Here is a 57,034-nt window from a genome sequence, read left to right on the forward strand (position 1 = left end):
TGCCCGCAGTGAGCGTCACCCCGGTCAATGAATTGATGGCCTCGACCAATTGAATTTGTAGATTGGTAAAATAGGAAACATCACCCACTTCGTAATGGGGCTCAAAAGAGAGCATAGAAATGACCAAGGTCTGGGTACCGGTTTCACTGGTCTCAAAACTAAAATTACCACTTTCATCGGTAGAGGCACCATCATAGGTGCCCTCTAAATATACATTGGCCCCAAAAATAGCACTTTTTGAACCATCGGTGACCGTACCCGAAACAATGGTCTGGGCAAGTAGACAATTAAAAGAGAGCAAGAAAATCAGGTAAATTGGTTGGTTTTTCATGACTGCCCGTTTTTTGATTTGAAAAAATTGATAGAGCAAAATTGTCGTGACAAAGCCATGAGTACTAAAAAAAGATGCCGAAATGTTATATCTGGCGGATGGACCGTTCCCTACCCTATTTCACCACCTTAGGTCAAAAACCAATACTATTTCTTTTATATGTCATTAAAAATGAATACCTTAAAAAGGGTACAATATTTTAAAATCATGGGAAGAATAAAGCAATGGAATAAATGGGCCAATGCCCATGCCTATTACCCCATAGATTTATTGAGAATCGCGCTTGGGGTATTTCTCTTTATGAAGGGTGTTGATTTCATGTCAAATCCTGAGCAAATGAGGGCGCTAATGGAACCTTTTGGAAAAATACCAGGGAGCATGAGTTTTCTTCACTACATCGCGCCCGCTCATTTCGTCGGTGGTTTTTTAATTGTAATCGGATTGCTCACCCGATGGGCCGTTGCCGTACAGATCCCTGTATTGATCGGAGCAATTCTGACCAACTTTCTCGGTGAGATGAACATGTCAAATCTCATCATGGCCATGATTGCTTTTTTGGCCTGTTGCTTTTTCTTCGTCTATGGTTCGGGCAAGCGTTCTGCAGACTATTATTTGAAAATGCAGCAGTAACCACATGTCTTCTTTTGGTAAGTACCTAGTTGGCAGCTCCCTATAAATGTGATTTGATATTGGGTTTTTTTATATGGTGTGAAGCCTCGCCAGCAAATTTTCTTTAAACGATTTACTGACCGGAATGGCTTTCTTGTTGATTTCGATATGGTTGTCGGCCAGCACGTCTACATTTGAAATATTTATGACATATGACCGGTGCACACGAACAAAATGTGCGCGGGGAAGTTCCTTTTCAATAGTCTTGAGAGTGCCCACAACCAAATGACAACCGTGGTTGGTCACAATGTTGCAATAATTTCTTTCTGCTTCGATGTAGAAAATATCTCTCAGCATCAACTTGACCATCTTGCCCTTATGGCGTACAAAAATACGATCATGCATCACCTGAAGGTTTGGCTGTGTTTTGCCATTGGTCTCGGCACTATCTTTGACCTGTTCGACAGTCAATGCAATAGTGCGTTGAAGGTCAAGCTTATTGAAGGGTTTAGAAATAAAAGCATAAGGATGTGTTTCCTTGGCTTTCAAAAATGTGGAATCATCGGTATTCGCCGTAAGGTAAATAATCGGAATATTTTGGTTTTGCTGAATCGCCCTTGCCGTCTCAATACCGTTCAGGTGCCCCTTTAGGTTGATATCCATCAAAATCAGATCTGGAGGATTGGCCTTGGCAGTTGCAACTGCTTCTTCACCCCGTGATTGAATACCTATCACCTCGTATCCTAAATTTGATAATTGTAGCGAAATGTTAGCTGCAATGATCATATCATCTTCAACAATCAATATACGTGTCTTTGGTTCCATTCAAGCTGCTTTATGGTATTGGAATTCGAAGGAAACTGAAGTACCCTTGTCAATGCTCAATGTCATTTTGCCATCTAACTGTTGGGTCAATAGTTTTATAAGCTGGGTACCAAATCCCTTTCTCTCGTTTAGTTCTTCTGCCATATGCCCAACACCATTATCTGACACCTTCAAAAATAAGTGTGTGCCCTTCTCGAAAAGACTTACCACTATCTGTCCATTTTTTTTATTCGGAAATGCGTACTTCATTGCATTGGTCAGCAGTTCATTTACGATCAACCCGACGGGTATTGCCATATCGACATCAAGTTCCAACTCATCCATCTCACATTGCAAGGTAATGTGCTCACTGGCCCCGTAGGTAGCTATGACATAGTTGCCAAGATTTACAAAATAGTCTTTCATTTCAATGGCCGCCAAACTTCTGCCCTGGTAAAGCTTTTGATGAATCATGCTCATGCTCTGCACCCGTTGTTGGCTTTTCTGCATGGCTTCCATCATATCAGGGTCATTCATCTGTGCCGATTGTAGTGACAACAGGCTCGAAACAATCTCTAAATTATTCTTGACACGGTGGTGTATTTCCTTTAGTAAAAACTCTTTTTCTTTGTTTTGTCGCTGTAACAACCTATTCTTTTTTACATTGTTTTGTATTGCCTTGTACGACAAAACAAGCAATAACAGAAGAAGGCCCGATATTATTAAAACGAAGGTCTGCCGTGTCTTTTGCTTTTTGATATGTGTTTCTTGCTCAATAATGGTACCCTCTTTCTGTGCGACATCAAATTCGGTCTGTAGCAATGATATTCGTTGATCGGCCTCAGCGGTGAAAATCAAATCTTTTAATTTGTCATATTCTGCAAAAGCCAGGTATGCCTCTCTATAATTGTGGTTGCCGGCATAGGCCTTGCCCAATGTTTCATAAGCTTGGCTCAGATAGAACTCATCACCAAATTCATCTGTGGCTATGGTTATACACCTCTTTAGGCTTTCAACGGCACTTGCATATTTACCTTGCAAATTCTGCAATTTGCCAATCGACAGCCAAGAACGCATCACCATAAAATTGTTGTTGTTCAGCAATTCCGCATATTTTAGGGCATTGGCCCCAGCGGCCTCGGCTTTTTCATATTCGTTTAGGTAGGCATATAGATCTACCAACGAAATGTATACATCGCTCAAATTGTTATAAAATCCATAACGTTCACCAATAGCGATGGAATGCTCATAGTAATTTAATGCCTTCTTGTATTTTTTCAAGTTCAGATAGTTGTTGCCGACGACATACAATGTAAAATCATAGTCTAGATCGTTGATATTTCTTTCTTCAAAAATTTCCAGTGATTTGAGTCCGTATTCAAGACCCAATGTAAACCTTGATTGTTTCCAGAAAAGATTACTAAGATCACTGTAAGCCAGGGCAATGGCTTTTTTATCTTTCAGCTCTTCGCCAAGCCGTAATGATTCAAGGGCATAATCGGCAGCCTTATCAAGCTCACCCCTGCGCTCATAGACATAGCCCAATTGGGTGTACAAGAAAGCTAAATCACTCTTTCTTACTTTTCTTTTGGCCTCTTCCAATACCATTTCAGCATCTTCAAGCTTTTCCATTCTCAGCAAAATAGCTCCTTGTATGATCTGAAACCGCCCTTGCCAAAGGGTGTCCTTTTTTTGTTCGGTGAGTTTCAAACCTGCTTCGGTATAATCCATTGCCATGACCAGATCGCGGGTGTGCGAGTAGTAGGCGAGGTCACTGAGCATTGAAAACTTCAGGGAGTCTGGCTGTGCTTTGGGATAGGTATCTTTTAAGATGTCCAAATAAGAGGCACCAAAATTATCGGTGTCGACAAAAACCTTTTTGTAGGGTTTTTCACTGTTGAGGTCAATAATCTGCCCCATGACGATACTGCAATTCAAAAGAGAAAAGAAAGAGAATAAGATGGTTGTTGGCCAATGGTTTCTCACTTCAGTTGATTTGCATCCGGGGGAAATGAGGCTATTAAATATACGTTTTTTATCGGCAACTTTCACTCGATAACCAATAGTGCCCTTTCGGACAGTAAAAACAAGTATTCGTCCTAAAGCCCTTTGCCCAATTGAAACAAATCGGTTATTTAGTTAGCAACAGTTCAACCGATCCCCCCAGAGAACATAACAATGAGATATATTGCGGTAATACCCGTATTGCTATTTGTGCTTCTAATTTGTTGCAATCGACAGCAAAAGCATGAGCAAGAGACTTTACTGGCCATGGAAAGCACCATTATGAACAATCTCGGTGCTTTTATGGATTCTTGCTGGAACAAGGGCAATAGCGAAAGTCTGGCCACGATATCCACAGAAAATTTTACTCGATACCTAAACGGTATCAGGGTTGCCAGATCACAAAAAGAAATGCAGGCCCACATGGCCGTATATTTTACGGCTTTCCCAGATTTAGAGGTGATTTTTGACAGTGTCAACATAAAAGACAACAAGGTCTTTATGCACTGGACCTCGACAGGAACGAACACAGGGGTGTTCGGTGAGTTTCCCGCTACGGGAAAGAAGGTAAAGATCAACGGACTTTCACATCTATATTTTGATGATATGGGAATGCTATATCAAGAAGATGTGTATTTCAATGAGCTAGATCTGTTGCAACAACTGGGTTATACGTTAAATCCACCAATAGTGCATTAACCAATTGAAAATCAAATAAATAATAATTAAAACCAAAATCGATGAGAACACTTAAAACAACGCTACTAATTATCATGGCATTGTGCTTAATGCCCGACTTGCTGCAAGGGCAAGAAAAAAAGACCCAGGCTTTTTGGATCCACGAAGACGTGGTAAAGCCGTCAATGGTCGATGATTATGAGGCCATTTGCAAAGACCTTACGGCGAATATGAAGAAGCACAATATACAAGAGGTCAATGTGATTGTCTCGAACACGATCGATGATCGCTATATGTGGGTGAGCCCAATATCAAGCATGGCCGACATCGAGAAACCAATCTTTGCCACACTGGCCGAAAAAATGGGTGGCACCGCTATGGCAGACTTGTTCAATAAGATGGACAAATGCTATGACATTGAACAGAATTACATCATACATCTAGATGAAGAACTTTCTTATATGCCTGATGGACTGACATTGACCCCAGAGGGAGAACCCTATCGAAAGTTCCATTATTTTCACTATACCCCGGGAGATAGAGCAGCCGTGAAAGAAAAGGTAGAGGCCATCAAAAAAATGTTCGAGGGCAAAGGTTCTAAATTGCATTATCGGGTATATAAAAGTGGGTTTGGTACCCGTGGTGAATTCTATATGGTTGCCGTTGCTGCAAAAGATGCCGCCGACTATGCGGCAAAAATTTCATCAAACAATGCCATGCTGGGCGATGAATGGCAAAAGCTATATAATGAGTTTAGAAGTAGCCTGTCAAAATATGAGCAATTTGAAGCTATAATGAGACCTGACATGGCCTATTCACCTTCTCAATAAACAATAATGGGCCCTGGTCCAAGCTAGGGCCTTATCTATCAACTTTAAATCAACAAAACAATGAAAAGAACATTTTTTTTGGGGATGGCAGTATTGCTATTCTTTGCCTGCAATCAAGGGCCTCAACGTTACACCCAAAATTCACCCGAAATTGACACTGTCAAAAAACTGCTTGCAAACTACAATGCCAAAGCGTACGATATCAGCGTTTATGCCGATACCTCAAAGACCTTTTACAATACTAAAGACAATCCGCTTTCGCCAAGTGAAACCATGGCGTATCACGAGCAGAATGATGCAAATTATTCGACCCGAGGGTTTCTTGACGAGAATCAAGAATATGAAATGGTAGTGTCTGACAATGGCGAAACTTGGGTGAATTGTTGGCTCAATTGGCAAGGAACCATTGCGGCCACTGACAAGGAAGTTACGATACCCATACACCTTACCTATCAATTTACCGATGGCAAAATCGTCAAGGAATATGGCTATTGGGATCCGACCGAAGTGGTATTGGAGCTTCAAAAAATAGCGGCAGAGGCCAAAATGATGGAAGAGAATACAGAATCTGAATAATCGATCACATAGTATCTAAATCAACAAACAATGAAAAAAACAGTATTGCAAAGTCTAATGGTGATTGCCCTGTTGGCGATGATTTCCTGTAAGCAAGCGACACCCTCAACAGAGGCCGAAACCATGGAATCGAATGAAGAATCTGCTCTCGATTATGCAGATTTTGACAAAAAAGTGGAAACCATCCGCGCTTTTTTTCAAGCGCACTGCGATGAGAACTTAGAGGCCCAATCAGCGATGTTGGCCGATTCACTGGTATGGAGCCCGCCAAGCTACAATGGCAACAAATGGCTGGGCAAAGAAGAATTTCTTGCGGCCATAAAAGGCTATCATGACGGTTTTGATAACATAAAATATCAAGAAGGCGTGGTCACTGCAGATTCAATCGTCGGGGGCTTCTATTCAGGCTCCCATTACCCTAAAGAAACCGCCACAAAGAACCCCAATGTAATTCGTGTATATGGCACTTGGACCGGAACACACGCAGAAAGCGGGCAAGAAGTCGGTGTGAAGTTCTTTAACCTGACCACCTTTAATGAAGATGGCAAAATTGCCACCATGTCAGATTATTTTGATTTAGGTAGCCTAGTGCCAAAAGAGGCTGAAGACTAAGAGCTAAATATTGAAATTCAATTTGATTTCAAACCCTTACTAACTATCCAACATTAAATTTATAAATAATGAAAAGTATTAAAATTATCGGTCTGGGCATTTGCCTGCTATTCGGAGTGCAAGATTTGCTCTCGCAAGAAATGGCCTCAAAGAAGTACGACAATCCACAATGGTACAATATCGTGTATGTCGACTATAAACCGGGCACCTATGACAAGGCCCAGTCTATCATTCAAGACTACTTCATAAAAGCAAGCGAAAAAGCTGGCACACCGCAACCCGTAATGGCCCTTGAACTGAATTCGGGATCATATGACAGTATGTTGCTTTGGCACATGAAAGAGGGTGTCGAAGGCATGAATTGGGATATAAGCCCTGATGATGTCAAGTGGCGAACGGCACTGAATGAAATTGCCGGCAGCGCTGAAAAGGCATCTGAGATCTTAAAGGACTATCAATCGTGCATTGCATCGAGCAGCAATACCATAGCACGTCTTAGGTAAGGTGGGATTTTTATCAAACGAATGACCGCTAAACAAAATTCCATCGATTGTAAACCATTAATAATTTATTAGCTAAAATCAACAAACAATGAAAAAAGTACTCATTACACTATTGCTGATTCCTTTTCTTATGTCAGCACAAGAAAATCAACAAGAACCCATTTTTATGAACGTAATGCTGACCCCGAACCCTGCAAAGATCACTGAGTTCGAGGCAGGCCTGGCCGCCCACAATAAAAAGTTCCATGCAACCGGGCCCAATGCCGTTAGGGTGTATTGGATCGCCAGTGGAAAGCACTCGGGGAAATACATTTGGAGCATGGGCCCAACCAGCTGGGCCGCCTTTGATGAAGCCAATAACCCTGATTCGGCACATAGTGCTGACTGGAATGCCAATGTGGCCCCCTATGCCGAGGCCAATATGACCACAACGTATTGGAAGGGAGATGCCAAACATTCTCATTTCACGAAAGATTTTGAAATGAAAAACCTGGCCATTTTCTATCTAGACATCAAGCGCTTTAAAGAGCAGGCCTTTATGGGTGTTTTGGACAAGGTGACCAAAGTTTTCAAAGAAAAAGACGGTGATGAACAATGGGGGGTTTACTTCAATGAACTACGCAGCCCCAAGTACCAAGATATGGTTTGGGTCAACTTTTTCGATTCAATGGCATTTATGGGCAGGGAAGACAAATTTGCCCAATGGTATGAAGAAGTGCACGGTGAAGGGACTTTTATGGGATTTTTAAAGGAATTTGAAGATTCGACCCATGGCAATTATTCAGAACTTTGGACATTTAGGGAAGACCTAAGTGGCCTTTCTGGTCAAGTTCAGGTGACTTCCGGTCAATAGCACATTTCTTGTAAAAAACGAAAAGGGCCTTGATAAGGCCCTTTTTTTTATTCAGTGGTGTACTGTTGGTAAATGGCTTTTTCAAATTCCTCCCAATGGGCATCCGTCATTCGTTCGGGTGTGAAAAGACATATACCCTTCGCACCATTCTGCATAGATGTGGCAATGGCGGTACCCAGCTCTTCTGGCAAGAGACCATGGTTCTCAGGATCATTTTCACTGGTCTTGTTCTCTGGCTTGGGGCAAATAAAGAGTCCGCTGTAAACAGGTGCTCCGTTCTTGGCCGCTGCAGCCTCTTCCGCTACCATTTCACCGACCCATTCAGGACCTTCAAGATAAAAATCATTGTAGTTCATCGGGTAAACCGCGTCTAAATTCCAATTGTTCCATTCTTGCCGTACTATGGTTTTTGCAATGGATGGCCCAGGGAACACGGCCGCATTGATTTTTTTACCCTTGGCATGTGCGACTTCTGCAAGTTGGTTGACTATTTTGGTGATCAGGTCATACCGGTACTGCTTCCATTCGGGTACTTGAGAGGGGTCTTCGACCTCTCTGATATCGATTCCGGTCTTTTCTTTGAAGTCATTTACGCATTGGTCACCGTAGCAGTAATCGTATTGGGGATATTCGCGGTCCATCACCAGACCATACTTATCCCAAAGTCCGCGTGCCAGAATCACATCCGGGAAACGAATGTAATCTAAATGAATGCCATCGACCTCCTCTACTTCGGCCACACTACCGTACAGTTCGGCCAAAAAGTTCTGAACCCCTTCTTTGTTGGGGCATAAAAAAGTATAATAAGGTACATATGCAGGCTTTTCAAGTGCCGATTCGCCCAAGCCATTGGTGGCGTACCATTCAGCTTCTAACTTTGGGGTTTTGGGCTGTACCATCGTCGGAATCCATGTATGGAACTCCAATCCCACTTCCTTTGCAATGGCCCCTACCCTTTTGTAGGTGGCGGGGTCATGACCGCCATTGTACATCAAGCCATCAATTCCTTTTTCCCGGTAGTCTTCGAATTTCGATTTTATTTCCGTGTCAGTGGCCTCACCAGGGCCTCCCGTCCATGCATATACCGGTATTTTATGTTTTTCGGCACATGCTCCTAAAACCAAAACCAAAATTATCATTGAAAACAATTGTCTCATTGCAGCATTATTTACGATTGTAAACAACAAGATACAGAACAGTTTTGGTGATTATCCATATATTAGATTAACAGCATCACAATAAGCACAGACAACGACAAAAACAATAAATACCGCACATGTATATTCCTCATTATTACAAAAACGAAAACCTAGATGAAGTCAAAGCGTTTCTGAGGAAAAACAGCTTTGGCATTTTGGTCAACCAAGTCGATGGTAAGCCGTGGGCCACGCATATTCCGTTGGAGCTCGAAACCGATAGGGCCGGCGAAGATGTTCTGGTCGGTCACATTTCAAAGGCCAACCCACAGTGGAAGGTTTTTGAAGACAATGCAGAAGTGCTCTGCATTTTCAATGGGCCACATGCCTATGTTTCGTCTTCTTGGTACCAAGAGGAAGAAGTGCCCACTTGGAACTATATTGCCGTGCATGTCTATGGGAAATTGACCGTATTGGATGAAGAGGCGACCATGAAGGCCCTGCACCGATTGGTCGATAAGTACGAGCAGCAATCTGAAAACCCTATCTCATTGCATGATATGTCTTCCAAAACACTACGACAGGTGAAGGGAGTGGTTGGTTTTCAAATAAAGATCAATGAGATCCAAGCCGCTTACAAACTATCACAGACAAGACCTGAAGACCATGCTTCCATTATCAAACATTTAAAAGAATTAGGTGTAACAGCTACAGAAATTGCACGACATATAAAGAAACAATCTAATTTCAAACAAAACGACTGAACCATGCTACATTCAAAATTTTGGCAAGCCTTTTTTGCCCTGGCCCCCATATTCATAGGTATACTTTCTATTGTACTCTATATGTATTTCGTCTTTAACCTGGTAGCTGACATTGAGGCTGCCGAAGCGCATAATGGAGACGTATCGCCCTCAATGATACTGGGCAACATTGCTTGGTTTATGGGCTGTATAGTTTTGATCATTCTGGTTTCACTATCGAGTTTGGTCTTTTATATCGTGCATGCCGTACAGAATCCTAATCTGAAGGGCAATAGCTTATTGGTGGTATGGATTCTGCTCTTCATTTTTGTGGGTGGAATCGGGCAACTTATTTATTGGCTGGTCGAAATAGTTGGAAAAAGGGACCAGTTGGAAGCGGGTTAAAAAAAGAAATGGCCCGGGGCGAGGGCCATTTCTAGATCAACTCCCATTAGCAAAGGAGTATGACCGAACAATCACTCTTCATCAAACAACGTCTCGGCGTAGTTTGAATATCTTGGGTTCTCAACATGCATGATCCACATGTCTTGATCATATTTTCCGTTCAACTGTGAGGTATAGGCGGTACGGGCCGCCATGTCATTGTCATAGTAGGCCAAATACACATAGTTCAGTCCGTTTTCAGGGTTTTTGAAATACTCAGGGTTCAAACCCTCATCTTTCAACTTTTTGATGAAGCGGTGTAGGTAGTTTTCATTTCCAAAGACATTGACCACAATATAATGCCCTTTGCCAATACCATCTAGTTTGATGTACTTCTCAATGGGCTTGAACGCCCCACCGGTAAATACCCCTTTTTGGGGCTTATTCTTCCGTTCATTCCTGGTTATTGCCGCTATATCATTTTTAAAGGTTTCTGCTTTCACGTTCTTGGCCAAGAAAAGCGCTTCGGCCTTTTTCTCTATTTCAGGCTTGTTCTGCTTATTCTCAAGGCGAACCATCTTCATGACCATTTCAAACCGTTGCTCTAAATCTCGCTGACGATTGGTCTCCATGGAATCTAACCTGAAAATCAATTCATCGATAATGGCCAGATTCATACGTTGCTGGTCTTTGATTTCGGCCAGTTCTTTTTGCAACGGACTCAAATCTGGTCGTTTTTTGGGTTTTTCAACCTCTTTTTCGACCGCGGCCAACTCATCGTCTTGATCAACATCTTCGGAAGCATAGGTGTTTCTGGTAAGATTTGGGACGAAAGAGTATGCTACCGAGATTTCATGGGTCACCCCTAGGTTGCCCAGTGACCCGCTAAGGCTTTTCTCAAAATTATATCCGAATGAAAGTCGTTTGTTCAAATTGAACCCTGTGCCTGCTGAAGCGCCATAAAATTGATCATACCCCCCTTGGATCCAACCCAGTTTGGGTAGGTCAAGAATCAATCCGCCTCCAAAAACAGGGTCTTGCTCGCCCTCAAACCTTGCACGGGCAAGGGGCATCAAACGGCCATCTTCCAAAATACCATTTCCATTTTTGAATTCGTGGGCATATTGTATGTGACCTGAAAAGGTCTTCTCGTTCATATTTGAAAGTGTCTCACCGCTCTTTAGGTTGAAATCGAGCAGGTTTTGGGCAAAAACGCCAAAATCAAATCTTCCCAAAGAAAGATTTAGCCCCGGCTGAAATGAAATAATGGAACTATCGTCCAAATCATCGAGCAAGGGATCATCTTGTAGGGCAACGGCCCTACTTTCATCAAAACTACTCTTGTAATACGGCAAATTAAAGCCAAAACTAAGGTCACTATTTCTGCCCAACCGAATGCCATGGGCATAGTTTGCCATCACCCCAATATTTGATATAATGCCCGATTGTTGGTTGTAGACACTGAGGCCAAGACCTGTTCGGTCATTTAAACGCGCGCTATAGCTCAGAAAATAGTTCTGGGCATTGTCTTCAAAATTCGAACTTTGGCTGCGATGAAAAAAATTGAGATAGGTCTTGTCTTCCCGTACCGCAGAAAAGGTAGGATTGATCAAAAACCGATTGAACTTCATCAAGTTCTGAAAAGGAACGTTATAGGCCACATAAGGGTTTTCGCTCTGTGAACGGGCCAAAGGCACTACTATCAGAAAAAGGAGTACCAAAACCAAACGACCTTTGTTCGCAACGCACCAAGGTTTAGTACCGGGGGGAGTATTTGAGACCATAAGCTGCGTATTTCGGGTTAATCATAATCCCCAATAAATACAGAACCGCAAATATCAAAAGCTGTACGTACAAGAAGTATTCAAAGAAAGGGTAGTACTGAAACATAGGCTAAGTCTGCATTTGGGATTGCCTTGTAATATTACATAGATTCTAGATGAAAGACCAATTTTTTCGATGAATTGCGCCATTTTCTTAAAAAGCTGTAAGAAAAATACTCTTTTATGATATGGGCACTGTTATTTTTTACTAGGTACAAATTGGCTGAAACCGGTTTTGGAATGTTCATGATCTTTTAAGTACAATACCAAGAAAAGGGTTTTGATGCCCTGCCAACAATCTATTTGCCAATAGTGATCATGTTCTTGTATTCGCTCTCATCAACCAGAAAGGTTTTCCCGTCAACATTCTCTTCAGCATTACCGCAAAAAGCCATCTGAAATACAGCTTGGAACAAAAAAACAACAATTCGGTAGTCAAAATTTATACCGCTGGTGGGATTGTTTCACTTTTGTGCCATTGAAAAACTGATAAACAGAAAACCATGAAAACACTATCATTCTTTTTAGGATTACTTTTTACGGGCCTCTTGGCCACTGCCCAAGATAACCTAGGCGTTACCGTAACGGTCACCATTGAAAACATGCTTTCTGATGATGGCAAGGTAACGGCATCACTGCATTCGCAGGAAACCTTTATGAAAGGTCCAGGAATCAAGAATGTCGAGGCAGAAGCAAAAAAGGGTGAAGTCACCCTTACATTTGAGAATGTGGAGCCAGGCACCTTCGCCATAATGGTGCTACATGACAAAAATGAAAACAATCGAATGGACTTTGATGAAAACGGTATGCCCAAAGAAAACTATGGTATGTCAGGCAACGAAATGCTCATGGGCCCACCAACTTTTGAAAGTGCCAAATTTGAAGTAGCCAGTGAAGATTTGACACTCAACATTCGGTTCTAGCGGTTTAAAAAATCATCAATCAATTTATGCAACCAATTCTTAAATCAAGAAAGCCCCGGTGTGACATCGGGGCTTTTACTTTTTCGTTTTGCCGTGATCAGATTTCTTCTGCCAACCATGCTTTCATCATCCAAACTGTTTTTTCCTGCTCGGTGATGAAGTCGCTCATCATGGCATTTGTACCTTCATCAGCGGCTTCATCAGAGGCATCGAGTATCTTTCGCTCAATGATCAGCAATTCTTTCAATGAATCGACAATCAAGCGAATAGCTTCCTCATCATGGGTGATGTTCTTTCCCACAGGTACTTTAGACTGTTCGATATAATCTTCAAAGGTATGCTGGGGCACACCGCCCAATGTAAGAACCCGTTCAGCGATTTCGTCCACTTTAAGATTCGCATCGTTGTAAAGCTCTTCAAACTTCACGTGAAGGTCAAAAAAACGCTTTCCCTTGATATTCCAGTGTATTCCCCGTAAATTTTGGTAGTAACGTTGAAAATTTGCCAATAGCACATTCAAATCATTGCTTAACGCTTGTGATTTTTCTGCATTCAATCCAATACTATTCAATCTCATGTTCATAATTTTTAATTCATTATAAATTTATTAGATTGAATATTGTTATCACAATAAGATTTATCGATAGTTTTTATATATTTATTGCCACTAATTATTCATTATGACCATCACACAATTACAATATGTATTGGCCGTTGCAGAGTACCGAAACTTCACTTTGGCCGCTCAAAAAAGCTTTGTTACCCAACCTACCCTGAGCATGCAGGTGCAAAAGCTCGAAGATGAGCTTGATGTGCTCATCTTTGATCGCGGTAAAAAACCAATTTCCATCACCGAAGTAGGAAAAAAAATCGTCGATCAGGCCAAAAATATTGTCGCTGAGGCCGAGCGCATAAAAGATATAGTGGATCAAGATAAAGGCTTCATCGGGGGTGATTTCACTTTGGGTATCATACCAACGGTGATGCCCACTTTGCTTCCGATGTTTCTTCCCACTTTTGTCAAGCGATACCCAAAGGTGAACTTGATCATCAAAGAACAGCCCACTGAAACCTTGATACGTAACATTCATGACGGCCATCTCGATGCGGCCATCGCTGCTACACCGTTGGAAATAGAATACATCAAAGAAAAACCACTTTACTATGAGCCTTTTGTGGGTTACGTGCCGAACAGTCATCGGTTGGCCGGCACCAAAGAACTTTCTGTTGAGGATTTGAACATTGAAGACGTGTTGTTGCTACAAGACGGGCATTGTTTTCGTGATGGTGTCATCAATCTCTGTCAATCATCACGAAACAACATCACCGAACATTTTCAAATTGAAAGCGGTAGCTTCGAGACCTTGGTCAATCTATCGAACGAAGGTATGGGCATGACCCTGCTCCCCTACCTGAACACCTTGGAACTGGACACTAAAAAGAAGCAAAACCTAAAACACTTCAAGAATCCCGCCCCTGCCCGTGAAATAAGTTTGATACATCACAAAAGTGAGTTGAAAATTCAGATTACAGAAGCTTTGAAAGATGTGATATCGGGCATTGTCAGGGGTGCCATTGCTTTTCAGGATGTGAAGATCATAAGCCCCTTGAACAAAGGTCAATAAAAAAAACCGCCCGAAATGGGCGGCTTTTTATGCTTTTAAATAGATGAGCGTGTTCTGAAGCTCTGGCTTGTCCATCACAAAGTACTGCAGCCAGACTTTGAGTTCTTCAATTTCGCTAGGTAATAGCCTTGAGATTGCTTTTTTTAGTTCTCTTGCAAAGAGTTTGGCATCAAAACTAACTTTTTGTAAGACAGTTTTGGTGTACTCTAACATAGCTCTAGCCATATATGAAAATGTTTATTTGGGTTAATAGGTTGTTCCCCAAGTTACTCATAAAAGGTATATCTTGTTAGGGATTTCGAGTTAAAAATTAGATAAATAGTTGTTAAAGTCGACAAATGGAAATATGCAACTTGTTTTAAAACAGCGAATTACACTATTTTGGCTTTGTGGTGCAATAGCAATGGCAACTTTGGGGGGATGTGCCACCGCCAAGCAAAAAAAAGTACAAAAACACCTTCGTGACCAACTTGCCCAGAACCTTTTCAACAACCATTTTACAGGTTTTTTGGTAATCGACCAGAATACAAAAGACACATTGTTCAGCCATAACGGCCATAGGTATTTTACCCCGGCCAGCAATACGAAAATCTTTACCCTCTTTGCTTCCCTGAAAATGCTTCCCGATGAAGTGCCCACATTGCAATATGTGGCACAAAATGACACTATTTTTGTGGAGGGCACGGGCGACCCTTCTTTGCTACACCCCTATTTTGGAGACAGTACCTCCATAAATCTCATGAAACAATATTCCCATGTGGCGCTTCATCTCAATAATTTTGTAGATACCCGTTTCGCTCCCGGCTGGGCCTGGGAAGATTACCAATGGTATTTTTCCCCTGAAAAAAGTGTGCTGCCCCTCTATGGAAATGTGGTCACTGTCTTTCAGGGGGACTCCCTAAACGTATCGCCGCCATTCTTTGCAGATAACGTGGTGCCCCTCGACTATCCCGTGCAAAGGGAAGAATACAAGAACACCTTTTATTTCAATACGACCAGAAAAGATACCGTAGCAATTCCCTTTTTAATCGACAGTACATTGGTACGGAGTCTTTTAGAGAATGTCTTACAAAAAAAGGTATCCCTAATAAATGAAATGCCCCAGGCTGAAAAGAAGGTGGTATATGGTATTTCGCGAGATTCCATCTGCCGCATGATGATGCTCGAAAGCGATAACTTCTTGGCCGAACAGTTACTTGTCATGGCTTCCTCTACCCTGTCGGATACCTTGAATACCAATAGGGCCAAACAGTTTGTCGTTGACACGTTGCTGGCCGATTTGAGGCAACCGCCCCGATGGGTCGACGGATCTGGACTCTCACGCTACAACCTTTTTACCCCAGAATCAATGGTTCACGTGCTTCACAGAATGTACAATGAAATTCCACAGGCACGACTGTTTGAGCTTTTTCCGGCAGGTGGCGTGTCGGGCACACTTGAAGATTGGTACGCTGGTACTACTGAACCCTACATCTACGCAAAAACAGGAAGCTTGGGCAATAATCACAACCTCAGCGGTTATTTGATTACCAAATCAGGTAAAACATTGACCTTCAGTTTTATGAACAACCATTTTCGCGTGGCTTCATCAGAGGTAAAAAAGCGTATGCAAGAAACCTTTGAATTTATTCGGGACACGTATTGAACCGAAACGTCAGATCAAGTCATTGATCTGGGCATATTGCAGTAGCATAATGGTCTTGGCATCCCTGATCTCTCCCGATTTCATCATTGTCAGTGCTTCCCTGAAGGGCATTTCGAGCACCTCGATGTTCTCTGTCTCTTCTGATGATCCGCCCCCTTCGGTTTTCTTCATGTGGGAATCATATTCCCCGATAAAAAAATGAAGTATCTCGGTGACCGATCCGGGCGACATGTACGATTCCAATACCTTTTCAACTTTCTCAATGTGATAGCCCGTTTCTTCCAGAACCTCCATTTTAATGGTTTCGATTGCATTTCCCTTTTCCAAAATGCCTGCGCAGGCTTCGATCATCATTCCGTCTTCATTTCCGTTCAAATAGGTGGGCATACGAAATTGTCTGGTCAATACCACCGTACCCTTTTCTTTGTTGTAGAGTAATATTACTGCACCATTGCCCCGGTCATAGGCCTCGCGAATCTGCGTTTCCCAACTACCATCTTCACGCTGATATTCAAAGGTCACTCTGTTCAGCGAATACCAATTGTCTGAGAGCAGCTCTTTTTTGATGTTTCGAACGTTTCCGTATTTCATAGGATGGAGAATTTATTTGTGCTATTGAACGGTCAAGTGACTAGAGCATCGCCGCTTCGTTCAAATACCTTCTGAACGGTAGCATCTCAAAATAAGTGGTCAAGACCGTTTGATCAAAATCGGGGTGCAGCACATCTTGTTTCGTAATTTCCCTGACCACGGCGAATGATTTATTTTTCAACAAGTCTATATGCGGATGGTCATTTGAAAACCCTTTCGGGGCATTGATCAACTTCTCATCTTCGTACAAATCACCAAAAGTCTTTTGAAACGACTTCTTGTTGATGATCTTCATCAATTCTTCGCCGTTATAATCTATGCCGTCCCTAATATTCTTAAGGACCTTCGTTTCAGGCCGCCAAAACCCCCCGGCCAACATGCACTCATTAACCCCGATATGGAGATAGAAATCTGCCGAGCGGGGTGCCTTGTCCAAACCAGCCCCGAAATGGTCTTTGTACACTGGTTTATTGGGATGGAACATCAAATTATTGTTGATGCGGTTGATGCCCTTCTTGCCAGGTGTGGCGTAATAGTCCCTATCTTGTTCGGCCAAAGTGGCATCCAACCCATCGAGCCAAGCGATGAAATCATTGCGAACTTGATGGTACCACTTGCGGTTGGCATCCATCCATTCTTTATTGTTGTTTTTTTGAAGCTTCTCTAAAAAGTTGAATAGGTTCTTGAAATTCATGTTGTTGAATGTTCGATGCTTGATGTTAGATGTTTAATGTTTGACGCTCGATGTTTGGTATGCGATGCTGGATGTTGGGTACTCATAAGCAATATTATAACTTATTTCGAAAAGCGATAATCATGTTCATCAGTTTAAAAGCATCATCATATAACTCTTGAAATTTATCCTCTGAGATATACTTTCTAAGTTTGGATTTATGCAAACAAGTAACTACTTCAGCAAGTGAACGAGCAGAATATCCAAGAAACTTTCTAAACTCGGGTTTTGATTGAATGATTGACCCTTCAGAGATATTCAGGGCAACAGAATCAGCAGCGCGACAAATTTGGGATGACAAATTGTACATTTCTTTTTTGGGAAAATCGTCTGTCAGGGAATTTATCTGTTCTCCTAAATCCATGGCATCCCGCCAAATATGCAACTTCTCAAATTTGAATTTCGCCAAATTATCCACTTTCCGCTCTATCCCTAAAATGATGATTCAACAACTGACATCATACATCTGGCACCGAGCATCAAACCCCTAAAACCGGTTATCTCCATCAAGAAGGTCTCCCAGTCCTCCCAAAATACTGCCCTCGCCTTTGTCTTTTCCGCCTCCCTTGGGGGCCGCCGCCCACACGCGACCGGCCAATCGACTGAACGGAAGAGATTGAATATACACTGTACCAGGACCTCGAAGCGTGGCGAAGAACAACCCCTCACCGCCAAAAATGGTGTTTTTGATTCCGCCCACGAACTGAATATCATAATCGACGTGTTGTGAAAAGCCCACAATACAGCCCGTATCGACTTTGAGCACCTCGCCAGCCGCCAATTCTTTTTTGGCCAAGGTGCCGCCGGCATGTACAAAGGCCATACCATCACCCTCCAGTTTTTGCATGATAAAGCCCTCACCGCCAAACAGGCCCCGGCCCAATCGTTTTGAAAACTCAATGCCCACCCGTACGCCTTTGGCGGCACAGAGAAAGGCATCTTTTTGGCAGATAAACTTGCCCCCCTTTTCAGAAAGGTCGATGGGCACAATCTTACCGGGGTAAGGAGAGGCAAAACTGACACTCTTCTTGCCCTGCCCAACGTTCAAAAAAGCGGTCATAAAAAGGCTTTCACCGGTCAAGACCCGTTTGCCGGCAGAGAATATCTTGCCCAAGACCCCCTTATCTTGATTCGAACCGTCACCAAAGATGGTGTCCATCTTGATGTCGGTATCCATCATCATAAAACTACCGGCCTCGGCCACGACGGCCTCTTGGGGATCGAGCTCAATCTCGACATATTGCATTTCTTCCCCATAAATTTCATAGTCTATTTCGTGATTGTTCATTTTTTGTAGCTGTTTAGAAGTTTATATGTTTATAGGTTGAGAAGTTTGGGATTTTGTTACAATTCCGATTCCATCAACGTAAAACCCCGACCTTTTACCTTTTTAATTTAATCGTCCACTCAAAATTAAACGTACTGACCACTATCCCATCTTTATTGACCCCTACGGACTTCATCCAAAACTTCTGTCCCTCTCCCGTTTCGATCGTTTTTTGAATTGCATCGGCGATCAAATGGCCATCTTCACAGGTAAAGGTGATCTTGCCCGTGGCCTTTTTTGAAAAATGGGCATTGTTGTTCTGTACGAGCATCGAGATCTTTCTACCACTTTTTTGAATTTGCCCGATGACCATGGCCCCCGTACTCAGCTCTGCCGCCATGCCCTGAACGGCCCAAAACATCGATTTGAACGGGTTCTGGTTCACCCATCGATGCGTTACCGTGGTCACCGCTTTGGTACCATCTATATAACGCAACCGTACGCCGCACCACCACGCCGATGGCAGTTTAAAGAATAGAAAAGCATTGAATTTACTGGTATTTTCAGCCATTTTTGAGATTTATGGACACTAAAAGTAGCTAAAATTATCCAATCCTAAAATGTTAAAAATATGTTAATTTATAGTACTTTGTTTTGCATAGTACCATCTTTTGGATATATATTTGCATCGTAAGCTAATAGGTAAACCATTTATCAACCTAAAAATCATCGATCAAAAATGGCAACAACCTTGACCAAACACGAACGAAATCTCTCGGCCCTCATACATGCGTCGACCTTTTCTAAGTACTTTATACCCTTTGGCAATTTCATATTTCCATTGATTTTATGGACCGCCAACAAAAAAGAGCATGAATTCGTCGATTACAATGGCAAACAGGCCCTGAACTTTCAAATCAGCATGCTGCTCTACGCCATCGTAGTGGGTCTGATCAGTGTACCCTTTTTCATCGGTTTTTTGCCCGATGTATTTGATTGGAAGTTTTTAGGCCTGCACCACCTAAATGATTTCAACAATCTTGATATTCATATCAGTAGTGACGATTTTAGGTTTGGCCGATTTTTTTGGCCCGTGGGCATTGTTGGGCTTATGCAAGCGGCACTGGTGGTCATCAATGTGGTCTATACCATCTTGGCGACGATCAGAACCAATGAAGGAGAAGAGTTCAAATACCCGTTTACCATAAAATTTATTAAGTAAAACCATAAAAACAAGGAGTTATTCATCTACCGTCCCGTCCCGATAGCTATCGGGAGTCATCGGAACAAAAAAACGAAATCAGATCAATCAAAAAACGAACAGTCATCAATCAATCAAAAACACGTTTCCACTCCCCTGCTCATCACAGGGGACTGGGTGGAAACAAAAAACGAACAGTTAATTAAATAAGAACCATGTAATTATGAACATAGAAAACACAAAAGCACAAATGCGCAAAGGGGTTCTTGAGTACTGTATATTGTCTATTCTCAAAGATAGTGACAAGTATGCCTCTGAGATACTCGGAGCCCTCAAAGACGCTAAGATGCTCGTGGTCGAGGGCACCATTTACCCCTTGCTGACCCGATTGAAGAATGCGGGCCTGCTCAACTATCGTTGGGAAGAGTCGACTTCAGGGCCACCACGTAAATATTACGGACTCACAGAAACGGGCCAACTATTTTTAAAAGAACTCAACGGTACTTGGGATGAACTTCGAAATGCCGTAAATCTCGTAACCAACGAAAAATAACAATCAGAAAATGAACAAGACAGTAAATATAAATCTCGCCAATACCTTCTTTCACATCGATGAAGAAGCGTATAACAAATTGAGACGCTATCTCGAGGCCATCAAGCGTTCGTTTGCGGGCACCTCGGGCAGTGATGAGATCATTGCCGATATCGAGGCACGTATCGCAGAACTCTTTTCAGAGAAAATGGAGCATGAGCGCCAAGTCATCACCCAAAAAGAGGTTGATGCGGTCATAGAGGTCATGGGGCAGCCAGAAGACTATATGGTCGATGAAGACATTTTTGAAGATGAACCCAAGAAAAAAACCACTTCTGAAACCCGAAGGGTAAAGAAATTGTACCGCGACATCGACCACAAGTATATCGGCGGTGTCAGCGCAGGCTTAGAGCACTACCTTGGCTTTGATGCGTTATGGATACGTATCATATTCATTCTGCTCGCCATTTTTGGCAGTGGTTTTGGGCTCATTGCCTATATCGTTCTTTGGATCTTAGTGCCCGAAGCGGCCACCACCTCGCAAAAATTGGACATGACGGGGGAGCCAGTCAACATCAGCAATATAGAACGCAAAGTTAAAGAGGGGTTTGGTGATGTTGCAGACAAAGTAAAAAACGTTGACTACGAAAAAGTGGGCAACAAGGTCAAAAGCAGCTCCAAGACCTTTTTCGACACCTTGGGTGACATTATTATGTTTCTGTTCAAGGTGTTTGCCAAATTCATCGGCATTCTATTGATCATCATTGGTGCATCTACCCTGATAGGGTTGTTTATCGGACTGTTCACGGTGGGTATCGTTGATGCGGTCGAAGTACCTGGAATCGATTTTTATGATATTGTCAATACCTCAGGGGCACCTGTTTGGTTGGTATCAATACTGTTGTTCTTTGCCATTGGCATTCCCTTTTTCTTCCTTCTTTACTTAGGATTGAAGATTTTGGTGAACAACTTGAAATCAATAGGAAATATTGCAAAGTTCTCTTTATTGGGATTGTGGCTTATCTCAATCGGAACCCTTATTGCCTTGGGCGTACGCCAAGCGGCTGAATTTGCGACCGTGGGAAGCGTCAACGAGAAAATCGAATATGCGCTCTTGGAAGATAATGATACCATTCAGATCAAAATGGACGATTCTGAACAGGAACACAGCATGGAGAAAATGCATTTCGGAAGAATGATTCTTTCTTATGACAAAGATGATAACCCGGTTCTGATGTCAGATGATATACGTTTTGACATCAAACAATCTGAAGATTCGCTTCTTTACATCAACGTTAGAAAAGATAGTCATGGCAAAACCTTTAAGCAGGCCAGGGAAAGGGCTGCCAAAGTAGATTATGGGTACCTGGTAAGCGGTAATGAAATCGTCTTGAACGATTTTTTTACCACAGCGACTTCGAACAAGGCCCGCCAACAAGAGGTCAGGACTACCGTTTATATTCCTACGGGCAAGGTCGTCACGTTTGATCGATCAGTGAGGGGCCATATTGGAAGAAGCACAAAAAATGACCACAACCTATACCGTAGTGGCATAGTTGATTACATATGGTCAATGGGCAGCGATGGCGAACTAAAATGCCAAAACTGCCCCATCGACCTAAATGATGATGATGATGACGACAAAGGGAAAATCATTATCAATGAAGATGGTGTCGACATCGATTTAAAGGATGGAGCAGACTCTTTCAAAATGAAAATCGATGAAGACGGAGTCGAAATCAAGGCCAATGAAAACAACTGATTACAACTCAGTAGCCATTTTCGACAATTGGGAAATCATTAGTACGACATAGACAACAAAAACACGAATTTTAATCAATCTTTAAAACAACAATCATGACAACACTAGCAAAAATCGCAATCGCCTTTCTACTGGCCCTTTTCGCATCATCATGCGCCTTTGACATCAACTTTGGCAAAGGCAAGGCCGGCAACGGGGTTGTAGTCGAAGAATCAAGAAAAGTAACCGATGACTTTACAGAGGTTTCCGCCGCTGAAGGCCTCGATGTTTTCGTAACCCAAGGTGACGAATTCAGAATCGATGTTGAGGCAGATGAAAATGTCATCGATCTGATCGCTACCGATATCAGGGATGGAAAACTAAAAATACACACCATAGAAAATATTGGCAGGGCCACTAAAAACATTCATGTAACCTTACCAACGGTTACGGCTTTGGAAACATCAAGCGGGGCCGATTTAATAGTACAAAATAGGCTTACGGCAGATAGAATTTCGCTTGATGCTAGTAGTGGATCTGACCTACACGCCGAAATCGAGGCCAATGAAGTATATGCAGATGCCAGTAGTGGCGCGGACATAAAGGTTTCGGGCACTACCGATAGATTGGAAGCCGATGCCAGCAGTGGCGCCGATATCAGAGCTAGAGAATTGATGGCCAAAAAATGTGTGGCCGATGCCAGTAGCGGGTCTGACATTTCAGTAAATGTTTCAGAATCATTGGTAGCCGATGCCAATAGTGGTGCCGACATTTCGTACACGGGCGAAGCACAGGTCACCGCGAAAAAATCGGTTTCGGGCAGCGTGCACAAATACTGAATATATACCAAAACCAAACAACCAATCATAACCAATCTGAAGGCCTTGATTTTTATCAAGGCTTTTTTGTTTACAAACCATTTAATCAATGGTTTTGGCCATGTATTGCCGCATCATTTAAAAGCCAACCAATATTCTGATTATTCCACAAAAAAATTGTATCTTTTATGTGAAAAATTTTCCTCATTTAAATACACTATGCCATGAAAAAAATATTAGGATTGGCTTTTTTGATGCTCATATTCATATCAGCCACAGAACTCAACGATCATGAAAAAAGTGAACCTTTTCATTCTATCGAGGGCACATGGGAACTCGTAAGCTTTCACCACTATGATGATGGTGTCAATATTTCAAGCACCGAGCCAAAATCAGAAGGCTATCGGCAAGTAAAAATGTATTATAACGGCAAAGTGATGTGGTCTAGATATGTACCCAATGAATCTATCGGTAGGTTTGGGTACGGTTCTTACTATATCACTGAAGATGAACTTCATGAAACCATTATCTACGGAGATGCCGAAATGATGAAAGCTCTCGACACATTGACAGAGTTTATTTTCGAACTGGATCTAAAAAAGGATACGTATAGTCAAATAAGTTTAGATGAAGAAGGAAATCGAACGTTTTCAGAAAATTATAAACGGATAGATTAACAAAAAAGGCCCTGTAAATTACAGGGCCTTTTTTTATGCTTGAACTATTCTTTATGAGATTACCGTCTCTTTTGTTTCAACAGTGGCCAAATAACGTTCGGCATCCAAAGCGGCCATACAGCCCGTACCGGCAGCGGTCACGGCCTGGCGATATATTTTGTCTTGGGCATCGCCACTGGCAAAAACACCAGGTTTATTGGTTTTGGTCGACTTGCCTTCGGTAATGATATAACCAGTTTCGTCCATATTCAATTGGCCTTTAAAAATATCGGTGTTGGGTGTATGGCCAATGGCAATAAAAAGACCTGTGATCTCGATTTCTTCCTTCTCCCCTGTTTGGTTGTTGACCATCCTGAGACCCTCAACGACTTGGTCGCCCAATACCTCATCAACTTCGGTGTTATACCTAATTTCAATATTATCAAGGCTATTTACCCTATGCTGCATTGCTTTAGAAGCACGCATATGGTCTTTTCTGATCAGCATGGTTACTTTTTTGCAGATATTGGCCAAATACGAGGCCTCTTCTGCTGCAGTATCACCGCCACCCACTATGGCCACTTCCTGACCTTTGTAGAAAAATCCGTCACAGACCGCGCAGGCTGAAACACCCCCGCCCCGTAAGCGTTGCTCACTAGGTATGTTCAGATATTTTGCAGAAGCACCGGTTGAAATAATGATGGTTTGGGCCTCGATCACCTTGTCATGGTCAATGGTCACCTTATGAATTCCGCCAACCTCATCGCTCAATTCAACCGCAGTGGCCATACCTACCCTGACATCGGTGCCAAAGCGCTCGGCCTGTTGCTGCAGTTGTATCATCATGGTAGGGCCATCGACCCCCTCTGGGTACCCCGGAAAGTTATCGACCTCAGTGGTCGTGGTCAATTGGCCACCAGGTTCCATACCCGTATATACTACAGGTTTTAAATCGGCGCGTGCCGCATAAATCGCTGCAGTATAGCCTGCTGGTCCCGAGCCCACTATCAAAGTTTTCAATCGTTCAACCTGTTCTGACATAACCTATCTTTTCACTTTGTTTTGCTGTTGGTACAAAAGTAGGTTTTTTGTGCAAAACCTTACAGTATCCCATAGAAAGGTATGCTCGATTTATCAACAAAAAAGCCGAGCTTTTACCACATAGACTTATTTAACGACCCAAACATTCAATTCCGCTTCAGGTGCGATAATGAAGGTTTTTACAATGGCTTTCCGGGTTGTACATGATTACTACGGAAAGAAAGATGCAGGTTGTGTAAAAATATCTCAATGAACAGGAAAATTGCTTTTACGATATTCTCCGGGTGAGCATCCCAACTTGTTCTTAAATGCAGCATAAAGTGCAGACCTTGACTTAAATCCTGATTCCAATCCGATACCTTCAATAGACAATCTATAATCTGTGTCCTGCTCAAGGAGTTCCTTTGCTTTTTTGACCCTGAAATCATTCACCCACTCATTGAAGTTTTTCCCTAGGTCTTGGTTAATGCAAGTAGAAATTTTACGTGGGGAGATGTTTACTTCCCTAGCAAAAGTACCAATGGTCAGATCGTGATCTAAATAATACTCATTTTCGGTCATCAACTTTTCAATCCTGCCACTGTTTTCCTTAGTGCCCCTATCCTCAGAAATATTGGGTTTAGCACTTTCCTTTTCCAATATACTTTCAGGAAGTCTTTCAAATAAGTTTGGATGTAGGTAGGCCCTATAACTCAGATAGTAAAGAAATAAGGCAATAAGACCAAATATCGGGATGTCGAAATCATCTGAAAAGTCAGTTACGATGACAACTCTTAGCAATGCTACCCCCCAAAGAACGACGACGGGAAGAAGTAAATAGATTAAATATTGTAACCAATTGATTTGTAGTAAATTATAATCTGAAAATTCATTTTGAACCAAGATTTTATAACGTCTGGTTTCCTGCCAAGCTATGAAGAATGCGTATACCGTGATAAGAAATGCATACGATTTAACACCAAAATGAAACCAGTACACCACCGAGAAGTCAAAGGTTGACGAAATTGACGATGATTCAAAGAAAAATAAATAGAGATTCAGCAATGTAATAAGACTAATGCATAGTGCTACGAAATAATTTACCTTTAAAAACAATCGGTACTTATGGGAACTTCCCAGTTTCTCCAGTACGAAATGCAAAAAAAGAATGGGGATAAAGAGTATCACATCAGGTAATGCAAAATACTCGGCCAAAGTGTATGTGCCGATAGTTCGAAAAGGATGAATTGCCGTAATTGCCTCAATAACGATAGCTATTAGAAAGAGGCCGAGAAGCGTATTGGCAAAACTTCCATGCTTCTTTGAAAAAATATAGATGAGGGCCAAAAAAAGACCCTGTAACAATGCAGCCCAAACGATGAAGTATAAAATCGAGTTCATTATACTTGAAATCTAACATCAAAGATAACCTGATATACTACACCTAGATATCTTTAGACCATTAGGTTGGTTTTCTACTCTTTACATCATCACTAAAAAAACCACGATGATCGTAAATGTTAAAAGCTTATTTTTCAGACCCAAAGCCTGAGTTACCCAAACTGGTTTAAGACTTTGCCTTGATCTTGTCATGAAAATCTTTCATTAAGAACATACACTTTTTCACAACATAGATTCCACATTTGCCAACTTATATCTTTTTTTCGAACAAGGTTCGGCCTAGGTTTGTTTTGAACATAAGAAATCAAAAACGAACGTCATGAAAGCTTCTAAAACCAGTTGTTGTAAAGTCTCTCATTGCTGAAATTTTGGATACCATAATCTGTCCGGTCCAAAAAAGTCCATACCTACCCAAACCAATGAACCAAAAGCTATGAGGCAGATGGTTTGAATTTGTCCTAGATACGGTATTCTGAACAACCTATGTTTTTATAAATGCATTTTACGCCAAAACTTTGTAGAAAAATTGAGCCCACCAAAGCGGGCACTAAAAAAATTAAAAATAAAAATTGAAATGGGAATGAGAAGTAAAATCTTGATTTTGGCATTGGTCCTACTATTTTCGGCATGCTCTGACGACGACGATTCTGAAAATATACTCATGGTAAAAGCAACAGTAAGGTTGCTCGCACCGCCCAATGGTTGTGATGATTATATCATTGAAACAGAAAATGACAATTTATTGTTTCCCCAAAACCTTGACAAAGAATACTTGGTCGACGGGTTGAAGGTAAACATCATCTATGACCTCGTAGAGGGTGTGACCCATCAGTGTGGCCGTATCGGCGCATTGCCAAGTATTGAGTTGTTGGAGATAGAAAAATCAAATTTGTCAAACGCCATTGCGCGACCAAACATACACTTAAAAACAAAATACATGTTTTTAAGATGACACGTAATGAATGTGAAACAATCATATCGGTAGAAGATGGACTCAAACCAAAATTTGCTTCGTTAGTATCAAATAATTTGATCTTGGGCATTTTTTAAGGTTGCCGAAATCAATGGATGTGTAGCTTTCGACGCTTAAAATGAATTGGGCTTTTGAAAAAATTAGTCTTTTCATTTTTGAACCATATCCGTAACAATCGCCGGTGCATAAAACAACACATCAATCAAGCGAACATCAATTACATAAATATTTAAAATGAACACAATTAGACTAGGGGATGTAGCCCCAAACTTTACTGCAAAAAGTACAGAGGGAAGATTAGATTTTCATGAATGGCTTGGGGACAGCTGGGGAATGTTGGTGTCACACCCAGCAGATTTTACCCCCGTGTGCACCACTGAATTGGGCGCTATGGCCAACTGTAAGGAGGAATTTGAAGAACGGAATATTAAAGTGGCCGCAATCAGTGTAGACCCTTTGGAAGCACACTTTGAGTGGATCAAGGATATCGAGGAGACGCAAAATGCGCATGTCGCGTTTCCTTTAATCGCCGATGACAAACGCGAAATAGCCACATTGTATGGTATGATCCACCCCAACGATGATGCGACCATGACCGTTCGTTCGGTCTTCATCATAGCACCTGATAAAAAAGTGAAGCTCATCTTGACCTATCCGGCTTCAACAGGGAGAAACTTTGAAGAACTGCTTAGGGTCATCGATTCATTGCAGCTTACACAATATGAATCATTGGCCACCCCAGCAAATTGGCAAAACGGGGAAGATTGCGTGATTCTTCCTTCCGTTAGCAATGACGAGGCAGAAAGACTGTTTCCAAAAGGCTTTGAAGAAGTGAAAGCGTATTTGAGATTGACACCTCAGCCTTAGATAAAAACAATTGCTAAACAGTAAAAAAAATGATGAAGAGAAATATTGTAATCGTACTAATGGTCACAGGCCTTTTTTGGTCTTGCCAAAATGATGACGACCAATCGCCACAGCCTCCTGAATTTGGTATAGCGGGCGAGACCCTAAATACCATGAGTACGTATGAGCAAACCGTATTCAACGGTGGAAGCAATGGGGATATCAACGTGTATAACCCAATGGATAAAACGCTTTTATTGCAATCTTTTAAGAATGGCAAAGACGATAGCGAAGGTTTCTGGACCATCAGGATCAATGGGGTGGATATCGAAAACCAAAAATTGCCTTATGCACTTACCGGAGTGGAAGGGACTATCACTTGGGTTGATGAATCGGTCAAGAACTTACAAGCACAATGCGCTGCACCAGATGTTCTTTGTTTCTATTCCGGGGTCGGGGTAGATGAAGTAAAAATCACCATCGACAGTGTTGATGACAGTGTCATTACCGGAAAATTTGAAGGGAAACTCTATCACATTACCGTGAACCCCTCGGTTATACGTGATACTGACGATATGGTAGAGATTGTAAAAGGAGCCTTTACTATCAAATTTCAGACCAAGTGACCAAACTCAAAATTAACAAGAGTATAACCAACCATTCAAAACAAACTGTGTCTTAATAGCCAATCAGTGTTAGGTTGAGTAATGGCCAGGGTGTAGATATTTAAAATCTCCCCTGGTCATTTAAAAAGGAAAAACCTATTATCAAAATGATGCTCAAAAAAGTAATGCGAGAATGAAAAATAGACAACATAAAAATATTCGAATTGAAGAACGTGCACCTACCGTTGAAGAATATCAACTTCTAAGAAATCAGACCAACTGGGGCATGGTTCGAGACCCGGCCGTAAAAATTGCGCTTAAAAACCATTTGTACAGCGTAGTGGTTTTTGATGGCCCCAATATGATAGGTATGGGTCGTGTTGTGGGTGATGGGGCCATCTATTTCTATATCCAAGATGTAATTGTTCACGAAGATTATCGCAGCAAAGGTGTGGGCGGACTTATTATGGACCATATCGAGCACTATTTTGAAACGATGGCTCCACAGCACGCTTTTATTGGACTGATGGCGGCTGAGGGTACAACAGAATTTTATAAAAGATTTGGGTTTATCGAACGGAAAAACAATAGCCCGGGAATGTTTAAAATTTTAATGACCGAGAATTAAATGAAACGTGGAATCTATTCAAACCCAATCAAGGTGAAAAAACACCTTTTATCGGTATTCATCATACTGGTCTTGGGGTCATGTTCTTCAACAAAAAAGATCAAGACCGACAACGGCATATCAGAAATCAATTACTTAGATATCAATGGAACCAAGCAATATGTTCTTATAAGAGGCGAGAACAAAGACAATCCGATATTGCTTTTTCTTCATGGTGGGCCAGGTGCTTCGGCCACTGCGCTGTTGCGCAAGTACAATAGTGAATTGGAGAAATATTTCACGGTAGTATATTGGGACCAACGAAATGCCGGAAAATCATATCAAAAAGACTTTCCCAAAACGCAGATAAAAGTAGATCTCTACAATAAAGATGTTGATTTCTTGGTGTCTTATTTAAGAAAAAGGTTCAACAAAGAGAAGTTGTTCTTAGTAGGGCATTCATGGGGAGCTCGCCTGGGCATCTATGCAATTCATAGAAATCCCGACCATTTTATGGCCTATGTGGGCATAGGTCAAGAATTGGAAGCCTATCGGGGAGAATTTCTTTCATATGAGTATACCCTGAACAAGGCAAAGGAAAAGAATCATAAAAAAGCATTGCGAGACCTCAATGAAAGTGGCGCGCCACAATCAGGAGATTTTGCAACGATGTACAAAAATGGTTTTTGGGGGCTTGTCAAACAAAAGCATTGGCTCTTAAAACTAGGAGGAGAACGATATGGAAGAACAAATTATTCTGATTGGATCTGTAACATATGGCTGTCTAGGGAATATTCGTTATCTGATTTGTTGAAGTATGGTAAAAGTTCTGGGTTTTCTGCCGGGAACATCATTTATGACCCAGATTTCAATAATTATAACATTCCTGAGAAATATAAAGAATTTGAGGTTCCCGTATTTTTTATTTCAGGGGCCTATGACTACAACACGCCATGGACATTGGTCGAAGAATATCATGCCGAAATCAAGGCCCCGAAGAAAGAGTTCATCAAATTCAAAAAATCTGGCCATAGCCCCTGCTTTGAAGAACCTGAACGCTTTAACAAGGAAATTGTCCGGATTTTGTCCGTTGTAAAAAATGATTAATGGATATCTGCCAAAAACCGATTTTAAATGAAAGAGTTTGATCTTGAAACAAAACGGCTCCGACTGATGCCCTATATTCTCGAAGACGCAAAAGAGTTCCAACTTTTGAACAATGATGCCTTTATTAGAAAATATCTGTGGGACAATAAGATAATCGATGCCATGACGGCAGATCAAATCATGGAACAAAACATAAGACATTTTGAAGAAAACCGATTCGGCCTTTGGAAAATATGCTTAAAAGAAAGGGAGACCACCATAGGCTATGTAGGTTTATGGTACTTTTTCAACGAGTTACAGCCCCAATTGATCTATGCCTTACTGAAACACCATACCGAGAAAGGATATGCCACAGAAGCCAGTTCGGCCATTGTTGACTATGCATTTGATGAGTTGAGACTTGATTATATCATTGCAGCTACCGATGAACCCCATTTGGCCTCACAAAAAGTGGCGCAACGATTGGGTATGTCAATTGTGGAAAAGAGGGTGAAAGATGATGGTACGATCATATTTTACAGAATTCAGAAGCAAGAATATGAAATCAATGAAATTATTCAAAAAATGATGTTACAAGAAAAGGAAGTTGAATAAAGAACTTTGCTCAACTTGAAGTCCATCAACGATAGGTGTGAATGGTTCCATATCCATATTTAAATCAAACAAAATGAAAAGCAAGCCGATGAGAACATTGCGTGCCGTTATGTATAGTATGGTTTTTACAATGACAATTGCATCATGCAATCAAGAAGGCTCAAAAACACAACCTACAGAACCAATAAATTCAGGATGGAAAGCGATTTACAAACATGACGAAAACGGAAAGCGTATCGAAGGCAATATTGATTCCCTCGTCATGGGAATCAGAAACGGATATGACGTTAGAATTGGCTGGGGCTGGCAAAGAGAGTTGGGCGATTCGATCTTAAGGCTTGAGCACGTAGCAAAACCTTTGTACATAAGCATCATTCAAGATAAAAATGTATCTGCCATAATTGATCCCCATCCACTGCTACAAAGTTACATTGATATCGACGGGCAGACATTTGGTGAGGGGGGCCATATCTGGCAGTGCATCATGACCACCAAGGGAACATTCAATGCTCAGGTCTATGATCGATCCGATGGGCAGTTGATCAAGAATTGGCCACAAAACCATAAAATGACCTGGTTTTTGGAATATCCGGAGAATACACAAAAAATGATGAACAAACCCTTATACAAATGATATGAAACCGTATTTTATTATTTCCTTTTTATTGATTTCTACCACAGTATTTTCTCAAGATAATTGGGCGCTGGTTTATGAAAATGATGCTGAAGGTACTGCAGTAGGCGGAAGCTTAGCTGAACTCATATTGGCAATACAGAACGGGGAGACCGTTAGATTATATTACAATTCAATGACACCCGATCATTCAGATACTTATGTAGAGCATACGGTGTTGGCCAAGTTTATCACGATCATGAATTCTCAACATGGTAGGTTCGTCACCGCCCAAATTGACCCGATAGTTGGCCAAATTCCAGATTTTGAAGGGAAACAGGTATTGTTGAAAGAGAATTTGGAATGGTCACTCATCGCCTCTACCAATGGAAAAAATGATACCATGACAAGAAATGTAATAACCGGCGAAATTGTAAGTCATCAAATTCGAAGATGGGGCACCAAATGGTTTGTCGAAAAAAAGTAGACCATTGTCCCAATACGCCTGCATTGGTTCCCTAACATTTGGCAGGGTACCATCATTTTTATTCAGGCGATCATTTGTCCATAAAACCTTCAATTTCATACTATGAAATCTGACGTCCGGCATTTTATTGGAGGTTCGATATAGGGTTTGAATATCTTTTTCCAAAAACATAAAAAATCAACGAACTATGCTGATAAACATCAACGACAAAGAGTATGAACTAGAACTAAGTCTTGACATGCCCATTTTATGGGTACTCAGGGATGTGCTTGAATTGACCGGCACCAAATATGGCTGTGGCAAGGGTTTATGTGGCGCATGCACCATTTTAATGGACGACAAGCCTATCAGGTCGTGTAGTGTTCCAGTACATATTGCGGAAGGAAAAAAGATCCAAACCATCGAAGGGATAGAAGAAACCCCCTATCGTCTACTTCAGGAAGCATGGATAAAAGAACAGGTACCACAATGTGGATATTGCCAAAGTGGGCAGCTCATGAGTGCCGTAGGGCTGTTGAAAACCAATCCCAACCCAACCGAAAGCGAAATCTTAGATGCCATGCAAGGGAATATTTGTCGCTGTGGCACCTACCCCCGCATACTCAAAGCGTTGAATACAGTACTAGAGAATAGCTGAACATCATGGGAAAGAACAAAATATCACGTAGAAACTTCATTCGAAACACCTCATTTGCCGGTAGCGGGCTTGTAATAGGACTCAATTTTTTGGAAAGCTGTGTAGGTGAGGTAACCGTGAATACCGAATTCAAAAAACCGCTGGTAACTTCTGAAAATGTATTTCATCAAGATGGGGCCAACAGCATAACAGATTTTTTACAGATTCGGTCAGACGGAAAAATTTTTGTCTCTCTGACAAAGTACGAAATGGGACAAGGTGTCAGTACAGGCCTTTCTGCCATTATCGCGGAAGAATTGGAAGCAGACTGGTCAAAAATCAACATAAGGTATGCAGGGCCCATCAAAGATGTGGCCAACATAACGGGAGGCAGCACCAGTATTCTTAGCCATTGGGATCTGTTGAGAAAAGCAGGAGCGTTTGCCAAGAATCTACTGATCGGGGCTGCAGCAAAAGAATGGTCTGTCTATGTTGATGAATGCATTGCAAAAAAGAGTGTCGTACAACTCTTGGGCACCGACAAAAAATTAGACTATGGGCAGCTGGCCGAGAAGGTGGTTGTTCCAGAAAACTATCGAGAACTATTCGATGAGACACCCTTAAAATATCGATCAAAGTTCACATTGGTCGGCAATAGTCTGGAAAGTAAGATCATACCTGACATCGTCACGGGAAAACATCCTTATAGTATAGACCTCAAGCTGCCAGGAATGAAATATGCGGCCGTTGCCAGATGTCCGGTCTTTATGGGTTCCCTTGAGAATTATGATGATTCTGTAGCCATTGATATTCCTGGAGTGGAAAAGGTAGTTCCAGTAAAGGGGGTAGTTCTTGATGACGCCACACATGTTAGGGATGGCATCGCCGTCATTGCGAACACGACCTGGGCGGCATTCAAGGGAAAGGAAGCCGTGATAGCTGAATGGAATCTGGGTGAGAAAGCCAAAATTGATTCAGACGATTTTGTAAAAAACTGTTATGGACTTCTAGAAAGTGAGCAAGGAAGGGAGATTTTGGTAGATGGGCCAATAGAAAAAGTAGAGGGCCACGACAAAACAATTTCACATACCTATGAATTTCCATATCAGCACCATGCCTGCATGGAGCCACTAAATGCAACGGCGCAGTACCGCACTGATTCATGTGAAATCTGGGTCGGGACACAGTCTGCGGATAAAATCATGGGAAATGTTGAAAAGCATTTCGGAATACCAAAAGAAAAGATAAAGGTCAACTGCCACCCAAGTGGTGGTGGGTTCGGTTTAAGATATTCCTCGGCCTATGCCCTAGAGGCGTTGATAGTCTCTGAAGCTGCCGGAGGAGATTTGGTCAAGATGTGCTACTCCCGTGAAGATGATATCAAGTTCGATTACCTGAACCCTTTTGAACTCAATAAGCACACGGTTCAAATCAAAAAGGGTAGAATAATGGGTTGGAACCTTAAAAATGTGATGGACAATTGGGGCGGTCTCAGTGCTTGGCTGTATTATGATATCCCCAACCGTTCAGCCAATGAAATCAAGGTCAAGGGCTTCACCCAAATGGGCGCATGGCGCTCCGTAATGGCAAATGCCGAAGGATTTTCCACAGAATGTTTTATCGATGAAGTGGCTTTTGAACTTAAACGGGATCCTTTGGAGTTTAGATTGAGCATGTTGCCGGCCAACAAGATGTTGCCGGTCAACCATCGGTTTGAGTGCGATCTTGGAAGATTGAGGGGCGCTTTGATCTTGGCTGCCAAAAAAGCCGGTTGGGGAGAGAAACTACCCTCCGGTTCAGGAAAAGGCATTGCCGCATATCCCTATATGCACGGCAATGGATATGGGGCGGCTGTAACAGACGTATCCATAAAAGAAGGGGTGATATCGGTAGATAAAGTGACCATTGCGGTTGATTGTGGCCTTGTGGTAAACCCAAACTTGGTAAAGCAACAAATGGAAGGCGGTATTATTTGGGCGCTTTCAGCCATTTTTTATGGAGGAACTGAATATAAAGATGGGGTTGTGCAGCGCAATAATTTTCATGACAATAAGGTGTTGACGATAAATGAAATTCCAGAAATCGAGGTACATATTTGCAAGAATGATGAATCAAAACCATGGGGAGTGGGCGAAATTGCCGGACCTGTAACATATGCATCGGTTTGCAATGCCATTTTTGATGCTACAGGAGATAGAATCAGAAAGCTTCCCATTGGTAAAGTATTATTGAATAAGTGATGTGGAGATCAAAAAGCATAAAGGCTATATAAAATTCAATTGGCAACCTTCTATAAATCATCATTCATTAACGGTTTTTTTCAAGGTGATAAATGGCACCCAAATTTGGGTGCCATATCAAATCTCATTGAATTCATGTGGTGCCCAATTTAATTTTATCATGATAGAGCACTTCCTTCCCATCCAACACAACAAGTCGGTAATAAGCGTTCTCTGAGCCATTGAAATCCAATATTTTTCCAACGGTCAACCCATCGCCCAATTTCACTTTTCTCACAAGATTACTTTGGCGGTCATATATTTTGACCACTAAATCAGAACGCTGTTCATTGAAAAGCCAAATTTTGACCTTGTTGTCTTCTACCCGAATTCTTGGGTCTTCTTTTTTCTTTTCTTGGGCATGGATAGGATTGAACAAGCTTTGGGCAAAAAATACCATCCCTGCAATGATGAATAATCTAAATGTTGTTTTCATAATACTTTTATTTTATTGATGAATAATGCTTAAAATTATTTTTAAAATACTGTCTATCAGAAAAATAGTGTCTTATCGCCTTGTTTGAAGTATGGAGAATGAAAATTGGGGTACCAACAAAAAAAGTAGTGTCTTCTGATAGCTTGAATAGGGGTTTTAAGCCCATTTTACTTGCGTTTACCGAGCTACAGCCATTTTTCGTATCTTAAAATGAAGGTTTTGTAATGCAATTAATGGGTTTCATACTTGCTATCTTCACTTGTATCCTTTTAATAAACCCATGTGAGCGTATGGCAACTATATTTGAAAAATGTTAATTTTTTCCAAAAAATATAACAACTGGTCCCTAGAGCGAATTATCAGGCATATCGCATATTGGACGTTTTGGTGGCTGTTCTACACAGTTGTCAATGCAGGAATATTCGATGAAGGCAGTTATAGCCCATGGTTTCTGTTTGAGCTTCATATTTTACCGTTGAAACTTTCCATAACCTATTTCACTATTTACTATTTGTTTCCGAAATATGCCAAGGATAATAAATACCCGATATTTTTCCTTTGGATATTAGGCCTTGTCATACTTGGCGGTTTCGTCTTCCGCCTTATTGAAGTCTACTTTGTCAGTGAATATGTAATCTCTTCAGAAGTATATTTAAAAAAGATTGACAAATCAAAATTTTTGTCCTTAAACATTGTTTACAAAGCCCTTGACCTACTATTTGTAGTTTCGCTGGTTCTGATAATAAAATTTATTCAGCGACAAATCGAACAGGAAAGAAAGACAAAGTCGCTGATCACCCAAAAACTCGAAACAGAGTTAAACTACCTTAAACATCAATTACAGCCCCATTTTTTGTTCAATACCCTGAACAACCTGTATGGTCTGATTATCACCAAAGACGAAAATGCCGGTGAACTGGTGCTGAAATTATCGGAAATACTCAGCTATATGCTCTATGATTCCAACGATAAGGAAATACCTTTAGAAAAAGAGCTCGCCTGTTTATCGAATTACATTGAATTGGAAAAGTTGAGATATGGCAATGAACTGACCATAACCTACAAGGTTGATGGTTCGCCCAAAAACCATAAAATTGCACCGTTGATATTGATCTCATTTGTTGAAAACGCATTCAAACATGGGCCCTCTGATGAGTTGATGACCAGTTGGATAAACATTTCGGCAGACATTAAAGAAAACTCTTTTCGCTTTGTGGTTGAAAACAGTATTGATGAAGAACATATTAAGAAAAACAAACAAGAATCAAGGGTCGTTAGCGGCATCGGACTTTCCAATGTTGAAAAACGACTAAAGTTGATTTATGGTGAAGCCTTTACCTTGAAGATCTCACAAGAAGATTTCTATAAAGTGGAATTAACGATCAATAAACATGAACTGTCTCATAGTCGATGACGAACCTATTGCCATTAAAGTAATAGAATCACATTTAAGGGAATTCAAGGATTTAAAGCTGGTTGCCAAGTGCCGGAGTGCCATGCAAGCCTTTGAAATTCTTGAAAAAGAGCAAGTCGATATTATTTTTTTGGATATAGAAATGCCCAAATTGGATGGTTTTTCTTTTTTGAAATCCTTAAAAAACCCACCAATGGTAGTGGTTACTACGGCACATCGTGATTTCGCACTGGAGGGATTTGAACTTGATGTGGTCGACTACCTGCTAAAACCCATTTCTTTAGAACGCATGATGCAAGCCATTATGAAGGCCAAGCGATCGCTAAATGAAAAAGAATCTCCATCTGATGTGTCGCAATTTGTTCAACCTGAGTTTAGTTCTTACATTTTCGTTAGAAGTGAAAGGGAAAACGTAAAGGTAGAGCTGCAATCGATACTCTATGTTGAAAGCTTAAAGAACCATGTCAAAATAGTTACGCTCAACGATACCTATATCACCTTGGTCAGCATTGGTAAAATGGAAGATAAATTGCCAAGGGATATTTTTATACGCGCCCATAGGTCTTATTTGGTCAACCTTCATCGTATCGAAAACTACTCCAATACCTATATAGTCATAAAAAGAAAATCAATTCCCTTGGGCAACATGTACAAAGAGAAAGTATTGGAGTTTCTTGAGAGAAAACAAATATGAGCCTTAAATACCGACAATTTCGAAAAGGAAAATAACACTCTATTTTTAGTTCTTTAGATTAAAAAACAAACGATGAAATTGAATTTTAGGCCGCCAGTCATTGCACCGATCTCTTTTGAACCCTAGATCATTAAAAATTCATCTTTTCCTTGAAGTCTTGCTTACGATTATTGGCAATCTTCACTTTCTTTTTGTTGTTGAGAATTACAAGACTTATATGTTTATCTACATTTTCTATGGCCATGACCGACTCTAGGTTCACGATTGAAGACCGGTGGGTTCTGAAAAAGAACCTGGGATCCAAAGTTCTCTCCAGTTTATCCATGGATTCCCTTACGGTAAATTTCTTTTTTTCAGTGTGTACTTCAACATATTGGTCGGCGGCTTCAATATAAATAATGTCATCAACAGGTATAAAAGTCGTGTGCCCAATGGATTTAACGGCTATTCGTTTAATGAATTCAGTATTCAAATTGGTCACGTTGCTTTTGGATAAGGTGAACAACAAATCTTTGAAATTCTCATTGATGCTTGCCAAGCGATCCTTTTCAATCAAAGTAGTGGCCTTGTTCAAGGCCCGTTGAATACGCTCGAAAGTATATGGTTTCAAAATGTAATCAACGGCGTTTTGCTCAAAGGCTTCTACGGCGTATTGGTTGTATGCGGTTACGAAAATAATATAGGGAAACGGTGGCCTGCAATTTGCCAATACATCGATACCGTTCATCTCAGGCATTTCAACATCTAGAAAAACAATATCAGGAGATTTTGAATTTATTGTTTCCAGCGCTTCTTTTCCATTTTGATTCGCTCCCAACAGCTCCAATTCTTCAAACTTGCCCAAATGAAACAAAAGTCTTTTTTGGGCCTCCAATTCATCGTCTACCACCAATGTCTTAAACTTCATATCTTCTTATTGCAACGGTATTCGTATTTCGACCATCACGCCATCATTGACCGAGAACAATTCGAGATGACCTCTTTTTCCATATAATTTTTTGAGCCTTGTAACGGTATTATCAACACCAATTCCTTTATTTCTATTCATCTCATTCGCGAGACCGGGTCCTTCATTATAAACAAAAAGTTTTAGAAAACCTTGTTTCAGCTCACTACCGATTTCTATCCGGTTAGCAATATTGCTTTTAGAAATGCCGTGCTTTATCGCATTTTCAACAATTGGCTGTAAAATGAAACTGGGTACCATTACACTTTCATGCTCCTTTTCTGACCGTATGATTACTTGTAGATCGTCGTTTCTGAACTGTTCAATTTCAAGATATTTTCTGATATGGTCCAATTCTTTGCGAAGTGGTATCAGTTTATGTTTTGATTCTTCCAAGCAAATTCTTAAAAACTCCCCCAAACGAATGAGCATTCCCGAAGCCACATCGTTTTTTCCTTGCTCTATGGTACTGACCACATTGTTGATGGTATTGAACAAAAAATGTGGCGATAGTTGGGCCTTTAGGGTATTGAGTTCACTTATAAGAAGTTGCCTTTCAAGTTCTATTGATTCTTCTTGTCGCTGTTTTAGTTCTTTTTGATATTGAATGGCATGCGCCAAGCCTATAATGGCCATGTAAATGAAAAAATGCCAATGAAATAGGTTAAGAAAAAATACTTTAAAATATGTGGTGAAAGTCTGCCTGCTGAATGAACCAATGCCCAAAAAATTCCATATGATCGAATACAGGGCCAAATAGGCAATGACAATGACCACTGCAAAAACCAAATGGATGAGAAGTCCTCGATAATAAGTTTGCCTATCTATTCTAAACCGTTTCCCCAACCAAAAGATCAAGGGACTTAGTGCACCCCAAATATTCCAGACCAGAAATTGAATGAAGAATAGCTTTCCCCAAGAATCAGTGCCATTGGCATCAAGGGTTTTCAAGTACAACTGGGTACTCGTAAACAGGGCCGCTACCACCCAAATCAGATATATGGCAACTCTGGTTCTATTGAGCTTAAGAATCATATCAGAAAGTTACAAATGATTTTCAATCATCATTTATTATAAACGGAATATGCTTTCGTACTCTAGAATGATGGGCAAAATCATCATCGACCGAATACGCAAGAATAAGCCAAACTTCTTTTCCCAAGAGATGAACAAAATCGTTGGGGTCGCCAGAATTCATGGGTATGGTAAACGTAACATGGGTAAATGAGTTCTTTTCGGTTCCTTCCAATAAGGTTATGGTATTTTTGCCACCGTTAGCTGAATCCTTTATTGGGTTGCCTGCTCCCTTAACAAATAAATCAGTGCTTGAGACCTTTCCATTGACCACGTTAAAAAGTAAAAGGTCACTACCAACAATTGAGTTCTTTGTATTGAAGCCGACCCCTACCCAACCATTGGTGGGTGCCTGTAAACTGCATTTCAACGTATTATCGACAACTTCGTAACCGAAGGTCATTCCCGCAGCTTTTGTCGTTTGCTGGCCGTACGAACCAGCAAACGAACAAAGGTTTAAAACCAATACTAAAAGTCCATTGAGCAACTTCATTCTACACCCCATTTATTTCAGCGGTCACACCCACGATTTCCCACTTTCCGTCCGCCAATTTTGTCATTGACAATTGATAAAGAAAATCGTATTCTTCACTTACGGCATTCAATACCACCACAGCCAAGTTTTTACCCAAAAACTCTGCATGTCGATAGGTGATTTTTCTAGGCTTGCCCCCCAATTGTTTGTCATTGACCATTTTGATGTACTCTTTGGCAGAGAAGGTATTCAGTTTCCCTCCGACCAAAACATATTGGAGTGATTTGGGTTCCAAAACCTCTTTCAACAGTTCTCCATCCTGTACATCGGCTCCTCTAACGAATTGAGCTGCTACTTGTTTGATTTTCACTTTTGACTCTTGTGCACTGCTAAATGCAAATGTCAACAGTAAAACACTGAAAACTAATTTTTTAATTACCATGATCTTTGCTTTTTAAATTCAAGGCAAACCTAAACATGGCCGCTAACCAAGTAAAGACGCAAGTTGGGAATGTAGGAATCTATGTTGCGAAAGACACCTTTTTTCAAAAGTACTGCTTCAAACAGTCAGATTTTATTGATTAAACCCGTGTTAAGCTGGCCTAAAGATCCCCGGAAAAATAGTGCTTTGAAAAAATGAAAAAGCATGTTTTGATCGGCCCTAACACTAGAGAGCCCCAATCTTTGAACCATACTCTTGCCCCATTTCGTACAGAATAAAAAGGGATGGGCCTCAGGTTATGAGTACGCTTAAGTAAATAAAATATTAATTCAATGTAAATTAAATGTAAAATTATTGTAAATTTACAGTATGGTTCTAAAAATTCATATCATCTTGCCCTATACCAAAATGGAACATTGGTTGACCACTTTGTTCATTTGGATAAAAAGGTATGCAAGAAAATATAGACAAGTCTTTAAGGTAGTTTTGAATACATAAACAACTTGTAAACTACTTCAGTTTTTAGCCATTTTTTAAACACATATAGTTTTAAACCTAACAGTTACTGCACTGGTATACTGATGACAATCCCGAAATAGGAAGAACACCCATCGTTGATTCGCTGGCTACCAAAACCACGTCTACTTAATTATAAGTTTCGATTTCATCACTGTCTCTTCAGTAAGTAGGGTAACAATATATATACCACTAGTATAGCTGCCGATATCTAAAAGGTGTTGGTTCTTACCCTGACGTATGGGAATTTTTGTTTCAAGCACTTTATTTCCCATGAGATCATACATATTCAATATTCCATGTTGTTCCCTACTTCTTTGTACAAAAAATGACACATTTACATTCGTTCTGGCCGGATTGGGGTATAGCTTAAGCGTGGTGCCATCATTGTCTTCATTGCCAAAATCCATAGCCATGGTCTCTGTCTCGTCAATTGCAGTTTTTTGGGCAGTAGCTGTTGTTTCCTTTTCATAGCCTTCATATTCAACAATCTTTTCATACACCGCAACGGCATCAATGGCGACATCTCCCCTATAGCCCGAGCCCGTGATGCCCCTGATGGTTAGCTGCACTTTTCCACCTACAAAATCCTTTAACGGAATGCGTGCACGCTGCCATTCTTGTTTTGAGTTTTCCCTCTCGCCCGTGGCGATGGGTATATGAACATGGTCATTGTCACCATAGACAACAATGAGCCATAGCCTGCCACCATCTTGGCCATGAATCATATGGTCAAGTGCCAGCACCGGGTTTTCCGCATTGGTAAAATCAAGCTCCCGTACTATCGATCCAGCTTTGTTGTGGTTGCCATGACTTGCCTCTAGATAAAGGTATTTGTTCCCTTTTGACGCCCCATTGGGCCCGGTCCCCCGGCTCGGCGTTGGCCCTGATTGCCGGGTCCAGTCAATATTGTCATAATCGACATTCTCCCATTGGCCAAAGCCCTTTTCAAAACTCTCATTTTCATGGAACGCATAGTACGTCTTTTCAACAATCTTTTCATACACCGTAACGGCATCAATGGCAACATCTCCCCTATAGCCCGAGCCCGTGATGCCCCTGATGGTTAGCTGCACTTTTCCACCTACAAAATCCTTTAACGGAATGCGTGCACGCTGCCATTCTTGTTTTGAGTTTCCTCCCTCGCCCGTGGCGATGGGTATATGCCTATGGTCATTGTCACCATAGACAACAATGAGCCATAGCCTGCCACTATCTTGGCCATGGATCATATGGTCAAGTGCCAGTACCGGGTTTTCCGCATTGGTAAAATCAAGCTCCCGTACTATCGATCCAGCTTTGTTGTGGTTGCCATGACTTGCCTCTAGATAAAGGTATTTGTTCCCTTTTGACGCCCCATTGGGCCCGGTTCCACGGCTTGGTGTTGGCCCTGATTGCGAGATCCAGTCAATATTGTCATAATCGACATTCTTCCATTGGCCCAAGCCATTTTCAAAACCTTCATTTTCATAAAATTTGTAAGATTGGCCTTTTCCTGTATTCAAGAAAAATAATGATGCCACTACACTTATATAAAGTAATTGTTTTTTCATTTTTGTTATAATTATTAGATTAGATTAAGGTTTATGAATGTAAGCACACAAAGTGTATCCGAGAGGGAATTTCCCATTCCACGAGACAATAGCCTCATTTGCTATTGGAGTGGGTCAATATTATTTTTTGGTATCTATTTTAACAATTGCGAATGAGCATTTTGGAACACTTCGGAATCTGCTTGGTCAAGGCGCTTACAAGACAAAACCTAAGCATTTATTGATTTGGCACCAATAATCATGAGATACCATGGAGTTTTTGGGATATTTTTTTAAGTTATTCGCTTCAATGCCTTTTTATGCTTTTCAGATATCGCTTGAAATATGCGCAATAGCAGATTTAGGTTGCTCAGTAAGATTAACCTAAAAATATTGAAATAAAAACCTTGGGTTCATCTTTAAAACTGTATTACGCATACTTCGTGCATGACTTACTTTCTTAAAATCTAATTGCGATTTTTTTTGGGTTTTGGCCATATTTATTTTCTCTTTGATCACCTTCTGTTACCAGCAAAACAATCAACCAAATTGCTCCTATTAAAGGAATCATTCCAATTAATATGAACCATCCGCTTTTTCCAACATCGTGAAGTCGTCTTACACAAACCGCCAATCCAGGAATTAACACGGCCAATGCATAAAGACCATAAAGAGGTCCATATCCCACTTCTTCAATTGCAATACCTAAAACATTGTCAAGAATCATTGCGACAATCGCAAAAAGCATATTGAATAAGAAATACATCCAATACTCTTTTCTTCTTGCCCTACCGTTAAAATCTGCGTATTGTTTTAAAACTTTTAAGTACCAATTCATAATTTTTCCTTTTTTATTTTTCTACTTATTAGGTTTTTCTATCTCGCCGCGTTTTTAACGTGGTCGCCAGCCTCCACACAATTATTTGTTTACTTCTTAAACTATCGTTAGATTAAATAAATCCAAAATCGTTGGTTTCATTTAGCGGGATTGTTCCTTAATTGGTCCATGACCATGGAATATTTGGCTCCATTAGTACATGATATTTCGCATTTCCTCAATACGTCTTAAGGCTTGAATCGCGGATAGAGTCTTTTTGGTGGGCACTCCAGTTGTAATGCCCTTGCAGCAATCCATCTTTCTCCCAATTTCCATAAATCGGATTTGGAAAAACGATATACCTTTTGCCAAATGACCTTTTTAAACTATCCACTAATCGGTTTCGTTCATGATTTTGGGAGGTATCAAAATCATTGGAGAAATCTGATAAGTTGTCTCCAAGCAGCATAAGCACTTCATGTGTTTTCATGATTTTGAGCCTTCGTGGCTCTTTATCACTCACCTTGTTTTTTAGCAGCACATGCCCAACATCAACAAAGGGCAATCCCCTGTCTTTAAGGTTCTTTATCGTTGGTTTCAAATCTTTGATGCTTCTATTGGACAGATAAAAAACTTCGACTCCCCTTTTGGCCACATAGTCAAAGAAATGTAAAGCGCCGGGAACAAGCTGCGCCTTTTCTTGCCGAACCCAGTTCGACCATTCTGAACTGCTGTATTCTTCATTGTTCTTGATCAGATTTCCGAAGAACGGCGTATTGTCTAAAACCGTTTCATCCAAATCGGCAATTATGGCCAAGGGCCTGCCATCTGTTTCCGTGTGGCTTTTGAGCAATGCATCAAAACTTAATCTTGCCCATCGATATGTTTGATGCGCAATCGCCCTGTATTCTCCTGACATTTGCTGCCAAAGTACCCCTTGAACGATATGGCCTTGAACTGCAGCACCCGGCCCGTTGGAATACGCTCTGTTATCAACCGAATCTCGCGAAGAAGAACAGGCAATCGACAAGAACAACAAAAAAAGTGCTAATAATTTAACGCCCTTCATGGCCATTACTAATTTTAAATACTTCATCTACAGCATCATGATGGGTCAATGACCCGTTTGTAATCTTCTAAAAATTTTGCCAGTCCGATATCGGTCAAGGTATGGCTGATCAACCCTTTCAGTGCCGATAGAGGGGCGGTGACAACATCGGCCCCAATCTTTGCACAGTTTACAATATGCATGGTGTGCCTTATAGATGCGGCCAAAATTTTAGTGTTGTAACCGTAGTTGTCATAAATCATCCTCATTTCAGCAATCAGTTGAGAACTATCAGTTGACATATCATCCAATCTGCCCAAGAAAGGCGACACATAGGTAGCCCCGGCCTTTGCCGCCAATAAGGCTTGACCTGCCGAAAAAACAAGTGTACAATTTGTCTTTATACCTTTTTCACCAAAATATCTAATGGTTTTGATTCCCTCAAAGGTCATGGGCACCTTGACCACGATCTGTTCATGTAGCCGGGCCAACCTTCCACCTTCTTCTTTCATACCTTCAAAGTCTGTTGAAATGACTTCGGCAGAAACATCTCCCTCAACAATGTCACAGATATCTGCGTAGTGGCCCATGATGTTCTTATCGCCTTTTATACCTTCTTTGGCCATCAGTGAAGGATTGGTCGTCACACCATCTAAAATCCCTAACTCTTGTGCCTCCCTAATCTGTGCCAAATTGGCCGTGTCAATAAAAAATTTCATGATCTTCTTTTTTACTTAGTACTGTCTTTATGTCTGTATTTGAACAACCATGCGAACATGATACTTATAACTAGCGCATACGAAGCGAATACAAACCAAATCGCTTTCCAATGCCTTATTCCGGTGTCACTGGTAAACAAATCAATGACAAGACCACTTCCATATCCTCCAAAAATCCACCCAAATCCACTGGTCATTACCATAAACAGCCCTTGTGCACTTGATCTAATTTTAGAAGAGGCCACTTTATTCATATATAGTGAGCCCGAAACAAAAAAGAAGTCAAAGGCCATTCCGTAAACAATCATTGAAAGCACCAAAAAGAAAAGTCCTATTCCCTCGGGGCTACCTATACCAAAAAGACCAAAACGTAACGCCCACGCCAACATACTCATCAATACCACTTTCTTTATACCGAATCGCTTTAGAAAAAAGGGAATGGTCAGAATGAAAAACACCTCAGCGATTTGGGAAAGCGTCATCAGAAAAACGGAGTGCTTAACCGCAAAACTATCGGGATATTTCGGTTTAAAATCATCTAAAAAGGGAACACCCCATATGTTGGTAATTTGAAGCGCGGTACCCAGAAGAACGGAAAAGATGAGAAAAACGGTCGTGTTTTTTTGTTTGAAAAGTACTAGGGCATCCAAACCAAAACGTTCTCGCCAAGACTTCTCAGAACCCTTGACAGGCTTTACCTTTGGTAGGGTAAGTGCGTATAGCGCCAATACCAATGCGGCGATAGTGGTAATATAGAATTGCCCTGCGCTGGCCTTTAATTCAAGAAAGTCAACACACCAAGCAGCCAATATGAAACCTATGGTTCCCCATACCCTTATCGGGGGAAAATGTTTGATGGTGTCTAACCCATTTTTTTCAAGAACGTGAAATGAAATGGAATTGTTCAGGGCCAATGTCGGCATATAGGCAAGTGAAATCAAAAACATGATGAAATAGAACGTATTGAAATCAGAAATCTCAGTCAACACCATGAACAACACCGCCATTATGATAAGACTTATCGCCAATAGTCTTTCTGCCCTGATCCATTTATCGGCCACGACCCCGACTATGGCAGGCATGAACAACGATACAATGCCCATCGTGGCAAAAATGGAACCGATTTGAACACCACTAAAGCCCAATGTTGATGACATGTAGGTGCCAGCGGAAATCAACCATGAACCCCAAATAAAAAATTCGAGGAAGTTTAGCACTGTTAATCGAAATTTGATGCCCATGGCTTTAAATTTTGTTGGAAAGGTATTGGTTATAATACGTTTTGATTCGTTGTGCCACTTGATCGGCCGTAAACCCAAATGCTTCATCAAGTACTTCTGCAGGCGCCGAATGACCAAAATGCTCTAGGCCAAATACACTTCCATTTGGCCCAACAATCGATTCAAGGTTTAATGTCAGACCTGCCGTTAGACCGAAAATTGGGGCCTGTGAAGGAAGAATTCTAGCCCGATACTCTTCAGATTGTTCCCTAAAAAGGCCTTCTGAAATAATGGAGACAATGTTTGCCCTTATATTTTCAGATGCCTCCAATATGGAAGAGGCCTGGAGCAGGGTACTTACTTCAGAACCATTAGCGACCAAAATAATGTCTGGCTTTTCCGTTTCCTTGACCAAATACGCTCCCTTTCTGGCCATGGCAGCATTCTTGTGCCCATGCATTACGTCTTTTATCGACTGTCTTGAAAGAATCAATCCGGTTGGCGTTGATTTGTTTTCCAACGCCATCTGCCAAGCGATAGTAGTTTCAGAAGAATCTGCTGGCCTTAACACCAACATGCTTGCCTTACCTGAATGGTTTTTAAGTTTTTCCATCAGGCGAATTTGGGTCTCTTGCTCAATCGGTTGATGTGTAGGACCATCTTCCCCGACACGAAAACTGTCATGTGTCCATATATAAATTATCGGCAATTCTTGAATTGCGGATAACCTTATGGCCGGTTTCATATAATCTGAAAAGACGAAGAACGTTGCCACAACAGGTAGTATGCCCCCATGAATAGCCATTCCGTTCGCAAGAGCTGCCATGGTCAGCTCAGAAACTCCGGCTTGCAAAAAAGCACCGGAAAAATCACCCTTTCGTAAAACCGAGGAATTTTTTAAAAATCCATCTGTCTTGTCACTGTTGGATAAATCGGCAGAGGCCACTATCATATTCTCAACCTTGGTCGCCAAATACCCCAGAACGTTCCCAGAAGCCTCTCTGGTAGACAGATTAAGTTTGTGCTCAATGGTACCGAAGTCTAATGTTGGCAATTCATTCTTCAAAAAACCGTCCATCTTTCTGGCAAGTGTTTTATAGGCCCTGCGCCAACTTGCAATTTTCTTGTTTTTCTTGTAAGAATTGGCAATCTTATTTGCTAGAATTTTGTTGTAATACCTTAAAACGTCTCGATTTATTTCAAAGGGACTATCTGGATTTACCCCTAAGCTCAAAAGTGTATTTTTCAGGTCAGCTTTCGTATTGCCAATAGGCTTGCCATGTAGTTCACACATGCCCTCGTATGGAGCCCCATTTGCATCAACACAACCTTTTCCAATCCTCGTCTTGCCAATGATAAGAACTGGCTTCTCCATTTCTTTGTTCGCATAGGTCAAAACCTTACGTATACCCTCATGATCATGACCATCGATTTGGTATACCTGCCATCCCCAAGCCTCATACTTTTTTGCGGTGTCTTCTGAGCTTACCTCATCGGTACCACTTGACAACTGTATATCATTTGAGTCATAAAACATTATAAAATTGTTCAGCCCCAAATGCCCTGCTATACGACCGGCTCCCTGTGAAATCTCTTCCTGAATGCCACCGTCAGAAATAAATGCATAGATTTTATGGTCGAAAATGCCGGTAAACCGACTATTCAAAAATTTAGCTGCGATGGCTGCCCCGACTCCCATAACATGTCCCTGTCCCAAAGGTCCAGAAGTATTCTCAATACCCCTTTTTACATCTATCTCTGGATGGCCAGGGGTAAGACTCCCCAATTGTCTAAACTTTTTTAGGTCATCTACCGAGTAGTTTCCAAGAAGGTAGCCTTGGGCATACATCAAGGCCGAAAGATGTCCTGCATCCATAAAAAACCTATCACGAAAAGGCCATTCCATATCCATTGGATCATACTGTATGAATTCAGAATACAGGATGTGCATGAAATCCGCAGCACCCATCGGACCCCCGGGATGTCCTGAATTTGCCTTTTCAATCATGGCTATGACCAAGGCCCTAATCGTATCGGCCGCCATTTTGTCAATAGATGTCACTGTATTGTTTGACTGCATCACTACTATATTTTATTTAAAAAGTCGTGCAACATATTCATAAACCGATCGCTATCCGCTTCCAATACTATTTCGGCATTTGATGGGCAACCGGTCGTGCCCACATAATCAATAACTGTTTGACCACGCGACCAGTCATCATTTTGAAGCACTGTCACATACGCCTTCTTCGTTTTCGTGGCGATTGCAGGATCGATGGCAATGGCCATGGTCATAGGATCGGGAAGATCAAATCCTTCAAGATGCGATAACGTTTGTGCATATTCGACCAAAGTTTTTTGTATGTCTACTGAAAAATGGGCCAATGATGTGCCAATGGCCCTTATTCGTTCCACTGCTGTCTTATCAAAAACAGCATATTTTCTTGAGATATCCCATCCTACCATCTTAATGGGCATTCCCGATTCAAAAACTATTTTAGCGGCCTCTGGATCTGCCCAAAAATTATATTCGGAAACGGGAGTAACGTTGCCCCTACCTTTGCCCACACCGCCCATTACAACACATTCTTTCACTTTTTGGGCAATTGACGGATCGAGCAGTAGTGCTGTGGCAATGTTGGTCAAAGGTGCCATACAAACCAACGTTACTTCACCTATATGTTCATTGATCATGTTCAAAAGCACGTCGACAGCGTGTTCCTCTTCTGGTTCAAAACCCGATAGTGGCAGCCCAATATCGCCCATGCCATCTTTACCATGAACATGATCGGCAGTTTTCAACGGGCGTACCAAAGGTTTTGCGATGCCTGGGTACACAGATAGATCTGAATTGCACAATGAAAGTGTATACAGGGCATTTTGCACCCCTTGGTCTAGAGATACATTTCCTGCCACCACCGTAACGGCCATGATTTCAATATCTGGACTATTTACCGCCATTATTAATGCCACAGCATCATCTGACGCGGTATCGGTATCGATGATAAACTTTCTTTTCATATTGCCGCACTATTGTTCTTTGCCTTAATGGCAAGATTTTTTGCCAATGCTTGAATCTTTGGCATCCATTTTTCCAATCCCTTTTTGGCTTCTTCCATATTGGCCGTAAGTAGCACCCTGTTTTCCATAATGACCTGTCCGTCCACCATGGTCGTTCTTACATTATGCGGGTTGGCCTGAAACACCAAAGCGGCATAGGGGTCATGGCAGGGAAGCATGTTCAAAGATTGGGTCTCCACTATTACTATGTCGGCCTGCTTTCCTTTTTCCAAAGAGCCTATTTGGTCTTGAAGCCCCAAGACCTTTGCTCCTCCCATTGTTGCCAAGTGCACCACTTGGTCTGGGGTCATCAGTGTCCTGTCCATTTTTCTCATTCGTTGCACCGTACAAGCGTAGGTCATTACTTTGAACAGGTCTATGACATTCGAGCCCATTGGGCCATCGGTACCCAGACCTACCGGTATCCCTTTTTCGATGGCTTCCATTATTGGGGCCGTACCGGTTGCCCCCTTCGAATTGGCCATTGGATTATGGGCTATTCCACATCCTTTTTCTTTTATGACCTTCAAGTCTTCATCATCGACATGATTGCAATGGGCCAATATCATGTTATCCGCTAAAAATCCTATGTCTTCAAGATATCGGACAACTGAAAGTGATTTGGCATTATCAACAATTTTGCTTTTTTCGGTCTCGAACTCATCAATGTGAATGTGAATCGGAATATCAAGCTCATCAGACATCGCCCTCACTTCCCTTAATCTATCGGCCGAAAGTGTATAGGCAGCATGGGGCGCTAGGGCAAGGGCCACACGGGAATACTTGTCAAACTGCCCCCTTATATTTCTGGCATAGGCCAGACCTCCATAAGGTTCTTTGGCATCCACCACAGGAAACCCAATAACCGTCTGACCCAACAATGCACGAAGGCCAACTTTGGCCGTTGCCCTGGCCATCTCATCTACATGATAGTACATATCGGCATAAGTGGTTATACCCGATAGTGCCATATCCATTGTCCCAATCAATGTGGCATCGTAAATGAGCTCTCGACACAATAGTTCCTTTTCCAATGGCATAAAATAGCCCATCAATCTATCTTGAATACCTTCTTCACCCAATCCCCGAAAAGCAATCATGGGTAGATGACAGTGTGTATTGACCATTCCGGGCATTACTATGCCTCTTTGTGCATCGATTTTCTTGTCAGTGTCATAATCTGAAAGTAGCGAACCATCTCCAACGGCCAATATCTCTCCCTTATCTATAACGACCACACCCTTATCAAATACTTCCATCTGTGAATTGATGGTCAGTACGGTTCCGTTATGGATGATACAATCTACTTTAGTCACTGCCTTCTTCTTTTATTTTGAACAGGTAAAATCTTGTGGGAACGGTTTCCTTAAAATTGTTGTCTGATGCGAACAATAAGGTTTGACTGTTATCCACATGAGGACCCAATGACATGCCTTCTATATTGCTTAGGCCATTTTGCATCTTCGAAAAATCAAATAGCTTCTTCTTTTGTACCCTGAAATACGTTTCACCATCATCACCTTTTTTGACCTTCTTGCCCTTTTTTACCAAGAAAAGCCGGCAGATAAATTTGAAATGTCCATCGGGTTGATAAGCTCCGGAGCGTTCTAATGCCAATAGATGTTCTTCATCCAGCACCAAAAGTTCAGATAGCCCATTATCGGCGACCCACCCACCCTCTCGAGCGTATGGCATTTTAACCTTTTGAGGGACTTTTTCCAATTTGTACAGCCATGTTTCCTTTTCTTTTCCAGAAACCAGGTCTGCTTTGATAATGCGGAGCAGGCCCCCATGCCTTGACGAGGATTCAGGCCCATCGAAAACCAAAGGTGCCTCGGTCGCAAAAAAAATGGTCTTTTGATCCTCTGATAAGACTATGCTCTCAATCGACTTATTAGAACGAAAGTTCTTCACATACTTTGTGTCGAGCGGAAAATCATTTTTCCAATATCCATTTTCATCGAAAAAAGAAATTCCAGCTTTTCCTCTTTTGCCCCCTTCATTGCTTACCACATATTGTTTGCCTTGCTTCAAATATCTAACACTCTCAAAGTCTGCCTTCTCTTTCTCATATGGGTTTTCTGAACTATCGTTGAGGACAACCACTTTTAACCCATGCACAGAGATGGAATTGTCATTACCCATTGTAAACTTTGACGTATAGATTCGGGCCGGACCAAATTCTGAGCGATCGTCACTAACCAGATATAGCAAGTCCGCGTCAAAATCATAGTCGATTCCCGAAATCCCACCAAAAGCCACATTGCTTTTGTCATGTACCTGCCTTATTTCATAGTCATCGACAAATTCCAATAAAAAACTCTTTCTTGCGCTACAATTACTAAAAAGCACCAAGCATAGATAGGTGACAATCAATGACTTTACAGAACCGTTCATACTTTTTCTACTGTGCTTTCGAAATGATTCATATTGGCCCTACCTCGATTTCCCCCAATCTGGGAATAGACGCCTGGGCCCCTAGACGGGTAACTGAAATTGCCGCGGCACAATTTGCAAAATGAACCGCTTCTTTGACCTTTTTGCCTGCCGCTATTGCCACTGCCAATGCCCCATTGAAGGTATCTCCAGCGGCCGTGGTATCCAACGCCTCAACTTTTTTGCCAGAAACCAATCCGGTATGTTCTTCACTCGAAATAAACGCACCATGATCGCCCATGGTTATTATGACGACTTCTACCCCACATTCCCGCAACAAATTTGAAGCGGCCCTTGCCGACCCTTCGTCCACTATCTTGATACCCGTAAGAATTTCAGTCTCAGTTTCGTTTGGGGTGATCATATATAGTCCCTCAAGCACTTTTTTTGATAGTTTTTGTGCCGGTGCAGGATTCAAAATCACTTTTCTTTGATGTCTCTTGGCCAATGCTATGGCGTATTCAACCGTTTTCAGCGGAATTTCCAATTGTATCAAAATAATATCTGCACCTATTACCTCTTCAAGCGCTTTGTCTATATGCTTTTTTGCCAAACTCTCATTGGCCCCGGGGGCCACAACAATAGAATTTTCACCCTTTTCATTCAGGGTTATCATGGCAACTCCCGATACCGTATTGGCCTCACTGAACACATAGTCAGTATTGATGCCCTCTTCCTCAAAATGTTGAACAGCGCGTTTGCCCATATCATCATCGCCTACCTTTGTAATGAAATTCACGGTTCCTCCCATTCTAGAGGCTGCAACCGCCTGATTTGCCCCTTTGCCGCCAAGGCTGATGAAAAACTTTCCTCCCAACACCGTCTCGCCAGGTCTTGGAATATGCCCGGCCTTTACCACCATATCGGTATTTGTACTGCCTATGACCGTGATTTTTGTCATTTCAAGCGTTCTTATACATTTAAAGATATTGTATGGTTCTTGATTGCCCTTTCCCCAAACTATTTTTATAGTGAGTTTAATTTAATCCTTTGAGGTCAACCAGCCTATTAATTTGTTCCATAAGTTTGGATATTCTACCCAATCAACAAATTCCCTAGGAGCCCAATGGGGAGCCAAATCTGATGTAAATGCGGCAGACTTTCCTTTTTTGTACGCCCCGATCACCAATAGGGGATCTTCACCGACAATTGCCAACGTCTCGGTATTTTCTTTTGCGATTACCTTGTTGTAGCCCAAAAGGTTGGGCCAATGTTTGGGCAAATCTTTGGTTATGTCATGGTCACCCACTTTTTCAGGAACGATGCCTTGTGGCAGTTCTACCCGATCATCATTTGGCAACATCTTCACCGGAAGGCAATCTCTTAACGGCGATTCACCATACCGTGTCTTGGCATCAATACCGGTAAAGGACATATATCCGCCGACCATCAATAAACTACCCCCCTCACCTACATATTTTTTTATGGCTTCCAATTTGTTGGGCACTACAATTGATTCAGCAAATGTTCGCCTGCCCAACAAAAAACTGTTCGCCCCCACGTCGCTTATGATGACCACATCATACTTTTTGTACCCGGCCACCGTATCTGGAACTTCAGTTTCAATTTTGTGTGCGGGAACATAATCGACCTCCATTCCCATCTCGGTAATCTTACGGATGAAATCCGTCCCACCCTCAACATATTCAGAAGTGTGGAAGGTATCAAATCCCTTTTGGTGTACGGAGTAGGTAAACCAAGATTCACCAATAAACAATACTTTAGGCATAGTAGCTATTATTTGAAAAAATTAAAAGAATATATTTTGCACAAACGTTTGTTCAAAGATATGGTTTTTTTGCTATTACGCAAGCTTGAAGCTTTCATTTTGTGGCCTTGCAGCCCAAAAAGAGGAACAAAAAAAGCGGCAGAAAATTCTGCCGCCCTAACTAAATGCAACTAACTCAAATATTTAGTTATGAAAATCAATAACCTGGGTTCTGTGGAAACTGTGATTCGTCATTGTACACATTTATTTCATTCAGTAGAATAGGATAAAGCAACTGATAGGCCTGCGCGGTCACCCCTACTTCAGCAAGGGCCTCAATGGCCCTATTCTGTCTCAACAAATCAAACCAACGGTGCAACTCTAGGGGCAGTTCCATTACACGTTCCCGAGATATGCCGCTCTTCGAAATCCAATAAAAACCCCCCAGAGGGTTCTTATGTAAATATGGCATCATCAGGGAAGTATCTTTTTCATTCCCTCAAATCACGTTTTCTTTTTGAGTGGTGGGTATATTTTAGATAATAGGCAAATTTCCTTTACTAATTCGTACCTAGAGTAATTAGTATAGATTAAAATTTCTTTTAAAAATCTCTTTCGTGTTGTGCCTTCACTATCGCTAATCAGTCTTCGCCCGTAGTAAAAGTAAGAATGGGGCCTGATACAATAGCGTTAGATGAGGCACTATGAATACCCTCAGCCACAACTTCCATATTCCTTAAAACCGGCCTTTGATCACTACGCCAATAAAAGAGCCACATGGGAAGACTAATAACTTTACCTCTATGCACAAAAGTCTCGATGAGAGTTATTTCCTTGGTATAATAATAAATATCAAAATCATCTTCAATTGTTTGGGGCCTTATGATAATCTTTGAGTCGGGACCAATTGTAATGTCTTCTGTAAAAACCAAATACATTGTCTCGTAGAGCCTAACATTCGTAGCTCCTTCCTCGGGTATGGAGTAAAACAAGCCAAACGAGTCATCCGCCAAAAGTTCAACGTTCTTCAGAAAAAGGACCTTTTTGGATTTTTCATTGAGCCTAATGGTTATGGTATTCTCCCCTTCCTGAAGCAATATCGGCGACAAAGCGAATTGAACTTTTCCTGGATTTCCCCAAGCGCTGCCATATACAGCCTGTCCATTCTTCACCTCTTGATCGTTTACTAAGATGTCCACCAAGGTTTTCTCTCCCCATCCTGCCCATGTGACCTGAAAAACAAAACGCTTATTCAAATCTTCATTGGTAAGGTTAACTGGAATGTTTATGGTTCCTTTCAGCCTATTCAATATCCAGGAGCCATACCTGAAAATATCGTGTGAACTTTGGGGCTTTCCCATAGAACCAGTGTGGTTCCACTTCACAAGTTTCCTGCCCCGAATCTTTGGAGCCACTCGACCTACCAGCAAATAGTTTTCAGACGTCACAGCTGCTTCATCAGCGTTAAAATATTCTTTCATCGATTTGGGCTTTTCAAGCCCCTCTGACAAGGTGACAAAAGAATTGAGGTCGATATCATTTATCGACATCAATTCTTTTGTGTCTTCGAAATCGGACAGCCCTAGCATGTTTTCATCATCTTTTTCACAAGAAATTAGTAGTACAGCCAAGAAAGGGAAAATCAAATATTGTTTTTTCATGTTATGTTCAGATTTTTGTTTTCTTTTTTGAAAGGATTTGGCATATCAAGCAATTTTTGAGAAATCAACTAACAGGCTGTAATACTCCTCTACATATTTCTCGCCTGTATGCCACCGCTAATATTCTTAAGTAATTATTGTTATTCACATAAATCGGCATTGATAGTCCTCTATGAAAATTAGCCGTCTGTATTTATAATAGAACAAACGTTTGTGCAAAATTATTAGTAATTATAGATTTTTCCAAGTTTTTCTTTATTTAATCGTATAGCCGAAAACCAAAAGTTATTAAATAAAAAAGCGGCAGAAAATTCTGCCGCCCTAACTAAATGCAACTAACTCAAATAATTTAGTCATCAAAATCAATAGCCTGGGTTCTGTGGAAACTGTGATTCGTCATTGTACACATTTATTTCATTCAGTGGAATAGGATAAAGCAACTGATAGGTCTGTGCGGTCACCCCTACTTCGGCAAGGGCCTCAATGGCCCTATTCTGTCTTAACAAATCGAACCATCGCTGTAGCTCAAGTGGAAGTTCTAGCCTTCTCTCGAGGTACACGGCATCACGAAAGCTTTGCTGGTCGGGAAGATCTGTACTTGACAAAACATTGATCCCGGCCCTGCTTCTGATACTGTTCAAAAGGTCAAAAGCCGTTGCATCCGCTTCATATCCAACTTCGTTCAAGGCTTCTGCAAGCATTAAAACAACATCTGCATATCGCATCAACGGAAAGTCCCTTCCCAATGGCGGATCTCCGTCCTCAGCTTGTTTCGCCGGATAGGTTCCATTGGCGTTCATGACCGGATCCAACAACGGTAACCTCGCATCGGCTGCATCGTAAAAAGGAAGTAGTGCTGAATAATCAGGTTGTCCAAATCCCTGGTGGCCTACATCATCTAGGTTGGAAAATCGAATGGAAAAGATAATCTCATCGTTCAGTTCATTGTCTATGGCAAACACATCGCCCACATTTTCCAATAGCGTGAAATCACCACTTTGCACAATCGCGTTAAGTACAGTGGAGGCTTCTGCCCATTTCTGTTGGGTCAAATAAACCTTTCCTAAGAGCGCCCTCGCCGCGTTAGATGTGGCCCTACCTTCTTGACCACTAAATGTAGCGGGTAGGTTTTGTACAGCAAACTCTAGATCATTTTCAATTTCAATATAGATATCGGCCACTGTATTTCTGGTAAGTTCAGCGGCTTCTTGGGGAGTGATTTCCTCTAAGATCAATGGCACATCGCCCCATAACCTTATCGCATTGAAATAGGCCAGCGCCCTCAAGAACCTTGCCTCTCCGATATATTGATTTTTCAAATCACCATCGAATTCAGCGTTCTCGATCCTGGTAATGATGATATTGGCATCGAATATTGATTTGAATGTGCTGTTCCAAGCCCCTTCTATTATTCCACTCAGCGTATTATCGACAAAAGTGTCGACCTCAAGAACCTGAAATCCGACTCCTGAAACATCACCATTTGCGACATCGTCGGCCCTTACCTCCATCATCGTATAAAAGCTGCCCCCAAAACGGGTATCGTTGCTACCATACTGGTCAGGACTCTGCAAATTAGCGTACGCACCAATTATAGCTGCTTCAAAATCTTCAGGGGTCTGAAAAAAGTTCTCCACATTTCCCTGTGAAATGGGTGCAAGCTCAATAAAGTCTTCATTGCAAGAAACCATGAGGACCATCATCGTTAGCATCAAATATGTTCGTATACTTTTCATGACAATTTAATTTAAAAGTTAAGGTTGAGGCCCAACGAAATAGTCCTTGATAACGGATACGTTCCGATATCCTCCCCTTGGGCGAGTTGGTTGGTCGGATTACTGTTTACCTCAGGATTATATCCTGTATAATCAGTGAAAAGAAATGGATTCTGGGCCGCAAGAAATATACGTGCATGGTCAAGCCCAAGATTGTCCATCAACGTTTTGGGCACGGTATAGCCAAGGGTAATGTTTTGAATTCTTAGGTAAGAACCATCTTCTAGATAGTATGTGGAAACTTCCCTATTGTTTCCGGTCGTTCTCAGATTGGCCCTTGGCACACGCCCATTTC

Annotated in this window: 63 protein-coding genes (2 of these 63 cut by a window edge); 29 read left to right on the top strand and 34 right to left on the bottom strand. The window is 41.4% G+C overall.

Annotated elements, in window-relative coordinates; all coding sequences use genetic code 11:
• Positions 1-331: the 5' portion of a TonB-dependent receptor gene (locus L0P89_RS00750; RefSeq protein ID WP_235266492.1), read on the bottom strand. The gene continues 1,832 nt to the left of window position 1, outside the view; 331 of the gene's 2,163 nt are visible here — the first part of the coding sequence; the start codon lies at positions 329-331; the stop codon falls past the left edge of the window.
• A 207-nt stretch (positions 332-538) separates the two neighbouring features.
• Between L0P89_RS00750 and L0P89_RS00755 the strand changes: the two genes are divergently transcribed.
• On the top strand, positions 539-961 hold the full coding sequence (locus L0P89_RS00755; protein ID WP_235266493.1) for a DoxX family protein: 423 nt from the start codon (positions 539-541) through the stop codon (positions 959-961).
• Positions 962-1,030: 69 nt separating this feature from the next.
• Here L0P89_RS00755 and L0P89_RS00760 read toward each other — a convergent pair whose 3' ends face one another.
• Positions 1,031-1,765: a LytR/AlgR family response regulator transcription factor gene (locus L0P89_RS00760; protein WP_235266494.1), complete on the bottom strand. Its 735-nt coding sequence runs from the start codon at positions 1,763-1,765 to the stop codon at positions 1,031-1,033.
• Positions 1,766-3,664 carry a sensor histidine kinase gene (locus tag L0P89_RS00765; protein WP_235266495.1) on the bottom strand — a complete coding sequence of 633 codons (1,899 nt, stop codon included), beginning with the start codon at positions 3,662-3,664 and terminating at the stop codon, positions 1,766-1,768. It lies immediately after the preceding gene.
• Positions 3,665-3,922: 258 nt separating this feature from the next.
• Here L0P89_RS00765 and L0P89_RS00770 point away from each other — a divergent pair, with 258 nt between their 5' ends.
• The 6 genes from L0P89_RS00770 (at position 3,923) to L0P89_RS00795 (ending at position 7,800) form a co-directional block, all read left to right on the top strand.
• On the top strand, positions 3,923-4,447 hold the full coding sequence (locus tag L0P89_RS00770; protein ID WP_235266496.1) for an ester cyclase: 525 nt from the start codon (positions 3,923-3,925) through the stop codon (positions 4,445-4,447).
• 41 nt (positions 4,448-4,488) lie between these two features.
• On the top strand, positions 4,489-5,256 hold the full coding sequence (locus L0P89_RS00775; RefSeq protein WP_235266497.1) for a hypothetical protein: 768 nt from the start codon (positions 4,489-4,491) through the stop codon (positions 5,254-5,256).
• A gap of 60 nt (positions 5,257-5,316) precedes the next feature.
• Positions 5,317-5,832 carry a nuclear transport factor 2 family protein gene (locus tag L0P89_RS00780; RefSeq protein WP_235266498.1) on the top strand — a complete coding sequence of 172 codons (516 nt, stop codon included), beginning with the start codon at positions 5,317-5,319 and terminating at the stop codon, positions 5,830-5,832.
• Positions 5,833-5,862: 30 nt separating this feature from the next.
• Positions 5,863-6,444 carry a nuclear transport factor 2 family protein gene (locus L0P89_RS00785; RefSeq protein ID WP_235266499.1) on the top strand — a complete coding sequence of 194 codons (582 nt, stop codon included), beginning with the start codon at positions 5,863-5,865 and terminating at the stop codon, positions 6,442-6,444.
• A 68-nt stretch (positions 6,445-6,512) separates the two neighbouring features.
• A complete protein-coding gene (locus L0P89_RS00790; RefSeq protein WP_235266500.1) occupies positions 6,513-6,947 on the top strand; it encodes a hypothetical protein in 435 nt (144 codons plus the stop codon).
• Between the two features lie 88 nt (positions 6,948-7,035).
• Entirely contained in the window at positions 7,036-7,800 is a 765-nt protein-coding gene (locus L0P89_RS00795) for a hypothetical protein (protein WP_235266501.1), read from the top strand.
• A gap of 47 nt (positions 7,801-7,847) precedes the next feature.
• Here L0P89_RS00795 and L0P89_RS00800 read toward each other — a convergent pair whose 3' ends face one another.
• A complete protein-coding gene (locus tag L0P89_RS00800; RefSeq protein WP_235266502.1) occupies positions 7,848-8,957 on the bottom strand; it encodes a hypothetical protein in 1,110 nt (369 codons plus the stop codon).
• Between the two features lie 119 nt (positions 8,958-9,076).
• Here L0P89_RS00800 and L0P89_RS00805 point away from each other — a divergent pair, with 119 nt between their 5' ends.
• Both L0P89_RS00805 and L0P89_RS00810 read left to right on the top strand, forming a co-directional pair.
• On the top strand, positions 9,077-9,700 hold the full coding sequence (locus L0P89_RS00805) for an FMN-binding negative transcriptional regulator (protein WP_235266503.1): 624 nt from the start codon (positions 9,077-9,079) through the stop codon (positions 9,698-9,700).
• A gap of 3 nt (positions 9,701-9,703) precedes the next feature.
• Entirely contained in the window at positions 9,704-10,084 is a 381-nt protein-coding gene (locus L0P89_RS00810) for a hypothetical protein (RefSeq protein WP_235266504.1), read from the top strand.
• Between the two features lie 71 nt (positions 10,085-10,155).
• On the opposite strand, the gene L0P89_RS00815 is transcribed toward L0P89_RS00810, so the two are convergent.
• Positions 10,156-11,847, bottom strand: coding sequence for a type IX secretion system membrane protein PorP/SprF (locus L0P89_RS00815; protein ID WP_235266505.1), 1,692 nt, complete (start codon positions 11,845-11,847; stop codon positions 10,156-10,158).
• A gap of 542 nt (positions 11,848-12,389) precedes the next feature.
• Here L0P89_RS00815 and L0P89_RS00820 point away from each other — a divergent pair.
• Positions 12,390-12,809: a DUF2141 domain-containing protein gene (locus L0P89_RS00820; RefSeq protein WP_235266506.1), complete on the top strand. Its 420-nt coding sequence runs from the start codon at positions 12,390-12,392 to the stop codon at positions 12,807-12,809.
• Between the two features lie 97 nt (positions 12,810-12,906).
• Here L0P89_RS00820 and L0P89_RS00825 read toward each other — a convergent pair whose 3' ends face one another.
• Positions 12,907-13,386 (bottom strand): Dps family protein, encoded by a 480-nt coding sequence (locus tag L0P89_RS00825; protein WP_235266507.1) that lies wholly within the window; start codon positions 13,384-13,386, stop codon positions 12,907-12,909.
• Between the two features lie 103 nt (positions 13,387-13,489).
• Between L0P89_RS00825 and L0P89_RS00830 the strand changes: the two genes are divergently transcribed.
• Entirely contained in the window at positions 13,490-14,434 is a 945-nt protein-coding gene (locus tag L0P89_RS00830; protein ID WP_235266508.1) for a LysR substrate-binding domain-containing protein, read from the top strand.
• 27 nt (positions 14,435-14,461) lie between these two features.
• On the opposite strand, the gene L0P89_RS00835 is transcribed toward L0P89_RS00830, so the two are convergent.
• Positions 14,462-14,659, bottom strand: a complete 198-nt coding sequence (locus L0P89_RS00835) for a hypothetical protein (protein ID WP_235266509.1) — start codon at positions 14,657-14,659, stop codon at positions 14,462-14,464.
• A gap of 178 nt (positions 14,660-14,837) precedes the next feature.
• Between L0P89_RS00835 and L0P89_RS00840 the strand changes: the two genes are divergently transcribed.
• Complete coding sequence (locus L0P89_RS00840; RefSeq protein WP_235266510.1) at positions 14,838-16,079, top strand: D-alanyl-D-alanine carboxypeptidase/D-alanyl-D-alanine-endopeptidase; 1,242 nt, start codon at positions 14,838-14,840, stop codon at positions 16,077-16,079.
• Between the two features lie 9 nt (positions 16,080-16,088).
• On the opposite strand, the gene L0P89_RS00845 is transcribed toward L0P89_RS00840, so the two are convergent.
• From L0P89_RS00845 to L0P89_RS00865, 5 genes are all read right to left on the bottom strand, one after another.
• Positions 16,089-16,670 carry an NUDIX domain-containing protein gene (locus tag L0P89_RS00845; RefSeq protein ID WP_235266511.1) on the bottom strand — a complete coding sequence of 194 codons (582 nt, stop codon included), beginning with the start codon at positions 16,668-16,670 and terminating at the stop codon, positions 16,089-16,091.
• A gap of 40 nt (positions 16,671-16,710) precedes the next feature.
• Positions 16,711-17,364, bottom strand: coding sequence for a DUF2461 domain-containing protein (locus L0P89_RS00850; RefSeq protein WP_235266512.1), 654 nt, complete (start codon positions 17,362-17,364; stop codon positions 16,711-16,713).
• A gap of 94 nt (positions 17,365-17,458) precedes the next feature.
• A complete protein-coding gene (locus tag L0P89_RS00855) occupies positions 17,459-17,821 on the bottom strand; it encodes a four helix bundle protein (protein WP_262911459.1) in 363 nt (120 codons plus the stop codon).
• Between the two features lie 69 nt (positions 17,822-17,890).
• The gene (locus tag L0P89_RS00860) at positions 17,891-18,691 is read right to left on the bottom strand and encodes a TIGR00266 family protein (protein ID WP_235266514.1); all 801 of its coding nucleotides are present in this window, start codon (positions 18,689-18,691) and stop codon (positions 17,891-17,893) included.
• 94 nt (positions 18,692-18,785) lie between these two features.
• Positions 18,786-19,241, bottom strand: a complete 456-nt coding sequence (locus L0P89_RS00865) for a DUF4442 domain-containing protein (protein ID WP_235266515.1) — start codon at positions 19,239-19,241, stop codon at positions 18,786-18,788.
• Between the two features lie 168 nt (positions 19,242-19,409).
• Between L0P89_RS00865 and L0P89_RS00870 the strand changes: the two genes are divergently transcribed.
• The 5 genes from L0P89_RS00870 to L0P89_RS00890 all read left to right on the top strand — a co-directional run bounded on the left by L0P89_RS00870 (position 19,410) and on the right by L0P89_RS00890 (position 23,639).
• Positions 19,410-19,892 carry a DUF4870 domain-containing protein gene (locus L0P89_RS00870; protein WP_235266516.1) on the top strand — a complete coding sequence of 161 codons (483 nt, stop codon included), beginning with the start codon at positions 19,410-19,412 and terminating at the stop codon, positions 19,890-19,892.
• Positions 19,893-20,094: 202 nt separating this feature from the next.
• Positions 20,095-20,424, top strand: a complete 330-nt coding sequence (locus L0P89_RS00875; RefSeq protein ID WP_235266517.1) for a PadR family transcriptional regulator — start codon at positions 20,095-20,097, stop codon at positions 20,422-20,424.
• Positions 20,425-20,434: 10 nt separating this feature from the next.
• Complete coding sequence (locus tag L0P89_RS00880; RefSeq protein ID WP_235266518.1) at positions 20,435-22,165, top strand: PspC domain-containing protein; 1,731 nt, start codon at positions 20,435-20,437, stop codon at positions 22,163-22,165.
• Positions 22,166-22,260: 95 nt separating this feature from the next.
• Positions 22,261-22,983, top strand: a complete 723-nt coding sequence (locus tag L0P89_RS00885; protein ID WP_235266519.1) for a head GIN domain-containing protein — start codon at positions 22,261-22,263, stop codon at positions 22,981-22,983.
• A gap of 203 nt (positions 22,984-23,186) precedes the next feature.
• Positions 23,187-23,639, top strand: coding sequence for a hypothetical protein (locus L0P89_RS00890; RefSeq protein WP_235266520.1), 453 nt, complete (start codon positions 23,187-23,189; stop codon positions 23,637-23,639).
• Positions 23,640-23,690: 51 nt separating this feature from the next.
• On the opposite strand, the gene trxB is transcribed toward L0P89_RS00890, so the two are convergent.
• Both trxB and L0P89_RS00900 read right to left on the bottom strand, forming a co-directional pair.
• Positions 23,691-24,659, bottom strand: a complete 969-nt coding sequence (gene trxB / locus L0P89_RS00895) for a thioredoxin-disulfide reductase (protein WP_235266521.1) — start codon at positions 24,657-24,659, stop codon at positions 23,691-23,693.
• A 246-nt stretch (positions 24,660-24,905) separates the two neighbouring features.
• Positions 24,906-26,039: a helix-turn-helix domain-containing protein gene (locus L0P89_RS00900; protein WP_235266522.1), complete on the bottom strand. Its 1,134-nt coding sequence runs from the start codon at positions 26,037-26,039 to the stop codon at positions 24,906-24,908.
• A 580-nt stretch (positions 26,040-26,619) separates the two neighbouring features.
• On the opposite strand from L0P89_RS00900, the gene L0P89_RS00905 reads away from it, so the two are divergent.
• The 10 genes from L0P89_RS00905 to L0P89_RS00950 all read left to right on the top strand — a co-directional run bounded on the left by L0P89_RS00905 (position 26,620) and on the right by L0P89_RS00950 (position 34,727).
• Positions 26,620-26,991, top strand: a complete 372-nt coding sequence (locus tag L0P89_RS00905; protein ID WP_235266523.1) for a hypothetical protein — start codon at positions 26,620-26,622, stop codon at positions 26,989-26,991.
• Positions 26,992-27,246: 255 nt separating this feature from the next.
• Positions 27,247-27,879 carry a peroxiredoxin gene (locus L0P89_RS00910; RefSeq protein ID WP_235266524.1) on the top strand — a complete coding sequence of 211 codons (633 nt, stop codon included), beginning with the start codon at positions 27,247-27,249 and terminating at the stop codon, positions 27,877-27,879.
• 29 nt (positions 27,880-27,908) lie between these two features.
• Entirely contained in the window at positions 27,909-28,484 is a 576-nt protein-coding gene (locus tag L0P89_RS00915) for a hypothetical protein (protein WP_235266525.1), read from the top strand.
• Between the two features lie 172 nt (positions 28,485-28,656).
• Complete coding sequence (locus L0P89_RS00920; RefSeq protein WP_235266526.1) at positions 28,657-29,091, top strand: GNAT family N-acetyltransferase; 435 nt, start codon at positions 28,657-28,659, stop codon at positions 29,089-29,091.
• A 33-nt stretch (positions 29,092-29,124) separates the two neighbouring features.
• Positions 29,125-30,177: an alpha/beta fold hydrolase gene (locus L0P89_RS00925; RefSeq protein ID WP_235266527.1), complete on the top strand. Its 1,053-nt coding sequence runs from the start codon at positions 29,125-29,127 to the stop codon at positions 30,175-30,177.
• A gap of 27 nt (positions 30,178-30,204) precedes the next feature.
• Positions 30,205-30,771, top strand: a complete 567-nt coding sequence (locus L0P89_RS00930; RefSeq protein WP_235266528.1) for a GNAT family N-acetyltransferase — start codon at positions 30,205-30,207, stop codon at positions 30,769-30,771.
• 88 nt (positions 30,772-30,859) lie between these two features.
• Entirely contained in the window at positions 30,860-31,405 is a 546-nt protein-coding gene (locus L0P89_RS00935) for a hypothetical protein (RefSeq protein WP_235266529.1), read from the top strand.
• Between the two features lies 1 nt (position 31,406).
• A complete protein-coding gene (locus tag L0P89_RS00940; RefSeq protein WP_235266530.1) occupies positions 31,407-31,871 on the top strand; it encodes a hypothetical protein in 465 nt (154 codons plus the stop codon).
• Between the two features lie 187 nt (positions 31,872-32,058).
• A complete protein-coding gene (locus L0P89_RS00945; protein ID WP_235266531.1) occupies positions 32,059-32,508 on the top strand; it encodes a (2Fe-2S)-binding protein in 450 nt (149 codons plus the stop codon).
• 5 nt (positions 32,509-32,513) lie between these two features.
• Positions 32,514-34,727, top strand: a complete 2,214-nt coding sequence (locus tag L0P89_RS00950) for a molybdopterin cofactor-binding domain-containing protein (protein ID WP_235266532.1) — start codon at positions 32,514-32,516, stop codon at positions 34,725-34,727.
• Between the two features lie 133 nt (positions 34,728-34,860).
• On the opposite strand, the gene L0P89_RS00955 is transcribed toward L0P89_RS00950, so the two are convergent.
• Positions 34,861-35,202 carry a hypothetical protein gene (locus L0P89_RS00955; protein WP_235266533.1) on the bottom strand — a complete coding sequence of 114 codons (342 nt, stop codon included), beginning with the start codon at positions 35,200-35,202 and terminating at the stop codon, positions 34,861-34,863.
• 310 nt (positions 35,203-35,512) lie between these two features.
• Between L0P89_RS00955 and L0P89_RS00960 the strand changes: the two genes are divergently transcribed.
• Complete coding sequence (locus L0P89_RS00960; protein WP_235266534.1) at positions 35,513-36,616, top strand: sensor histidine kinase; 1,104 nt, start codon at positions 35,513-35,515, stop codon at positions 36,614-36,616.
• On the top strand, positions 36,594-37,310 hold the full coding sequence (locus tag L0P89_RS00965) for a LytTR family DNA-binding domain-containing protein (RefSeq protein ID WP_235266535.1): 717 nt from the start codon (positions 36,594-36,596) through the stop codon (positions 37,308-37,310). The genes L0P89_RS00960 and L0P89_RS00965 overlap by 23 nt, the downstream gene beginning before the upstream one ends.
• A gap of 130 nt (positions 37,311-37,440) precedes the next feature.
• Here L0P89_RS00965 and L0P89_RS00970 read toward each other — a convergent pair whose 3' ends face one another.
• From L0P89_RS00970 to L0P89_RS01060, 19 genes are all read right to left on the bottom strand, one after another.
• The gene (locus L0P89_RS00970) at positions 37,441-38,217 is read right to left on the bottom strand and encodes a LytR/AlgR family response regulator transcription factor (protein ID WP_235266536.1); all 777 of its coding nucleotides are present in this window, start codon (positions 38,215-38,217) and stop codon (positions 37,441-37,443) included.
• A 6-nt stretch (positions 38,218-38,223) separates the two neighbouring features.
• Entirely contained in the window at positions 38,224-39,291 is a 1,068-nt protein-coding gene (locus L0P89_RS00975) for a sensor histidine kinase (RefSeq protein ID WP_235266537.1), read from the bottom strand.
• A 22-nt stretch (positions 39,292-39,313) separates the two neighbouring features.
• A complete protein-coding gene (locus tag L0P89_RS00980; RefSeq protein ID WP_235266538.1) occupies positions 39,314-39,823 on the bottom strand; it encodes a DOMON domain-containing protein in 510 nt (169 codons plus the stop codon).
• Between the two features lies 1 nt (position 39,824).
• Complete coding sequence (locus L0P89_RS00985) at positions 39,825-40,247, bottom strand: nuclear transport factor 2 family protein (protein WP_235266539.1); 423 nt, start codon at positions 40,245-40,247, stop codon at positions 39,825-39,827.
• A 641-nt stretch (positions 40,248-40,888) separates the two neighbouring features.
• The gene (locus L0P89_RS00990) at positions 40,889-42,316 is read right to left on the bottom strand and encodes a T9SS type A sorting domain-containing protein (protein ID WP_235266540.1); all 1,428 of its coding nucleotides are present in this window, start codon (positions 42,314-42,316) and stop codon (positions 40,889-40,891) included.
• Positions 42,317-42,755: 439 nt separating this feature from the next.
• Positions 42,756-43,133, bottom strand: coding sequence for a DUF805 domain-containing protein (locus L0P89_RS00995; RefSeq protein WP_235266541.1), 378 nt, complete (start codon positions 43,131-43,133; stop codon positions 42,756-42,758).
• A 217-nt stretch (positions 43,134-43,350) separates the two neighbouring features.
• The gene (locus L0P89_RS01000) at positions 43,351-44,208 is read right to left on the bottom strand and encodes a 5'-nucleotidase, lipoprotein e(P4) family (RefSeq protein WP_235266542.1); all 858 of its coding nucleotides are present in this window, start codon (positions 44,206-44,208) and stop codon (positions 43,351-43,353) included.
• 8 nt (positions 44,209-44,216) lie between these two features.
• On the bottom strand, positions 44,217-44,879 hold the full coding sequence (fsa, locus tag L0P89_RS01005) for a fructose-6-phosphate aldolase (protein ID WP_235266543.1): 663 nt from the start codon (positions 44,877-44,879) through the stop codon (positions 44,217-44,219).
• Positions 44,880-44,890: 11 nt separating this feature from the next.
• Positions 44,891-46,120 (bottom strand): nucleoside permease, encoded by a 1,230-nt coding sequence (locus L0P89_RS01010; RefSeq protein ID WP_235266544.1) that lies wholly within the window; start codon positions 46,118-46,120, stop codon positions 44,891-44,893.
• A 4-nt stretch (positions 46,121-46,124) separates the two neighbouring features.
• The gene (locus tag L0P89_RS01015; protein WP_235266545.1) at positions 46,125-48,179 is read right to left on the bottom strand and encodes a transketolase family protein; all 2,055 of its coding nucleotides are present in this window, start codon (positions 48,177-48,179) and stop codon (positions 46,125-46,127) included.
• Positions 48,180-48,184: 5 nt separating this feature from the next.
• The gene (locus L0P89_RS01020) at positions 48,185-49,120 is read right to left on the bottom strand and encodes a nucleoside hydrolase (RefSeq protein WP_235266546.1); all 936 of its coding nucleotides are present in this window, start codon (positions 49,118-49,120) and stop codon (positions 48,185-48,187) included.
• Complete coding sequence (locus L0P89_RS01025; protein WP_235266547.1) at positions 49,117-50,475, bottom strand: amidohydrolase family protein; 1,359 nt, start codon at positions 50,473-50,475, stop codon at positions 49,117-49,119. Before L0P89_RS01025 ends, L0P89_RS01020 begins: the two co-directional genes overlap by 4 nt.
• Positions 50,468-51,556, bottom strand: coding sequence for an esterase-like activity of phytase family protein (locus L0P89_RS01030; RefSeq protein WP_235266548.1), 1,089 nt, complete (start codon positions 51,554-51,556; stop codon positions 50,468-50,470). Before L0P89_RS01030 ends, L0P89_RS01025 begins: the two co-directional genes overlap by 8 nt.
• Positions 51,557-51,584: 28 nt before the next feature.
• On the bottom strand, positions 51,585-52,496 hold the full coding sequence (rbsK, locus tag L0P89_RS01035; protein ID WP_235266549.1) for a ribokinase: 912 nt from the start codon (positions 52,494-52,496) through the stop codon (positions 51,585-51,587).
• An 81-nt stretch (positions 52,497-52,577) separates the two neighbouring features.
• Positions 52,578-53,324, bottom strand: a complete 747-nt coding sequence (locus L0P89_RS01040) for a glutamine amidotransferase (protein ID WP_235266550.1) — start codon at positions 53,322-53,324, stop codon at positions 52,578-52,580.
• A gap of 196 nt (positions 53,325-53,520) precedes the next feature.
• A complete protein-coding gene (locus L0P89_RS01045; RefSeq protein WP_235266551.1) occupies positions 53,521-53,778 on the bottom strand; it encodes a RagB/SusD family nutrient uptake outer membrane protein in 258 nt (85 codons plus the stop codon).
• Positions 53,779-53,944: 166 nt separating this feature from the next.
• Positions 53,945-54,964 carry a hypothetical protein gene (locus L0P89_RS01050; protein ID WP_235266552.1) on the bottom strand — a complete coding sequence of 340 codons (1,020 nt, stop codon included), beginning with the start codon at positions 54,962-54,964 and terminating at the stop codon, positions 53,945-53,947.
• A gap of 362 nt (positions 54,965-55,326) precedes the next feature.
• On the bottom strand, positions 55,327-56,700 hold the full coding sequence (locus L0P89_RS01055; RefSeq protein ID WP_235266553.1) for a RagB/SusD family nutrient uptake outer membrane protein: 1,374 nt from the start codon (positions 56,698-56,700) through the stop codon (positions 55,327-55,329).
• An 11-nt stretch (positions 56,701-56,711) separates the two neighbouring features.
• Positions 56,712-57,034, bottom strand: the final stretch of a protein-coding gene (locus L0P89_RS01060) for a SusC/RagA family TonB-linked outer membrane protein (protein ID WP_235266554.1). It continues 2,869 nt past the right edge of the window; 323 of the gene's 3,192 nt are visible here — the last part of the coding sequence; the start codon falls outside the window, past its right edge — the gene reads right to left on this strand; it ends in the stop codon at positions 56,712-56,714.

It is taken from the genome of Muricauda sp. SCSIO 65647, assembly GCF_021534965.1.
Lineage (GTDB): Bacteria > Bacteroidota > Bacteroidia > Flavobacteriales > Flavobacteriaceae > Flagellimonas_A.

Bases quoted from the DNA above. Each gene is read 5' to 3' on its own strand.
- L0P89_RS00755 (WP_235266493.1), top strand. From the start codon at position 539: ATGGGAAGAATAAAGCAATGGAATAAATGGGCCAATGCCCATGCCTAT.
- L0P89_RS00760 (WP_235266494.1), bottom strand. From the start codon at position 1,765: ATGGAACCAAAGACACGTATATTGATTGTTGAAGATGATATGATCATT.
- L0P89_RS00765 (WP_235266495.1), bottom strand. From the start codon at position 3,664: ATGGGGCAGATTATTGACCTCAACAGTGAAAAACCCTACAAAAAGGTT.
- L0P89_RS00770 (WP_235266496.1), top strand. From the start codon at position 3,923: ATGAGATATATTGCGGTAATACCCGTATTGCTATTTGTGCTTCTAATT.
- L0P89_RS00775 (WP_235266497.1), top strand. From the start codon at position 4,489: ATGAGAACACTTAAAACAACGCTACTAATTATCATGGCATTGTGCTTA.
- L0P89_RS00780 (WP_235266498.1), top strand. From the start codon at position 5,317: ATGAAAAGAACATTTTTTTTGGGGATGGCAGTATTGCTATTCTTTGCC.
- L0P89_RS00785 (WP_235266499.1), top strand. From the start codon at position 5,863: ATGAAAAAAACAGTATTGCAAAGTCTAATGGTGATTGCCCTGTTGGCG.
- L0P89_RS00790 (WP_235266500.1), top strand. From the start codon at position 6,513: ATGAAAAGTATTAAAATTATCGGTCTGGGCATTTGCCTGCTATTCGGA.
- L0P89_RS00795 (WP_235266501.1), top strand. From the start codon at position 7,036: ATGAAAAAAGTACTCATTACACTATTGCTGATTCCTTTTCTTATGTCA.
- L0P89_RS00800 (WP_235266502.1), bottom strand. From the start codon at position 8,957: ATGAGACAATTGTTTTCAATGATAATTTTGGTTTTGGTTTTAGGAGCA.
- L0P89_RS00805 (WP_235266503.1), top strand. From the start codon at position 9,077: ATGTATATTCCTCATTATTACAAAAACGAAAACCTAGATGAAGTCAAA.
- L0P89_RS00810 (WP_235266504.1), top strand. From the start codon at position 9,704: ATGCTACATTCAAAATTTTGGCAAGCCTTTTTTGCCCTGGCCCCCATA.
- L0P89_RS00815 (WP_235266505.1), bottom strand. From the start codon at position 11,847: ATGGTCTCAAATACTCCCCCCGGTACTAAACCTTGGTGCGTTGCGAAC.
- L0P89_RS00820 (WP_235266506.1), top strand. From the start codon at position 12,390: ATGAAAACACTATCATTCTTTTTAGGATTACTTTTTACGGGCCTCTTG.
- L0P89_RS00825 (WP_235266507.1), bottom strand. From the start codon at position 13,386: ATGAGATTGAATAGTATTGGATTGAATGCAGAAAAATCACAAGCGTTA.
- L0P89_RS00830 (WP_235266508.1), top strand. From the start codon at position 13,490: ATGACCATCACACAATTACAATATGTATTGGCCGTTGCAGAGTACCGA.
- L0P89_RS00835 (WP_235266509.1), bottom strand. From the start codon at position 14,659: ATGGCTAGAGCTATGTTAGAGTACACCAAAACTGTCTTACAAAAAGTT.
- L0P89_RS00840 (WP_235266510.1), top strand. From the start codon at position 14,838: ATGGCAACTTTGGGGGGATGTGCCACCGCCAAGCAAAAAAAAGTACAA.
- L0P89_RS00845 (WP_235266511.1), bottom strand. From the start codon at position 16,670: ATGAAATACGGAAACGTTCGAAACATCAAAAAAGAGCTGCTCTCAGAC.
- L0P89_RS00850 (WP_235266512.1), bottom strand. From the start codon at position 17,364: ATGAATTTCAAGAACCTATTCAACTTTTTAGAGAAGCTTCAAAAAAAC.
- L0P89_RS00860 (WP_235266514.1), bottom strand. From the start codon at position 18,691: ATGAACAATCACGAAATAGACTATGAAATTTATGGGGAAGAAATGCAA.
- L0P89_RS00865 (WP_235266515.1), bottom strand. From the start codon at position 19,241: ATGGCTGAAAATACCAGTAAATTCAATGCTTTTCTATTCTTTAAACTG.
- L0P89_RS00870 (WP_235266516.1), top strand. From the start codon at position 19,410: ATGGCAACAACCTTGACCAAACACGAACGAAATCTCTCGGCCCTCATA.
- L0P89_RS00875 (WP_235266517.1), top strand. From the start codon at position 20,095: ATGAACATAGAAAACACAAAAGCACAAATGCGCAAAGGGGTTCTTGAG.
- L0P89_RS00880 (WP_235266518.1), top strand. From the start codon at position 20,435: ATGAACAAGACAGTAAATATAAATCTCGCCAATACCTTCTTTCACATC.
- L0P89_RS00885 (WP_235266519.1), top strand. From the start codon at position 22,261: ATGACAACACTAGCAAAAATCGCAATCGCCTTTCTACTGGCCCTTTTC.
- L0P89_RS00890 (WP_235266520.1), top strand. From the start codon at position 23,187: ATGAAAAAAATATTAGGATTGGCTTTTTTGATGCTCATATTCATATCA.
- trxB (WP_235266521.1), bottom strand. From the start codon at position 24,659: ATGTCAGAACAGGTTGAACGATTGAAAACTTTGATAGTGGGCTCGGGA.
- L0P89_RS00900 (WP_235266522.1), bottom strand. From the start codon at position 26,039: ATGAACTCGATTTTATACTTCATCGTTTGGGCTGCATTGTTACAGGGT.
- L0P89_RS00905 (WP_235266523.1), top strand. From the start codon at position 26,620: ATGAGAAGTAAAATCTTGATTTTGGCATTGGTCCTACTATTTTCGGCA.
- L0P89_RS00910 (WP_235266524.1), top strand. From the start codon at position 27,247: ATGAACACAATTAGACTAGGGGATGTAGCCCCAAACTTTACTGCAAAA.
- L0P89_RS00915 (WP_235266525.1), top strand. From the start codon at position 27,909: ATGATGAAGAGAAATATTGTAATCGTACTAATGGTCACAGGCCTTTTT.
- L0P89_RS00920 (WP_235266526.1), top strand. From the start codon at position 28,657: ATGAAAAATAGACAACATAAAAATATTCGAATTGAAGAACGTGCACCT.
- L0P89_RS00930 (WP_235266528.1), top strand. From the start codon at position 30,205: ATGAAAGAGTTTGATCTTGAAACAAAACGGCTCCGACTGATGCCCTAT.
- L0P89_RS00935 (WP_235266529.1), top strand. From the start codon at position 30,860: ATGAGAACATTGCGTGCCGTTATGTATAGTATGGTTTTTACAATGACA.
- L0P89_RS00940 (WP_235266530.1), top strand. From the start codon at position 31,407: ATGAAACCGTATTTTATTATTTCCTTTTTATTGATTTCTACCACAGTA.
- L0P89_RS00945 (WP_235266531.1), top strand. From the start codon at position 32,059: ATGCTGATAAACATCAACGACAAAGAGTATGAACTAGAACTAAGTCTT.
- L0P89_RS00950 (WP_235266532.1), top strand. From the start codon at position 32,514: ATGGGAAAGAACAAAATATCACGTAGAAACTTCATTCGAAACACCTCA.
- L0P89_RS00955 (WP_235266533.1), bottom strand. From the start codon at position 35,202: ATGAAAACAACATTTAGATTATTCATCATTGCAGGGATGGTATTTTTT.
- L0P89_RS00960 (WP_235266534.1), top strand. From the start codon at position 35,513: ATGTTAATTTTTTCCAAAAAATATAACAACTGGTCCCTAGAGCGAATT.
- L0P89_RS00965 (WP_235266535.1), top strand. From the start codon at position 36,594: ATGAACTGTCTCATAGTCGATGACGAACCTATTGCCATTAAAGTAATA.
- L0P89_RS00970 (WP_235266536.1), bottom strand. From the start codon at position 38,217: ATGAAGTTTAAGACATTGGTGGTAGACGATGAATTGGAGGCCCAAAAA.
- L0P89_RS00975 (WP_235266537.1), bottom strand. From the start codon at position 39,291: ATGATTCTTAAGCTCAATAGAACCAGAGTTGCCATATATCTGATTTGG.
- L0P89_RS00980 (WP_235266538.1), bottom strand. From the start codon at position 39,823: ATGAAGTTGCTCAATGGACTTTTAGTATTGGTTTTAAACCTTTGTTCG.
- L0P89_RS00985 (WP_235266539.1), bottom strand. From the start codon at position 40,247: ATGGTAATTAAAAAATTAGTTTTCAGTGTTTTACTGTTGACATTTGCA.
- L0P89_RS00990 (WP_235266540.1), bottom strand. From the start codon at position 42,316: ATGAAAAAACAATTACTTTATATAAGTGTAGTGGCATCATTATTTTTC.
- L0P89_RS00995 (WP_235266541.1), bottom strand. From the start codon at position 43,133: ATGAATTGGTACTTAAAAGTTTTAAAACAATACGCAGATTTTAACGGT.
- L0P89_RS01000 (WP_235266542.1), bottom strand. From the start codon at position 44,208: ATGAAGTATTTAAAATTAGTAATGGCCATGAAGGGCGTTAAATTATTA.
- fsa (WP_235266543.1), bottom strand. From the start codon at position 44,879: ATGAAATTTTTTATTGACACGGCCAATTTGGCACAGATTAGGGAGGCA.
- L0P89_RS01010 (WP_235266544.1), bottom strand. From the start codon at position 46,120: ATGGGCATCAAATTTCGATTAACAGTGCTAAACTTCCTCGAATTTTTT.
- L0P89_RS01015 (WP_235266545.1), bottom strand. From the start codon at position 48,179: ATGCAGTCAAACAATACAGTGACATCTATTGACAAAATGGCGGCCGAT.
- L0P89_RS01020 (WP_235266546.1), bottom strand. From the start codon at position 49,120: ATGAAAAGAAAGTTTATCATCGATACCGATACCGCGTCAGATGATGCT.
- L0P89_RS01030 (WP_235266548.1), bottom strand. From the start codon at position 51,556: ATGAACGGTTCTGTAAAGTCATTGATTGTCACCTATCTATGCTTGGTG.
- rbsK (WP_235266549.1), bottom strand. From the start codon at position 52,496: ATGACAAAAATCACGGTCATAGGCAGTACAAATACCGATATGGTGGTA.
- L0P89_RS01040 (WP_235266550.1), bottom strand. From the start codon at position 53,324: ATGCCTAAAGTATTGTTTATTGGTGAATCTTGGTTTACCTACTCCGTA.
- L0P89_RS01045 (WP_235266551.1), bottom strand. From the start codon at position 53,778: ATGATGCCATATTTACATAAGAACCCTCTGGGGGGTTTTTATTGGATT.
- L0P89_RS01050 (WP_235266552.1), bottom strand. From the start codon at position 54,964: ATGAAAAAACAATATTTGATTTTCCCTTTCTTGGCTGTACTACTAATT.
- L0P89_RS01055 (WP_235266553.1), bottom strand. From the start codon at position 56,700: ATGAAAAGTATACGAACATATTTGATGCTAACGATGATGGTCCTCATG.